Source organism: Hydrogenophaga sp. L76 (assembly GCF_057654755.1).
In genome coordinates this window covers 3,522,935-3,577,154 of the sequence record NZ_CM172807.1, presented here as the reverse complement: position 1 = coordinate 3,577,154, position 54,220 = coordinate 3,522,935, and the positions used below count along the sequence as shown (strand labels likewise).

At 66.3% G+C, this 54,220-nt stretch carries 62 protein-coding genes and 1 tRNA gene (2 of these 63 cut by a window edge); 25 read left to right on the top strand and 38 right to left on the bottom strand.

The features are described from left to right. From AC23D4_RS17510 to AC23D4_RS17485, 6 genes are all read left to right on the top strand, one after another. A protein-coding gene (locus AC23D4_RS17510; protein WP_472886848.1) for a bifunctional salicylyl-CoA 5-hydroxylase/oxidoreductase crosses the window boundary here: on the top strand, positions 1-463 show its 3' end. 1,928 nt of this gene lie to the left of the window's left edge; the window shows 463 of its 2,391 coding nt (coding positions 1,929-2,391); its start codon lies off the left edge, out of view; the stop codon is at positions 461-463. A 2-nt stretch (positions 464-465) separates the two neighbouring features. Beyond that, positions 466-957, top strand: coding sequence for a MarR family winged helix-turn-helix transcriptional regulator (locus AC23D4_RS17505; protein WP_472886847.1), 492 nt, complete (start codon positions 466-468; stop codon positions 955-957). Between the two features lie 115 nt (positions 958-1,072). Continuing rightward, positions 1,073-1,927, top strand: coding sequence for an enoyl-CoA hydratase family protein (locus AC23D4_RS17500; protein WP_472886846.1), 855 nt, complete (start codon positions 1,073-1,075; stop codon positions 1,925-1,927). A 1-nt stretch (position 1,928) separates the two neighbouring features. Next, a complete protein-coding gene (locus AC23D4_RS17495; protein WP_472886845.1) occupies positions 1,929-3,131 on the top strand; it encodes an acyl-CoA dehydrogenase family protein in 1,203 nt (400 codons plus the stop codon). Between the two features lie 134 nt (positions 3,132-3,265). Then, entirely contained in the window at positions 3,266-4,918 is a 1,653-nt protein-coding gene (locus AC23D4_RS17490; protein ID WP_472886844.1) for an AMP-binding protein, read from the top strand. Between the two features lie 49 nt (positions 4,919-4,967). Continuing rightward, the gene (locus AC23D4_RS17485; protein ID WP_472886843.1) at positions 4,968-5,360 is read left to right on the top strand and encodes a RidA family protein; all 393 of its coding nucleotides are present in this window, start codon (positions 4,968-4,970) and stop codon (positions 5,358-5,360) included. Between the two features lie 95 nt (positions 5,361-5,455). On the opposite strand, the gene AC23D4_RS17480 is transcribed toward AC23D4_RS17485, so the two are convergent. The 21 genes from AC23D4_RS17480 to glpK all read right to left on the bottom strand — a co-directional run bounded on the left by AC23D4_RS17480 (position 5,456) and on the right by glpK (position 17,889). Next, a tRNA-Met gene (locus AC23D4_RS17480) sits at positions 5,456-5,532 on the bottom strand. A 17-nt stretch (positions 5,533-5,549) separates the two neighbouring features. Further along, positions 5,550-5,945: a 50S ribosomal protein L17 gene (rplQ, locus tag AC23D4_RS17475; RefSeq protein ID WP_472886842.1), complete on the bottom strand. Its 396-nt coding sequence runs from the start codon at positions 5,943-5,945 to the stop codon at positions 5,550-5,552. 73 nt (positions 5,946-6,018) lie between these two features. Next, positions 6,019-7,005 (bottom strand): DNA-directed RNA polymerase subunit alpha, encoded by a 987-nt coding sequence (locus tag AC23D4_RS17470; protein ID WP_177137294.1) that lies wholly within the window; start codon positions 7,003-7,005, stop codon positions 6,019-6,021. Positions 7,006-7,098: 93 nt separating this feature from the next. Next, positions 7,099-7,722 (bottom strand): 30S ribosomal protein S4, encoded by a 624-nt coding sequence (gene rpsD, locus AC23D4_RS17465; protein ID WP_305361025.1) that lies wholly within the window; start codon positions 7,720-7,722, stop codon positions 7,099-7,101. Between the two features lie 162 nt (positions 7,723-7,884). Continuing rightward, on the bottom strand, positions 7,885-8,289 hold the full coding sequence (gene rpsK, locus AC23D4_RS17460; RefSeq protein WP_066091821.1) for a 30S ribosomal protein S11: 405 nt from the start codon (positions 8,287-8,289) through the stop codon (positions 7,885-7,887). 18 nt (positions 8,290-8,307) lie between these two features. After that, positions 8,308-8,673 carry a 30S ribosomal protein S13 gene (gene rpsM / locus AC23D4_RS17455; protein WP_177137292.1) on the bottom strand — a complete coding sequence of 122 codons (366 nt, stop codon included), beginning with the start codon at positions 8,671-8,673 and terminating at the stop codon, positions 8,308-8,310. A gap of 22 nt (positions 8,674-8,695) precedes the next feature. Beyond that, the gene (gene rpmJ, locus AC23D4_RS17450; protein ID WP_084236402.1) at positions 8,696-8,809 is read right to left on the bottom strand and encodes a 50S ribosomal protein L36; all 114 of its coding nucleotides are present in this window, start codon (positions 8,807-8,809) and stop codon (positions 8,696-8,698) included. Between the two features lie 44 nt (positions 8,810-8,853). Next, complete coding sequence (infA, locus tag AC23D4_RS17445; protein ID WP_305361024.1) at positions 8,854-9,072, bottom strand: translation initiation factor IF-1; 219 nt, start codon at positions 9,070-9,072, stop codon at positions 8,854-8,856. Between the two features lie 9 nt (positions 9,073-9,081). Then, a complete protein-coding gene (gene secY, locus AC23D4_RS17440) occupies positions 9,082-10,401 on the bottom strand; it encodes a preprotein translocase subunit SecY (RefSeq protein WP_305361023.1) in 1,320 nt (439 codons plus the stop codon). Positions 10,402-10,423: 22 nt separating this feature from the next. Next, a complete protein-coding gene (gene rplO / locus AC23D4_RS17435) occupies positions 10,424-10,855 on the bottom strand; it encodes a 50S ribosomal protein L15 (protein ID WP_472886841.1) in 432 nt (143 codons plus the stop codon). A 16-nt stretch (positions 10,856-10,871) separates the two neighbouring features. Further along, positions 10,872-11,054, bottom strand: coding sequence for a 50S ribosomal protein L30 (rpmD, locus tag AC23D4_RS17430; RefSeq protein WP_056268982.1), 183 nt, complete (start codon positions 11,052-11,054; stop codon positions 10,872-10,874). Positions 11,055-11,065: 11 nt separating this feature from the next. Then, on the bottom strand, positions 11,066-11,584 hold the full coding sequence (rpsE, locus tag AC23D4_RS17425; RefSeq protein ID WP_305361021.1) for a 30S ribosomal protein S5: 519 nt from the start codon (positions 11,582-11,584) through the stop codon (positions 11,066-11,068). 18 nt (positions 11,585-11,602) lie between these two features. Next, complete coding sequence (rplR, locus tag AC23D4_RS17420; protein WP_472886840.1) at positions 11,603-11,968, bottom strand: 50S ribosomal protein L18; 366 nt, start codon at positions 11,966-11,968, stop codon at positions 11,603-11,605. Between the two features lie 11 nt (positions 11,969-11,979). Beyond that, positions 11,980-12,513 (bottom strand): 50S ribosomal protein L6, encoded by a 534-nt coding sequence (rplF, locus tag AC23D4_RS17415; RefSeq protein WP_472886839.1) that lies wholly within the window; start codon positions 12,511-12,513, stop codon positions 11,980-11,982. A 23-nt stretch (positions 12,514-12,536) separates the two neighbouring features. Next, positions 12,537-12,932, bottom strand: a complete 396-nt coding sequence (gene rpsH / locus AC23D4_RS17410) for a 30S ribosomal protein S8 (RefSeq protein ID WP_077329679.1) — start codon at positions 12,930-12,932, stop codon at positions 12,537-12,539. An 18-nt stretch (positions 12,933-12,950) separates the two neighbouring features. Continuing rightward, complete coding sequence (gene rpsN / locus AC23D4_RS17405; RefSeq protein ID WP_305361018.1) at positions 12,951-13,256, bottom strand: 30S ribosomal protein S14; 306 nt, start codon at positions 13,254-13,256, stop codon at positions 12,951-12,953. A gap of 8 nt (positions 13,257-13,264) precedes the next feature. Beyond that, positions 13,265-13,804 (bottom strand): 50S ribosomal protein L5, encoded by a 540-nt coding sequence (rplE, locus tag AC23D4_RS17400; RefSeq protein WP_305361017.1) that lies wholly within the window; start codon positions 13,802-13,804, stop codon positions 13,265-13,267. A gap of 2 nt (positions 13,805-13,806) precedes the next feature. Next, a complete protein-coding gene (gene rplX / locus AC23D4_RS17395; protein ID WP_472886838.1) occupies positions 13,807-14,127 on the bottom strand; it encodes a 50S ribosomal protein L24 in 321 nt (106 codons plus the stop codon). Between the two features lie 9 nt (positions 14,128-14,136). After that, positions 14,137-14,505, bottom strand: coding sequence for a 50S ribosomal protein L14 (rplN, locus tag AC23D4_RS17390; protein WP_056268999.1), 369 nt, complete (start codon positions 14,503-14,505; stop codon positions 14,137-14,139). Between the two features lie 171 nt (positions 14,506-14,676). Beyond that, positions 14,677-16,335 carry a glycerol-3-phosphate dehydrogenase/oxidase gene (locus tag AC23D4_RS17385; protein ID WP_472886837.1) on the bottom strand — a complete coding sequence of 553 codons (1,659 nt, stop codon included), beginning with the start codon at positions 16,333-16,335 and terminating at the stop codon, positions 14,677-14,679. Between the two features lie 27 nt (positions 16,336-16,362). Next, complete coding sequence (gene glpK / locus AC23D4_RS17380; RefSeq protein WP_472886836.1) at positions 16,363-17,889, bottom strand: glycerol kinase GlpK; 1,527 nt, start codon at positions 17,887-17,889, stop codon at positions 16,363-16,365. A 70-nt stretch (positions 17,890-17,959) separates the two neighbouring features. On the opposite strand from glpK, the gene proC reads away from it, so the two are divergent. Next, the gene (proC, locus tag AC23D4_RS17375) at positions 17,960-18,787 is read left to right on the top strand and encodes a pyrroline-5-carboxylate reductase (protein ID WP_472886835.1); all 828 of its coding nucleotides are present in this window, start codon (positions 17,960-17,962) and stop codon (positions 18,785-18,787) included. Here the strand turns inward: proC and AC23D4_RS17370 are convergent, their stop codons facing one another. The 3 genes from AC23D4_RS17370 to AC23D4_RS17360 all read right to left on the bottom strand — a co-directional run bounded on the left by AC23D4_RS17370 (position 18,788) and on the right by AC23D4_RS17360 (position 23,182). Further along, positions 18,788-19,708 (bottom strand): 4-hydroxybenzoate octaprenyltransferase, encoded by a 921-nt coding sequence (locus AC23D4_RS17370; RefSeq protein ID WP_472886834.1) that lies wholly within the window; start codon positions 19,706-19,708, stop codon positions 18,788-18,790. Positions 19,709-19,824: 116 nt separating this feature from the next. Next, a complete protein-coding gene (locus tag AC23D4_RS17365; protein WP_472886833.1) occupies positions 19,825-20,784 on the bottom strand; it encodes a hydrogen peroxide-inducible genes activator in 960 nt (319 codons plus the stop codon). A gap of 151 nt (positions 20,785-20,935) precedes the next feature. Further along, positions 20,936-23,182 (bottom strand): ATP-dependent DNA helicase RecG, encoded by a 2,247-nt coding sequence (locus AC23D4_RS17360; protein WP_472886832.1) that lies wholly within the window; start codon positions 23,180-23,182, stop codon positions 20,936-20,938. A 67-nt stretch (positions 23,183-23,249) separates the two neighbouring features. On the opposite strand from AC23D4_RS17360, the gene queA reads away from it, so the two are divergent. After that, the gene (gene queA, locus AC23D4_RS17355; RefSeq protein ID WP_472886831.1) at positions 23,250-24,365 is read left to right on the top strand and encodes a tRNA preQ1(34) S-adenosylmethionine ribosyltransferase-isomerase QueA; all 1,116 of its coding nucleotides are present in this window, start codon (positions 23,250-23,252) and stop codon (positions 24,363-24,365) included. On the opposite strand, the gene AC23D4_RS17350 is transcribed toward queA, so the two are convergent. From AC23D4_RS17350 to AC23D4_RS17340, 3 genes are read right to left on the bottom strand one after another with little or no spacing between them, the layout of a single operon-like run. After that, entirely contained in the window at positions 24,345-24,662 is a 318-nt protein-coding gene (locus AC23D4_RS17350; protein WP_472886830.1) for a non-heme iron oxygenase ferredoxin subunit, read from the bottom strand. The two genes, queA and AC23D4_RS17350, sit on opposite strands and share 21 nt — an antisense overlap. A 14-nt stretch (positions 24,663-24,676) precedes the next feature. After that, positions 24,677-25,168 (bottom strand): aromatic-ring-hydroxylating dioxygenase subunit beta, encoded by a 492-nt coding sequence (locus AC23D4_RS17345; RefSeq protein ID WP_472886829.1) that lies wholly within the window; start codon positions 25,166-25,168, stop codon positions 24,677-24,679. Beyond that, positions 25,165-26,466, bottom strand: coding sequence for an aromatic ring-hydroxylating dioxygenase subunit alpha (locus AC23D4_RS17340; protein ID WP_472886828.1), 1,302 nt, complete (start codon positions 26,464-26,466; stop codon positions 25,165-25,167). Before AC23D4_RS17340 ends, AC23D4_RS17345 begins: the two co-directional genes overlap by 4 nt. Before the next feature lie 111 nt (positions 26,467-26,577). Here AC23D4_RS17340 and AC23D4_RS17335 point away from each other — a divergent pair, with 111 nt between their 5' ends. The 5 genes from AC23D4_RS17335 to AC23D4_RS17315 all read left to right on the top strand — a co-directional run bounded on the left by AC23D4_RS17335 (position 26,578) and on the right by AC23D4_RS17315 (position 30,791). Then, positions 26,578-27,495, top strand: coding sequence for a LysR family transcriptional regulator (locus tag AC23D4_RS17335; RefSeq protein ID WP_472886827.1), 918 nt, complete (start codon positions 26,578-26,580; stop codon positions 27,493-27,495). 86 nt (positions 27,496-27,581) lie between these two features. Continuing rightward, the gene (locus AC23D4_RS17330; RefSeq protein WP_472886826.1) at positions 27,582-27,812 is read left to right on the top strand and encodes a hypothetical protein; all 231 of its coding nucleotides are present in this window, start codon (positions 27,582-27,584) and stop codon (positions 27,810-27,812) included. A 57-nt stretch (positions 27,813-27,869) separates the two neighbouring features. Continuing rightward, positions 27,870-28,241 carry a c-type cytochrome gene (locus AC23D4_RS17325; protein WP_472886825.1) on the top strand — a complete coding sequence of 124 codons (372 nt, stop codon included), beginning with the start codon at positions 27,870-27,872 and terminating at the stop codon, positions 28,239-28,241. 150 nt (positions 28,242-28,391) lie between these two features. Further along, a complete protein-coding gene (gene tgt, locus AC23D4_RS17320; protein ID WP_472886824.1) occupies positions 28,392-29,558 on the top strand; it encodes a tRNA guanosine(34) transglycosylase Tgt in 1,167 nt (388 codons plus the stop codon). Between the two features lie 48 nt (positions 29,559-29,606). Then, complete coding sequence (locus AC23D4_RS17315) at positions 29,607-30,791, top strand: MFS transporter (RefSeq protein WP_472886823.1); 1,185 nt, start codon at positions 29,607-29,609, stop codon at positions 30,789-30,791. 3 nt (positions 30,792-30,794) lie between these two features. Here AC23D4_RS17315 and AC23D4_RS17310 read toward each other — a convergent pair whose 3' ends face one another. The 5 genes from AC23D4_RS17310 to AC23D4_RS17290 form a co-directional block, all read right to left on the bottom strand. Next, the gene (locus tag AC23D4_RS17310; protein WP_472886822.1) at positions 30,795-31,871 is read right to left on the bottom strand and encodes a serine endopeptidase; all 1,077 of its coding nucleotides are present in this window, start codon (positions 31,869-31,871) and stop codon (positions 30,795-30,797) included. Positions 31,872-31,917: 46 nt separating this feature from the next. Continuing rightward, the gene (locus AC23D4_RS17305) at positions 31,918-32,724 is read right to left on the bottom strand and encodes a DUF2145 domain-containing protein (protein ID WP_472886821.1); all 807 of its coding nucleotides are present in this window, start codon (positions 32,722-32,724) and stop codon (positions 31,918-31,920) included. Between the two features lie 130 nt (positions 32,725-32,854). Beyond that, complete coding sequence (locus AC23D4_RS17300) at positions 32,855-33,313, bottom strand: hypothetical protein (RefSeq protein WP_472886820.1); 459 nt, start codon at positions 33,311-33,313, stop codon at positions 32,855-32,857. A 57-nt stretch (positions 33,314-33,370) separates the two neighbouring features. Then, a complete protein-coding gene (locus AC23D4_RS17295) occupies positions 33,371-33,874 on the bottom strand; it encodes a YiaA/YiaB family inner membrane protein (protein WP_487623638.1) in 504 nt (167 codons plus the stop codon). Positions 33,875-34,090: 216 nt separating this feature from the next. After that, positions 34,091-35,551 (bottom strand): MFS transporter, encoded by a 1,461-nt coding sequence (locus AC23D4_RS17290; RefSeq protein WP_472886818.1) that lies wholly within the window; start codon positions 35,549-35,551, stop codon positions 34,091-34,093. A gap of 124 nt (positions 35,552-35,675) precedes the next feature. Here AC23D4_RS17290 and AC23D4_RS17285 point away from each other — a divergent pair, with 124 nt between their 5' ends. After that, entirely contained in the window at positions 35,676-36,590 is a 915-nt protein-coding gene (locus tag AC23D4_RS17285; RefSeq protein ID WP_472886817.1) for a LysR family transcriptional regulator, read from the top strand. Between the two features lie 38 nt (positions 36,591-36,628). Here AC23D4_RS17285 and AC23D4_RS17280 read toward each other — a convergent pair whose 3' ends face one another. Both AC23D4_RS17280 and AC23D4_RS17275 read right to left on the bottom strand, forming a co-directional pair. Further along, positions 36,629-38,602: an MFS transporter gene (locus AC23D4_RS17280; RefSeq protein WP_472886816.1), complete on the bottom strand. Its 1,974-nt coding sequence runs from the start codon at positions 38,600-38,602 to the stop codon at positions 36,629-36,631. A 26-nt stretch (positions 38,603-38,628) separates the two neighbouring features. Beyond that, positions 38,629-39,513: a hypothetical protein gene (locus tag AC23D4_RS17275; RefSeq protein ID WP_472886815.1), complete on the bottom strand. Its 885-nt coding sequence runs from the start codon at positions 39,511-39,513 to the stop codon at positions 38,629-38,631. 208 nt (positions 39,514-39,721) lie between these two features. Here AC23D4_RS17275 and AC23D4_RS17270 point away from each other — a divergent pair, with 208 nt between their 5' ends. The 3 genes from AC23D4_RS17270 (at position 39,722) to AC23D4_RS17260 (ending at position 42,655) form a co-directional block, all read left to right on the top strand. Then, a complete protein-coding gene (locus AC23D4_RS17270; protein WP_472886814.1) occupies positions 39,722-40,453 on the top strand; it encodes a helix-turn-helix domain-containing protein in 732 nt (243 codons plus the stop codon). 94 nt (positions 40,454-40,547) lie between these two features. Beyond that, entirely contained in the window at positions 40,548-41,393 is an 846-nt protein-coding gene (locus AC23D4_RS17265; RefSeq protein ID WP_472886813.1) for a ProQ/FinO family protein, read from the top strand. Next, positions 41,390-42,655, top strand: coding sequence for an MFS transporter (locus AC23D4_RS17260; RefSeq protein WP_472886812.1), 1,266 nt, complete (start codon positions 41,390-41,392; stop codon positions 42,653-42,655). The genes AC23D4_RS17265 and AC23D4_RS17260 overlap by 4 nt, the downstream gene beginning before the upstream one ends. Before the next feature lie 118 nt (positions 42,656-42,773). Here the strand turns inward: AC23D4_RS17260 and AC23D4_RS17255 are convergent, their stop codons facing one another. Genes AC23D4_RS17255 through AC23D4_RS17245 form a run of 3 tightly spaced genes read right to left on the bottom strand, consistent with a single transcriptional unit; the run spans position 42,774 to position 46,186 of the window. Further along, positions 42,774-44,069 carry an FIST signal transduction protein gene (locus AC23D4_RS17255; RefSeq protein ID WP_472886811.1) on the bottom strand — a complete coding sequence of 432 codons (1,296 nt, stop codon included), beginning with the start codon at positions 44,067-44,069 and terminating at the stop codon, positions 42,774-42,776. 41 nt (positions 44,070-44,110) lie between these two features. Continuing rightward, positions 44,111-45,304: a PhaM family polyhydroxyalkanoate granule multifunctional regulatory protein gene (locus AC23D4_RS17250; protein ID WP_472886810.1), complete on the bottom strand. Its 1,194-nt coding sequence runs from the start codon at positions 45,302-45,304 to the stop codon at positions 44,111-44,113. A gap of 42 nt (positions 45,305-45,346) precedes the next feature. Next, positions 45,347-46,186 (bottom strand): enoyl-CoA hydratase/isomerase family protein, encoded by an 840-nt coding sequence (locus tag AC23D4_RS17245; protein ID WP_472886809.1) that lies wholly within the window; start codon positions 46,184-46,186, stop codon positions 45,347-45,349. Between the two features lie 251 nt (positions 46,187-46,437). Here AC23D4_RS17245 and AC23D4_RS17240 point away from each other — a divergent pair, with 251 nt between their 5' ends. From AC23D4_RS17240 to AC23D4_RS17225, 4 genes are all read left to right on the top strand, one after another. Continuing rightward, positions 46,438-46,797, top strand: coding sequence for a TraR/DksA family transcriptional regulator (locus tag AC23D4_RS17240; protein WP_472886808.1), 360 nt, complete (start codon positions 46,438-46,440; stop codon positions 46,795-46,797). A gap of 54 nt (positions 46,798-46,851) precedes the next feature. Further along, on the top strand, positions 46,852-47,301 hold the full coding sequence (locus AC23D4_RS17235; protein ID WP_472886807.1) for a hypothetical protein: 450 nt from the start codon (positions 46,852-46,854) through the stop codon (positions 47,299-47,301). 55 nt (positions 47,302-47,356) lie between these two features. Further along, on the top strand, positions 47,357-47,800 hold the full coding sequence (locus tag AC23D4_RS17230) for a VOC family protein (protein WP_472886806.1): 444 nt from the start codon (positions 47,357-47,359) through the stop codon (positions 47,798-47,800). 151 nt (positions 47,801-47,951) lie between these two features. Then, positions 47,952-49,109, top strand: coding sequence for an ABC transporter substrate-binding protein (locus tag AC23D4_RS17225; RefSeq protein WP_472886805.1), 1,158 nt, complete (start codon positions 47,952-47,954; stop codon positions 49,107-49,109). 27 nt (positions 49,110-49,136) lie between these two features. Here AC23D4_RS17225 and AC23D4_RS17220 read toward each other — a convergent pair whose 3' ends face one another. After that, the gene (locus tag AC23D4_RS17220; protein WP_472886804.1) at positions 49,137-50,147 is read right to left on the bottom strand and encodes a fumarylacetoacetate hydrolase family protein; all 1,011 of its coding nucleotides are present in this window, start codon (positions 50,145-50,147) and stop codon (positions 49,137-49,139) included. Between the two features lie 214 nt (positions 50,148-50,361). Between AC23D4_RS17220 and AC23D4_RS17215 the strand changes: the two genes are divergently transcribed. The 4 genes from AC23D4_RS17215 to AC23D4_RS17200 form a co-directional block, all read left to right on the top strand. Next, complete coding sequence (locus tag AC23D4_RS17215; protein WP_472886803.1) at positions 50,362-51,255, top strand: IclR family transcriptional regulator; 894 nt, start codon at positions 50,362-50,364, stop codon at positions 51,253-51,255. A gap of 6 nt (positions 51,256-51,261) precedes the next feature. Further along, on the top strand, positions 51,262-52,491 hold the full coding sequence (locus AC23D4_RS17210; protein ID WP_487623637.1) for a DUF3108 domain-containing protein: 1,230 nt from the start codon (positions 51,262-51,264) through the stop codon (positions 52,489-52,491). A gap of 180 nt (positions 52,492-52,671) precedes the next feature. Further along, positions 52,672-52,956: a BTH_I0359 family protein gene (locus AC23D4_RS17205; RefSeq protein ID WP_472886801.1), complete on the top strand. Its 285-nt coding sequence runs from the start codon at positions 52,672-52,674 to the stop codon at positions 52,954-52,956. A 143-nt stretch (positions 52,957-53,099) separates the two neighbouring features. Then, positions 53,100-54,220, top strand: partial view of an ABC transporter substrate-binding protein gene (locus tag AC23D4_RS17200; protein WP_472886800.1) — the 5' portion only. The gene runs 28 nt beyond the window's last position; 1,121 of the gene's 1,149 nt are visible here — the first part of the coding sequence; the start codon lies at positions 53,100-53,102; its stop codon lies beyond the right edge, outside the window.

Below are 54,220 nucleotides of genomic sequence, written 5' to 3'. Positions count from 1 at the left end.
CGTGCGCATTTCGGCACACGACTGGGCACCCGGCGGCAACACGCCCGACGACGCGGTGGCCATGGCCCGGCTGTTCAAGGCCGCCGGCTGCGACGTGATCGACGTGTCTTCGGGTCAGACCACGCGCCAGGCCAAACCGGTCTATGGCCGCATGTACCAGACACCGTTCGCCGACCGCGTGCGCAACGAAGCCGGCATCCTCACCATGGCCGTGGGCGCCATCACCGAGGCCGACCACGCCAACAGCATCATCGGCGCCGGCCGCGCCGACCTCTGCGCCGTGGCCCGGGCCCACCTGGCCGACCCGGCCTGGACGCTGCACGAAGCGGCCAAACTGCAGACCCGCGCCATTGAATGGCCGCGCCCCTACGAAAGCGGGCGCGACCAGCTCTACCGCGAGGTCGCGCGCCAGCAGACCATGCAAGGCAGCGTCGCCACACCGGACCCCGCCGAGGCCCCATGAGCATGAACCCCGACACCCTCGATCTCGAAGCCCGCGCCCACAGCGAACACGCGCACGAACTGCGTCTGTGGCTGCGGCTGCTGACCTGCTCGCAGCTGATCGAAAAACGCGTGCGCACGGGCCTGCGGGAAAACTTCGACACCACCCTGCCGCGCTTCGACCTCATGGCCCAACTGGAACGCCACCCCGAGGGCCTGAAGATGAAGGAGCTCTCGCACCGGCTCATGGTCACGGGGGGCAACGTCACCGGCATCACCGACCAGCTGGTGGCCGAAGGTCTGGTGGAGCGCGTGGGCGTCGATGGCGACCGGCGCGCCTTTCGCGTTCGACTGACCGACCACGGCCGCGAGCAGTTTGTCGACATGGCCCGGCAACACGAACAATGGATCGTGGCAGCCTTTGAAGGCCTGAGCGCCCGCGATCTCGACAACCTGCACAAACTGCTGGGCAAGGTCAAACAACACCAGCTCGACATCAACCAGGGGGGCGAATGACCCCCCTGCGCCGCTTCGCGTCTTCCCCCCAAGGGGGGACCACACCCACGGCCTGGCAAAGCCAGTTCCGTGGTGTGTCTTGCCAAGACACCCACCCCGACATGGACCTCGCCCTATGAAACACCCCATCCCCGACCACAACCCCATGCATGGCCAGTACAGCGCCATGGCCGACACCACGCCGCAACACTTTGCCCTCAGCGTCAGCGAAGGCGTGGCCACCGTCACGCTCAACCGCCCCGAGCGCAAGAACCCGCTGACGTTCGACTCCTACGCCGAGCTGCGCGACTGGTTCCTGGCCCTGCAGCGCGCCACCGACATCAAGGCCGTGGTGCTCACCGGTGCGGGCGACAACTTCTGCTCGGGCGGCGACGTGCACGAGATCATCGGTCCGCTCACCAAGATGAGCATGCCCGAGCTGCTGGCCTTCACCCGCATGACGGGCGCGCTGGTGAGCGCCATGCGCGCCTGCCCGCAGCCCATCGTGGCCGCGCTCGACGGCGTGTGCGCGGGGGCCGGCGCGATGATGGCCCTGGCTTCGGACCTGCGCCTGGGCACACCGGCTGCCACCGTGGCCTTCCTGTTCACCCGCGTCGGCCTGGCCGGTGCCGACATGGGCGCCTGCGCCTTGCTGCCGCGCATGATCGGCCAGGGCCGGGCGAGCGAGCTGCTGTTCACCGGCCGCGCCATGTCGGCCACCGAAGGCCAGGCCTGGGGCTTCTTCAATGCGCTGCACGAGAGCGCCGCGCTGCTACCAGCGGCGCACAAGCTCGCGGCCCAGCTAGCCCAAGGCCCCACCTTCGCCCACGGCATGACCAAGACCATGCTGCACCAGGAGTGGGCCATGACGCTGGACCAGGCCATCGAAGCCGAAGCCCAGGCCCAGGCCATCTGCATGCAGACACAGGACTTCCGCCGCGCCTACGAGGCGTTCGCCTCCAAGCAGCGCCCGGTTTTTGAGGGCGACTGAGATGGTCGCCTTCGAACACCCCCACCCGCACGGCGCGCTGGCGCCGACCGCGCACCTCGAACTGCCTTTCTTCGACGACGCCCACCGCGCACTCGCCAACGGCCTCGTGGCCTGGACGCACGAACAGAAGGTGGACGAGTCCGACGACCGCGCCGCCTGCAAAGAATGGGGGCATCGCCTGGGTGCGGCCGGCTGGCTGCGTTACTGCGTGCCCGAAGCCCACGGCGGCGCCCTGCCCGAGCTGGACTCGCGCGCGCTCGTGATCCTGCGCGAGACCCTGGCCTACCACTCTCCCCTGGCCGATTTCGCCTTCGCCATGCAGGGACTGGGCAGCGGCGCGATCACGCTTGCCGGCACGCCAGCGCAGCAGGCCCGCTACCTGAGCGCGGTGGCCACGGGCGAGAAGATTGCCGCCTTTGCGCTCAGCGAGCCGGAAGCCGGCTCCGATGTGGCCGCCATGGCCACGCAGGCGGTGCAGACCGGCAGCGGCTGGGCGCTCAACGGCTGCAAAACCTGGATCAGCAACGGCGATCTGGCCGACTTCTATGTGGTGTTTGCCAAGACCGACCCCGGCGCGGGTGCGCGCGGCATCAGCGCCTTCATCGTGGACGCCGGCACACCGGGCCTGGACAGCAGCGCGCACATCCAGGTGATGGCACCGCACCCGCTGGCCACACTCACTTTCACAGACTGCCAAATCGGTGCAGAGGCATTGGTGGGCCCCGTCAACGGCGGCTTCAAGCTCGCCATGCGGACGCTCGACATCTTCCGCGCCTCGGTGGCAGCGGCCGCACTGGGCATGGCGCGTCGCGCGTTTGCCGAAGCCGTGACCCACGCCAAGACGCGCAAGATGTTCGGCCAGACCCTGGGGGACTTCCAGCTCACGCAGGCGAAGCTCGGCGAGATGAGCGCGCTCATCGACGCCGCCGCCCTGTTGACCTACCGCGCCGCCTGGCAACGCGACTGCAGCGCCACTCAGGGCGCGGGCACACCGGCCTACACCGCAGCGGCCGCCAGCGCCAAGCTCACCGCCACCGAGAACGCCCAGCGCGTGATCGACATGGCGCTGCAGATGTTCGGCGGACGCGGCGTGCAGGTGGGCCAGACCATCGAGCACCTCTACCGCGACATCCGTTCGCTGCGCATTTACGAAGGCGCGAGCGAGGTGCAGTTGCTCATCCTTGGCAAAAACGCATTGAAATGAAACACCCCCGCCGCGCTTCGCGCGCCCTCCATAAGTGGGCAATGCCTGCGCCCCGGCCAAGCCGGTTCCGTGGCATTTCCGGGTTTGGGCATGTCGCGCCGGTCGCGAATGCAGACTGAGTACAGGAGACCCACATGCCATCTGCACAAACTGATCGATTCGTTCACGACCGCCTGCCCCCGCCCGAACAGTGGCCGGAGCTGCGCTACGACCTGCCCGAGTTGCAGTTGCCCGCGCAACTCAACGCGGTACAGACCCTGTTTGACCGCGCCTTCGCCCAGGGGCATGCCCATCGACCGCTGTTTCGCAGCGACGAACGCACGCTCACCTACGCCGAGGCCCGCGCCGAAGTGAACCGGATGGCCCATGTGCTGACGCACGATCTGGGACTGATCCCCGGCAACCGCGTGCTGCTGCGGGGTGGCAACTCCATCGCCATGGCGCTGGCCTGGCTCGCCGTCGTGCAGTCCGGCCTGATCGCCGTGGCCACGATGCCCCTGTTGCGCGCGGTGGAACTGCAAGCCGTCATCGCCAAGGCCCGGCCCAGTGCCGCGCTGTGCGATGTGAAGCTGCAGGACGAACTCAGGACCGCGCTGGCCGCCGACCCCGACACTGCGCCCCTGCCCGTGCGCCTGTTCAACACTGGCGACGCGGCGGTGGTACTGCCCGATTCACTGGAAGCCCTGGCGCGCCACCAACCCGCCGACGCCACACCGCCCTGCCCAACGAGCAGCGATGACATCGCCCTGCTGGCCTTCACCTCGGGCACCACCGGTAAACCCAAGGCCGCCGTGCACACCCACCGCGACCTGATCGCGGCCTGCGAGACCTGGCCGCGCCACGTTTTGCGAGCCACTCCCGACGACATCGTCATGGGCTCGCCTCCGCTGGCGTTCACCTTTGGCCTGGGTGGCCTGCTGGTGTTCCCCATGTATGCGGGCGCATCCGTTTATTTTCCCAGCATCCCCTACACGCCCGAGGCGATGGTGGTGCTGATGAACCGGGTGGGTGCCACCATCTGCTACACCGCACCCACCTTCTACCGACAGATGGCCGCGTTCGCGAAGCAGCACGGCATCGGCGAGTTGCGTCTCAGCGTGAGCGCGGGCGAGGGCCTGCCCGACGCCACACGACAGCTGTGGAAAGAAGCCAGTGGTCTTGAGATGCTCGACGGCATCGGCGCCACCGAGATGTTCCACATCTTCATCTCCTCCGCGCCCGAAAGCGTCAAGCGGGGCGCCATTGGGCAGGTCGTGCCTGGCTACGAAGCCCGGATCGTGGACGAGGCGGGTCAGGAAGTCCCCCGCGGCCAGGTGGGTCGGCTGGCGGTCAAAGGGCCGACCGGTTGCCGCTACCTCGACGATGTGCGGCAGGCGCAGTACGTGCAGGACGGCTGGAACTACCCCGGTGATGCCTTCAGCCAGGACGCCGACGGCTATTTCATCTACCAGGCGCGCACCGACGACATGATCATCACCGCCGGCTACAACGTGGCCGGCCCCGAAGTCGAGGCCGCCTTGCTGCAACACCCCGCAGTCGCCGAATGTGGCGTGGTCGGACGCCCCGATGATGAACGCGGCATGGTGATCGTGGCCTATGTGGTGCTCAAGCCCGGCGAGACGGGCGACGCCGCGCAGGTCAAGGCGCTGCAGGACCATGTGAAACACACGCTCGCCCCCTACAAATACCCCCGCGATGTACTCTTTGTGACGCAGCTCCCGCGCACCGAAACGGGCAAGCTGCAGCGATTCGCGCTGCGCAAGCTCGCCACCGAATCAGGCGCCTGAAATGGGCATCTGTCAGATCCGATCCACCCCAACAACACCCACCACCCCCATGAAAATCCTGCAACCGCCCGGCTGGGCCACCCCCAAGGGATACGCCAACGGCGTGGCAGCCCGCGGCACGCTGGTGTTTGTCGGTGGGCAAATCGGCTGGAACAGCGAACAGGTGTTCGAGTCCGACGACTTCATCGCCCAGACCCGCCAGGCGCTGTTGAACATCCATGCCGTGCTCGCCTGCGCCGGCGCCGGGCCAGAACACATGGTGCGCATGACCTGGTATATCGTCGACCGGGTGGAGTACAACGACCGACTGCGTGAACTCGGCACCGTGTACCGCGAAGTGATGGGGAAAAACTTCCCGGCCATGACCTGCGTTGAGGTGAGCGCTCTGGTGGAAGAGCGGGCCAAGATCGAGATCGAAGTGACAGCGGTTCTTCCGGATTGATACCGCAGACGAACGTCGGGCTGCACAAGGCGAGCGCAGAAACAACAAAGCCCGCTGAAGCGGGCTTTGTTGAGGAACTCTGGCAAGTTCCGGATTGGTTGCGGAGGCAAGATTTGAACTTGCGACCTTTGGGTTATGAGCCCAACGAGCTACCAGGCTGCTCCACTCCGCGTCAAGCCTTGTATTCTATCACGCTTTGGCGTCGTCTGCCACCGGAGCGGCATCTTCTGCCCGGTCGACCAGTTCGACCAGCGCCATGGGTGCATTGTCACCCACGCGGTACCCCATTTTGAGAATGCGGGTATAGCCACCGGGACGTGCGGCAAAGCGCGGACCCAGTTCATTGAACAGTTTGACGACCACATCGCGGTCGCGCAGGCGGTCAAACGCCAGACGGCGGTTGGCCACGGTGGCCACTTTGGCCAGGGTGATCATGGGTTCAACCACGCGGCGCAGCTCTTTGGCCTTGGGCACCGTGGTCTTGATGACTTCGTGCGTGAGCAGCGAGTTCATCATGTTGCGCAGCATGGCGAGGCGGTGCTCGCTGGTGCGGTTGAGTTTGCGAAGTCCGTGTCCGTGACGCATGGTGAGTTCCTTTCAGTGTTTTGCCTCCAGCCGTATCAGGTACTGGAGGTTCGTCAGACGGGTGTCGACGAGTTCAGTGTTTGTCGAGACCAGCCGGCGGCCAGTTTTCGAGCTTCATGCCCAAGGTCAGGCCGCGCGAAGCGAGCACTTCCTTGATTTCGTTGAGCGACTTGCGACCCAGGTTGGGGGTCTTGAGCAGCTCGTTCTCGGTGCGCTGGATCAGGTCACCGATGTAATAGATGTTTTCTGCCTTGAGGCAGTTGGCCGAACGCACGGTGAGTTCAAGCTCGTCCACCGGACGCAGCAGGATCGGATCGAACTGCTGCGAGCTGCGCTGGGCAGGCGCGTCGAATGCCGACAGTTCCACGCCTTCGAGCTGAGCGAACACCGCCAGCTGCTCCACCAGGATCTTGGCCGAAGCACGAACGGCTTCTTCAGGACCGATGGAACCGTTGGTTTCGATTTCCAGAACCAGCTTGTCGAGGTCGGTGCGCTGTTCAACGCGGGCGCTCTCGACGGTGTAGCTCACGCGCCTCACGGGCGAGAACGAAGCGTCCAGCACAATGCGGCCGAGTGAACGCGACTGGTCGTCGTTGCGACGCAGGCTGCCCGGCACGTAACCACGGCCTTTTTCGACCTTGATCTGCATGTCCAGCTTGGCGCCGGCCGACAGGGTGGCAATGACGTGGCCGGGGTTGACGATCTCGACGTCGTGCGGCGTCTGGATGTCAGCCGCCGTGACCAAGCCTTCGCCGTCCTTGCGCAGGCTCAAGGTGACTTCGTCGCGGTTGTGCAGCTTGAAGACCACGCCCTTGAGGTTGAGCAACATGTTGACAACATCTTCCTGCACGCCGTCGATGGAAGAGTACTCGTGCACCACCCCAGCGATGGTGACTTCGGTGGGCGCATGGCCGGTCATGGACGACAACAGCACGCGACGCAATGCGTTGCCCAGCGTGTGCCCGTAGCCGCGCTCAAAGGGCTCCAGGGTCACTTTGGCGCGATTGGTCGAAATTTGCTCGACGTTGATGGTTTTGGGCTTGAGCAGATTGTTCAGCATTCAGACTTCCTTCAGTACCCTCGGCTCGTTACACCGATAAGGCAGACGGAGCATGGCCCGGCCGCTGCCATGAAGCAGTGACCGGGAACGAAATTAACGGGAATACAGTTCGACGATCAGCGATTCGTTGACGTCGGAGGCGAATTCGTCGCGGTCAGGCGACTTCTTGAACACGCCTTCAGCCTTGTCGACCGACACGTCGACCCAGGCCGGGAAACCGATCTGTTTGGCCAGTTCCAGCGCCTCGATCACGCGGGCCTGCTTCTTCGACTTCTCGCGCACGGCGATGACATCACCGGCCTTGACCGAGTAGGAAGGGATGTTGACCGATTGCCCATTGACGGTGATCGCCTTGTGCGACACGATCTGGCGCGCTTCAGCGCGGGTGGAGGCAAAGCCCATGCGGAAGACCACGTTGTCGAGACGCGCTTCGAGGAGGAACAACAGGTTGGCGCCGGTGTTGCCACGGCGGCGATCGGCTTCAGCGAAGTAGCGGCGGAACTGGCGCTCCAGAACGCCATAGGTGCGCTTGACCTTCTGCTTCTCGCGCAGCTGCACGCCGAAATCGGAGGTGCGCTGACCCGAGGTGCGGCCATGCTGACCGGGCTTGGAATCAAATTTGGCCTTGTCGCTGATCGAGCGGCGGGCGCTCTTGAGCAACAGGTCAGAGCCTTCACGGCGGGAAAGTTTGGCCTTGGGGCCGAGGTAACGTGCCACTTTGGGTTCCTTGAGTTGTCTGCCGCAACCGGCATCGCGAAGAGGCCATTGCGGGAGCCATTCCCTGAACGGGATGGCGGTGGGCTTAGCAAAAATGCCACCGCAGAGACTGCGGTGGCGCTGAAAAAAGCTTTTGATTATACCGCGCTCGGCGGTACGGCGTCAGATGCGCCGGCGCTTCTGCGGGCGGCAGCCGTTGTGAGGCACGGGCGTCACATCGGCGATCGAGTTGATGCGGATGCCGAGGGCACCCAGAGCACGAACCGAAGATTCGCGACCAGGACCTGGGCCCTTGATCTCGACGTCCAGGTTCTTGATGCCCTGCTCGATGGCAGCACGACCAGCCACCTCGGAAGCCACCTGGGCGGCAAAGGGTGTCGACTTGCGCGAACCCTTGAAACCTTGGCCACCCGACGAAGCCCAGGACAATGCATTGCCCTGGCGGTCGGTGATGGTGATGATGGTGTTGTTGAACGAAGCGTGCACGTGGGCAATGCCGTCGGCAATGTTCTTGCGGACTTTCTTGCGGACGCGTGCGGATGCGGCGCTGTTGGGTGACTTAGCCATGAGGGTCCTTCAAACCGTTTATTTCTTCAGCGACTGGGCTGCCTTGCGCGGTCCCTTGCGGGTGCGGGCATTGGTCTTGGTGCGCTGACCGCGCACTGGCAGGCCACGGCGGTGGCGGAAACCACGGTAGCAACCAATGTCCATCAAACGCTTGATGTTCATGGTCGTTTCGCGGCGCAGATCGCCTTCGATCGTGAAAACGCCAACCTGGTCACGGACTTTTTCGAGTTCCGCGTCGGTCAGGTCCTTGATTTTCTTGGCGTAGTCGATGCCGCAGGCTTCACAAATCTTGCGAGCGCGGGTACGACCAATGCCAAAAATTGCCGTCAAGCCGATTTCGGCGTGCTTGTGCGGCGGAATGTTGATGCCTGCAATACGAGCCATGATGTTCCTCTAAACGAACCGATCAGCCTTGACGCTGTTTGTGACGGGGATCGGTGCAGATGACTCGCACAATCCCGTGACGCTTGATGATCTTACAGTTGCGGCACATTTTCTTGACCGAAGCTGAAACTCTCATAGTTTTCTCCTAGATATTCCAAAATTTCTCAAAACAACCGCTCATTACTTCGATCGGAAAACAATCCGTGCCCGGGTCAGGTCGTAGGGCGTGAGCTCCACTTTGACCTTGTCACCCGGCAGGATACGGATGTAATGCATCCTCATCTTGCCGGAGATATGCCCCAGGACCACATGGCCATTTTCCAGCTTGACCCTGAAAGTTGCGTTGGGCAGGTTTTCAATCACCTCGCCCTGCATCTCGATCACATCGTCCCTGGACATACGGCCAAATCAGTTGCCAACGGAAGTTTTGAAGTTAGCCTTTTTCAGCAGCGATTCATATTGCTGCGACATCATGTAGTTCTGTACCTGGGCCATGAAGTCCATGGTGACCACCACAATGATCAGCAGGGAGGTGCCGCCAAAATAGAACGGTACGTTGTACTTCAGGATCAGAAACTCCGGCAACAGACACACCGCGGTGATGTAGATCGCACCGACGAAAGTCAGTCGCAACAGAATCTTGTCGATATAGCGCGCCGTCTGGTCACCCGGGCGAATGCCGGGAATGAATGCGCCGCTCTTCTTCAGGTTGTCAGCCGTTTCACGGCTGTTGAATACCAGCGCCGTGTAGAAGAAGCAGAAAAAGATGATCGCAGCGGCGTACAGGGCCACATAGATCGGCTGACCGGGCGACAGGGCCGAAGCAATGTCACGCAACCAGCGTGTGGAGTCACCGGTGCTCACCCAGCTCACCACCGTGGTGGGCAGCAGGATGATGCTCGATGCAAAGATCGGTGGAATCACGCCAGCCATGTTCAGCTTGAGCGGCAGGTGTGACGACTGTCCGCCGTAGACCTTGTTGCCCACCTGACGGCGCGCGTAGTTCACCAGTATCTTGCGTTGTCCGCGTTCGACAAACACCACGAAGTATGTGACCAGAATCACCAGCGCGATGATGAAAATCGACACCAGAATGTTCATCGCACCGGTGCGCACCAGTTCAAGCAAGCCGCCAATGGCACTTGGCAGACCGGCGGCAATGCCTGCGAAAATCAGGATCGAGATGCCGTTGCCCAGACCGCGCTCGGTGATCTGCTCACCCAGCCACATCAGGAACATCGTTCCCGCCACCAGACTGACCACGGCCGTCAGACGGAACGCCATGCCGGGGTCGATGACGAGGCCCTGTTGACCCTCCAGCGCGAGGGCAATACCCATCGACTGAAAGATGGCCAGACCCAGCGTTCCGTAGCGGGTGTAGGAGGTGATCTTGCGACGGCCGGCTTCGCCCTCTTTCTTCAGCTGCTCAAACGTGGGAACCACGTAAGTCATGAGCTGCATGATGATGGACGCCGAGATGTACGGCATGATCCCCAGCGCGAACACGGTGAACCGTGACAAGGCGCCACCAGAGAACATGTTGAACAGGCTCAGAATGCCGCCTGCCTGGCCCTTGAACAGCTGTTCCAGTTGCGCAGGATCAATCCCGGGCACGGGAATGTGTGCCCCGACGCGGTAGACCACCAAGGCCAGCAACAGGAACACCAGTCGGCGACGCAGGTCGCCGAACTTGCCTGTTTTGGCCAGAGTTGCGGATCCAGTTGCCACGGTAACCTTCGTTTGCGTCCGTTTAGACCAGGGAGCCGCCAGCGGCTTCGATCGCCTGCTTCGCACCGGCGGTGGCGCCGATGTTCTTCAGGGTCACGGCGCGGGTGATTTCACCGGTCTTGATGACCTTGACGCGCTTGGCCAGGTTGGCCACGAGGCCAGCTTGCTTCAACACCAGGATGTCGACTTCAGCCACGTCGAGCGCGCTGATATCGGTCAGCGTGACTTCAGCATTGAACTGGAGCAAAGCCGACTTGAACCCGCGCTTGGGCAGACGGCGCTGCAGTGGCATTTGACCGCCTTCGAAGCCCACCTTGTGGTAGCCGCCCGAACGCGATTTCTGGCCCTTGTGGCCACGACCGGCGGTCTTACCCAGACCGGAGCCGATGCCACGGCCGACACGGCGCTTGGAATGCTTGGCGCCTTCAGAAGGCTTGATGGTATTGAGTTCCATGACGTGCGCCTGTTCTTCAGAGTACTTTGACCAGGTAGCTGATCTTGTTGATCATGCCGCGAACTGCCGGGGTGTCCTGCAATTCGCTGGTGCTGTTGAGCTTGCGCAGGCCCAGGCCGCGCACGGTGTCGCGGTGCGACTGCTTGGTTCCAATGGGGCTGCGCACCAGTTGAACCTTGACGGTGTTTTGTGTGGTCATGATCGTTCCAATCAGCCCAGAATTTCTTCTACCGACTTGCCGCGCTTGGCAGCAACGTCAGAAGGCGTGGTCGAATTCTTCAGTGCGTCCAGCGTGGCACGCACCAGGTTGTAGGGGTTGCTTGAACCGTGGCTCTTGGCCACGACATCGGTGATGCCCAACACTTCGAACACGGCACGCATCGGGCCGCCAGCGATGATGCCGGTACCTTTGGAGGCCGGCAACATCATCACGTTGGAAGCGCCATGTTCACCGTGCACGCTGTGGTGCAGCGAACCGTTCTTGAGCGAGACCTTGATCATGTTGCGGCGTGCCTTTTCCATGGCCTTTTGCACTGCCACCGGAACTTCCTTGGCCTTGCCTTTGCCCATGCCGACGCGGCCATCACCATCACCAACCACGGTCAGCGCTGCGAAACCGAGAATGCGACCGCCCTTGACCACCTTGGTCACGCGGTTGATCGCGATCATCTTCTCGCGCAAACCGTCGTCGCTTGCTTCGTTCTTTACATTAGCCGTAAATTTAGCCATTTTGTGTATTCCGTTTGATCAGAACTGCAGACCGGCTTCGCGGGCCGCGTCTGCCAGGGCTTTCACCCGGCCGTGGTAAGCAAAACCCGAGCGGTCAAAGGCGACCTTCTCGATGCCGGCAGCCTTCGCCTTTTCAGCGATGCGCTTGCCGACCAGTTGGGCGGCCGAGGTGTTGCCACCTTTGCCAGCACCACCGATCTGTGCCCGCACTTCGGCTTCGGCCGTGGAGGCGGTGGCCAGCACTTTGGTGCCGTCGTCGGAAATGACGCTGGCGTAGATGTGCAGGTTGGTGCGGTTCACGGTCAGGCGGACGGCGCCTTGCTGCGCAATGCGGATGCGCGTCTGACGGGCCCGGCGGAGACGTTGCTCTTTTTTCGTCAACATGATCCTGATCCTTATTTCTTCTTGGTTTCCTTGATCACGACCTTCTCATCCGAATAACGGATGCCCTTGCCCTTGTAAGGCTCGGGAGGGCGCACAGCGCGCACTTCGGAAGCGATCTGGCCCACGCGCTGACGATCAGAACCCTTGATCAGGATTTCGGTCGGCGTCGGGGTTTCCACCTTGATACCAGCGGGCATGTCCATCACCACAGGGTGGGAGTAGCCAACAGTGAGGTTGAGCTTGGTGCCCTGAGCCTGGGCTTTGTAGCCCACGCCAAGCAGGGTGAGCTTCTTCTCGAAACCCTTGCTCACACCATTGACCATGTTGTTCACCAGCTGACGCATGGTGCCGGACATGGCATTGGCTTCGCGGGATTCGTTCACCGGGGTGAACGACAGCGAGCCAGCGTTGTTTTCGACCTTCACCAGCGCGTTTTGCGCCAGCGCCAGGGCACCCAGCGCACCCTTGACGTTGATCAGGTCGTCTTTGACGGCCACTTCCACCCCAGCGGGGACGGTGACCGGTTGTTTACCAATACGTGACATTCAGATACTCCTCAATGCCCGCATCAGGCGACGTAACACAGGACTTCACCACCGACACCGGTGGCGCGGGCCTTGCGATCGGTCATCACACCCTGCGGTGTGGTGACGATGGCCACACCCAGACCGTTCTGGACCTGGGGGATGGCGTTGCGGCCACGGTAGACACGCAGGCCGGGACGGCTCACGCGCTCGATGCGCTCGATCACGGGACGGCCGGCGTAGTACTTGAGAGCGATCTCAAGTTCGTTCTTGCCGTCGTTGCTCTTGACCTGGAATCCGTCGATGTAGCCTTCGTCCTTCAGGACTTGGGCAATTGCGGCTTTGACCTTGGAGGCCGGCATCGTCACGCTGGCCTTTTCGACCATCTGCGCGTTGCGGATGCGGGTCAACATGTCAGCAATAGGATCACTCATGCTCATTTGTGGTTCTCCTAGGGCTTACCAGCTGGCTTTGGTGATGCCGGGGATTTCACCGGCAAACGCCATCTCACGGACCTTGGCACGGGCCAAGCCGAAATGGGCGAAGGTGCCACGCGGACGGCCCGTGATCTCGCAGCGGTTGCGCTGACGGGTCGGGTTCGCATTGCGGGGCAGCTTTTGCAGCGCCTGGCGGGCCGCATCGCGCTCTTCGTCAGAGTGCTTGGCGCTGGTCGAAATCGACTTCAGCTCAGCGTATTTTTTGGCGAACTTGGCCGCGAGTTTTTCGCGCTTGAGTTCACGTTGCAGTAGTGCTTGTTTAGCCACGCGCCACCTCAGTTCTTGAACGGGAAACGGAAACCGACCAAAAGAGCCTTGCACTCTTCATCGTTCTTGGCGGTTGTCGTGATGCTGACGTTGAGGCCGCGCAAGGCATCCACCTTGTCGTACTCGATCTCAGGGAAGATGATCTGCTCTTTGACGCCGATGTTGTAGTTACCGCGGCCATCAAACGCCTTGCCGGAAATACCACGGAAGTCACGCACCCGGGGCAAGGCCACGGTGACGAAACGGTCGAGGAATTCGTACATGCGGGCACCGCGCAGGGTGACCATGCAGCCGATAGGCTGCTGCTCACGGATCTTGAAACCCGCGATGGCCTTGCGGGCCTTGGTCACCACCGGCTTCTGGCCAGCGATTTTGGTCAGGTCGCCCACGGCGTTGTCCATGACTTTTTTGTCGGCAACCGCCTCGCTCACACCCATGTTGAGCGTGATCTTGGTGATGCGCGGCACTTCCATGACCGATTTGTAGCCGAACTTCTCGACCAAAGCGGGCGCGATCTTGTCGCGGTAGATTTCTTGCAAGCGTGTCATGTTCAGGCCACCTTGATTTCTTCGCCACTGGACTTGAAGACGCGCATTTTCTTGCCGTCAGCCAGGAGCTTGATGCCCACACGATCAGCCTTGCCCGTCGCGCCATTGAAGATGGCCACATTGGACTGGTGGATCGGCATGGTCTTTTCGATGATGCCGCCGGTGATGCCCTTCATGGGATTCGGCTTGGCATGCTTCTTGACAATGTTGACGCCTTCGACGACCAGCTTGCTGTCATCGGCGCGCAGCACGACCTTGCCGCGCTTGCCCTTGTCGCGGCCAGCAATCACGATGACTTCATCGCCACTACGGATTTTGTTCATGGTGATTCCTCAGAGAACCTCGGGCGCCAGCGACACAATCTTCATGAACTTCTCGGTGCGCAGCTCGCGCGTCACCGGTCCGAAGATGCGGGTGCCGATAGGCTCCAGCTTGGCATTGAGCAACACTGCTGCGTTGCCGTCGAATTTGATCAAGGCACCGTCCTGACGACGGATGCCCTTGGCGGTGCGAACCACCACAGCGTTGTAAACCTCGCCTTTTTTGACGCGGCCACGGGGCGCTGCTTCTTTGATGGTGACTTTGATGACATCGCCCACACTGGCGTAACGGCGCTTGGAACCGCCGAGCACCTTGATGCACATCACGGACTTGGCGCCCGTGTTGTCAGCAACATCGAGTCGAGATTGCGTTTGGATCATTTGATTTAAGTCCCAACTTGAATCCCCCCAGCCACCACGGCCGGGAGTGATCAGTCTTGGGCCCGTCGTTGCCAGCCGTATCAACCCTGCAGGCTTGCTGCAGACTGGACACAACCCGCGTCGGTGGGCGGATAACTTCGCTTTTTTACAGCGAAGCCGCAGATTATTGCACTACATCTTTGGAATGTCAACCGGCTTTTGCGCACAAACAGTGGCGCGGGTTGGCAGATAGTGGTCACACAGCGACAGAAAGCGGCCGAGCGCCGGGTCTGTGGCCTGTTCCTGGGCCAGGATGTCAGCGACCTCAGGCGCCATGCCCGCCGCGGCCTTGGCATCCAGAAACAAGGCCCGCCAGCGTCTGGCCAGCACATCTTCAACGGTGTGGGCGTGTTCCTGTCGTGCGGCGTAGCGCACCATGGCCTCGGTCAGCCCCAAGCCCAGGGTGCGGCCGTGTCCCGGGCAGTCCAGAACCCGCTGTTTCTCCGTTCCATACAGATGCAGACCCGGCGGGGCGTAGATCGGCGTGGCCGGCGCTGCAGCCGTGGGGGCGCCCAGCAGCGTGTGGCGTTCGCTCTGGCCACCGGGACGCCGGGGCAGCAGTCCGCTGGAAAAGCAGCGCTCCAGCACATCTTCGGCCATCGCCCGGTAAGTGGTCCATTTGCCGCCCGTGACGGTCACCAGGCCATTGGCGTCCACCACGACGGTGTGCTCGCGCGACAGGCCCTTGGTGCCCCTTTCGTTGGTTTCCGGTGGCCCCACCAGCGGACGCAAGCCCACCCAGATGCTGCGGATGTCCGCCTGGGTGACCGGGCGGCTCAGCACGTGACCGGCCTCGCTCAGGATGAAATCCAGTTCCTCGGCGAAGGCATCGGGTTCGCGGGGCAGGTCCTGGCGCGGCGTGTCGGTGGTGCCGAGCACGAGCTTGCCCAGCCAGGGCACGGCGAACAGCACCCGGCCATCGCGCGTCCTGGGCACCAGCAGCGCGTGGTCGCCCGGCAGGAAGTCGCGGTCCACCACCACGTGCACGCCCTGGCTCGGGCTGACCATGCGCCTGGGCGCGTCCTGGGCGCTGGCGCCGCTGGAATGGGCGCGCAGTTCGTCGACCCAGACGCCGGTGGCATTGACCACGCACCGGGCCCGCACTGTGTAGCGCTCTTCAGAAAAGCGATCGCTCACATCGATCTCGGAGACCGGGCGGCCGGCGTCGTCCAGACGGCGCACCGCCGTGACCCGGGCGTAGTTCAACACCAGTGCGCCCGCGGCTTCGGCGGTGCGCGCCAGCGCCAGGGCCAGCCGGGCGTCATCGAACTGACCGTCCCAGTACTGCACACCGCCGTGCAACCCCTGGGGATTCACCCCCGGCAGGGCCTCCAGGGTCTGCCGGCGGTTCAGGAAGGCGGTGCGGCCCAGCCCGGCGCGCCCGGCCAACAGGTCGTACAGCTTGAGACCCACGCCGTAGAACGGGGTTTGCCACCAGCCATAGGACGGCATGACAAAGGGCAGCGGCTGTGCCAGGTGGGGCGCGATACGCAGCACGGTGGCGCGCTCGGCCAGCGCCTCACGCACCAGGTGCAACTGACCCTGCGCCAGATAACGCACGCCGCCGTGCAACAGCTTGGTGGAGCGGGACGATGTCCCGCTGGCGAAATCGTGTGACTCGAAGAGCGCCACGCGGTAGCCCCGCAGGCTGGCGTCCAGCGCGACACCGAGGCCGGTGGCGCCGCCGCCGATCACGACCAGGTCGAACAGTTCGTCAGCCGCCAGCCGCGCCCGCATGGCCGTGCGTGGCGGCGAATCAGGCGCGGCGCCCGGGGACAAAGCCTGGTTCATGGCATGAGGCACGAGCGATGACGGCGATCAGCCGGCATCGAGCGCCCAGCCGCGCGTGCGGCTCACCGCCTGCGCCCAGCGGGCCAGCCGGGTCTGGCGCTGATCGTCCGACCAAGTGGGTTCAAACACCCGGTCCACCTGCCAGAGCGCGGCGATTTCTTCGGTGTCGCTCCAGACGCAGCTGGCCAGGCCCGCCAGATAGGCCGCCCCCTGCGCGGTGGTTTCGGTCACCTGTGGCCGCACCACCGGCACGCCCAGCACATCGGCCTGCATCTGCATCAGCAGGTTGTTGGCGCTGGCACCGCCGTCCACGCGCAGCTCGCACATCGGAACCCCGGCATCGTCCGCCATGGCATTGAAGACATCGGCGCTCTGCAGGGCGATGGCTTCCAGTGCCGCGCGGGCGATGTGGGCGCGCGTGGTTCCGCGCGTCATGCCCAGCAGCGCGGCGCGGGCGTGCCCGTCCCAGTGCGGCGCGCCCAGACCGGCAAATGCCGGCACCAGCCAGACGTCGCCGCTGTCGGGCACCAAAGCCGCCAGCGCCTCCACCTCGGCCGCGGTCTCGATGATCTGCAGACCATCGCGCAGCCACTGCACCGTGGCACCGGCCATGAAGACCGAGCCCTCCAGGCAATAGACAGGTGGCTGCCTGCCGAGCGTCCAGCCCACGGTGGAGAGCAGGCGGTGCTGCGAAGCCACCGGCCGCGCGCCGGTGTTCATCAGCATGAAGCAGCCGGTACCGTAGGTGTTCTTGGCCATGCCTTCCCTGTAGCACGCCTGACCGAACGTGGCGGCCTGTTGATCGCCAGCCACGCCGGCAATGGGCAGCGTGACCCCCAGCAGGTCGGCCTCGGTCGTCCCCAGCACACCGCTGCTGGGTCGCACGCCCGGCAGCAGCGACTCGGGAATGTTGAACAGCGCCAGCAGTTCCTCGTCCCAGCCCTGGGTCTGGAGATTGAACAGCAGGGTCCGGCTGGCGTTGCCGGGATCGGTCGTGTGCACCCGGCCTGCGGTCAGGTTCCAGATCAGCCAGCTGTCCACCGTGCCGAAGGCCAGCTCGCCGCGATCCGCCCGTGAACGGGCACCCGGCACGTGGTCCAGCAACCATTCCAGTTTGGTGGCCGAAAAATAGGCATCCAGCACCAGCCCGGTCTTCTGCTGGATCGCGTCGGCGTGCCCCGCTTCGCGCAGCGCATCGCAGCGCGCGGCGGTGCGGCGGTCCTGCCACACGATGGCCGGTGCCAGCGGTTCACCCGTGGTCCGGTCCCACAGAATCGTGGTTTCGCGCTGGTTGGCGATGCCGATGGCCGTCACTTCGCTCGCCGATACCCCTTGTTCCCGCAGCACGGCGCGCGCCACGGCCAATTGCGACTGCCAGATCTCGCGGGCATCGTGCTCGACCCAGCCCGGCCGGGGAAAATGCTGGCCCAAGGGCTGCTGGGCCACGCCGCGCACCTGGCCAGCACGATCGAACAGGATGGCGCGAGAACTGGTCGTTCCCTGATCCAGCGCCAGCAGGTACGGCGCGCGTGAGGCATGGTTGGACAGCGGCATTCTGCGAAGATACCGCACGGGCGTGACACCCCGCCAGCCCGAATTCGTTCAACCCGAGCTTTCACCGCGCATGAGCACCATCACCCACCCCATCGTCACCTTCATCGGCGGCGGCAACATGGCCAGCGCCATCATCGGCGGCCTGGTCCGCCAGGGCCACCCCAGCGCCGCCTTGCAGGTGGTCGAACCCTGGGACGAGCAGCGCGCGAAGCTGGCGCAGCAGTTCCCAGGCATGTCCATCCTGCCTGCCGCGAGCGCCGAGCTCAAGCCTTCCGATCTCGTGGTCTGGGCGGTGAAGCCGCAGACTTTCAAGGACGCCGCGCTGGCCGCAGGCCCTTTCCTCGGCAGTGCCCTGCACCTGAGCGTGGCCGCCGGCATCACCAGCGAGAGCATGGCCGGCTGGCTGCAGACGCAGCGCATCGTGCGCGCCATGCCCAACACCCCCGCCCTGGTCGGCCTGGGCATGACCGGTCTGATGGCGCGCGCCGCCGTCTCGGACGCCGACCGCGCGCTGGTCGAACGCGTGGTGCGCACCACCGGCGAGCTGGTGTGGGTGAACGTGGAAACGGACCTGGACGCGGTGACCGCCCTCTCCGGCTCCGGCCCGGCCTATGTGTTCTATTTCCTCGAAGCCATGCGCGACGCCGGTGCCCGCATGGGCCTCGCGCCCGAGGTGGCGCAGCAGCTCGCCATCGGCACCTTCATCGGCGCGGCCACGCTGGCACAACGTTCCAGCGAACCGCTGCAGACGCTGCGCGAGCGCGTCACGTCCAAAGGCGGCACCACCTACGCGGCGATCACGTCGATGGAGGCGAGCGGTTTGAAAGCCAAGTTCGAGGACGCCTTGCGGGCAGCACAGGCCCGCGCCGCTGAACTGGGTAAAGAATTCGGCGCCTGATCAGACGCCGAACACAACGCCCACGAACACCGTGAACCCCAGCCAGTGGTTGAGGCGGAAGGCCTTGAAGCAGCCGTCGCGGGTGCGGTCCTTGATCAGGTGGAAATGCCAGGCCACCTGGGCCAACGCCACAACCAGCATGGCGCCCCAGACCCAGGGGTTCACCACGGACCACAGCGCAGCGGTCCAGATGCCCAGAAAGACCAGGTAAAACGCGGTGACAGCGGGCACGTCGGCGTCGCCCAGCGTGATGGCCGAGGTCTTCATGCCGATGCGCAGATCGTCGTCGCGGTCCACCATGGCGTATTCCGTGTCGTAGGCCAGCACCCAGAACAGGTTGCCCGCCATCAGCACCCAGGCCTGTGGCGGCACGCTGTGCCAGACACCGTCCCAGAACTCGGGCTGGGTCCACGGCGCCGCGCCACTGAACAGCTCCAGCGCCGGGCCGCCGTTCACCGCCGCAAAGGCCATCGGAATGCCGAAGCTGAAGGCCACGCCCAGCACCGCCTGCGGCATCGACACGTGGCGCTTGGCATAGGGGTAGATCAGCGACAACGCCAAGCCCAGCACCGACCAGGTGATGGTCGCCACGTTGGTCGTGAGCACCAGCAGGAAGGCCACGAAAGCGAGCGCGGCGCCCACGCCCAGCGCTTCTTTCACGCCCACACGCCCGCTGGTCACCGGGCGCTGCGCGGTGCGCTTGACGTGTTTGTCGAACTCGCGGTCGGCCACGTCGTTGACGCAGCAGCCAGCGCTGCGCATGAGGATGGTGCCCAGCACAAAGACCAGCAACAGGTGAAGCCCCGGGAAACCACCCGCCGCCACCCAGAGGGCCGACAGCGAAGGCCAGAGCAGCAGCAACCAGCCCGCGGGACGGTTCCAACGGATCAGATCAAGATAAAGGTTCAGACGATCAGACAAGGTAAGGACTCAGCAGGAACAGGGGCGCACCGGTACCAGCACACGCCGGAGAACCGGCTTCTCCGGGCTGCGGGTGTGGTCCCCTGGGGGACGATGCGGAGCGGCGCAGGGGAACTTCAAGACAACCGTTTGACGCCTGGCAACTCGCAGGCGTACACCGCATTGCGCAACTCGGCGATCGCTTCGTAACGCGTGAAACTGCGCCGCCAGGCCAGCACCACGCGCCGGGTCGGTGCCTCGCCCTCAAACGGCAGGTAGCGCACAAACGACGAGTCGCCGAAGTCCTGGCCCGCGTTGGGCGCGCCGTCCAGCGCCGAGCTCGACACGGACAGGCGCGGCACCAGGGTCACACCCATGCCGGCGGCCACCATGTGCTTGATGGTTTCCAGCGACGAGCCTTCGAAGCTCTTGCGGATGCCCTCGGTGTCACTGGAAAACCGGGCAAATTCGGGACAGACCTCCAGCACGTGGTCACGGAAACAATGGCCCGTGCCCAGCAGCAGCATGGTCTCGCGCTTGAGCTCTTCGGTGGTGACACATTTCTGCTGCGCCAGCGGGTGCCCGACCGGTACCGCAGCCAGAAACGGCTCGTCGTACAGCGGTGCGATGGCGAGGTTGGTGTCCGGGAACGGCTCGGCCAGGATGGCGCAATCGATCTCGCCCAGGCGCAACTGCTCCAGCAGTTTGGTGGTGAAGTTCTCCAGCAGCATCAAGGGCATCTGCGGCGTGCGCTCGATCACCTGGCGCACCAGGTTCGGCAACAGGTAGGGACCGATGGTGTAGATCACCCCCAGTCGCAGCGGGCCGGCCAGCGGGTCCTTGCCACGCTTGGCAATCTCCTTGATCCCGGCGGCCTGCTCCAGCACGGTCTGGGCCTGGCGCACGATCTCTTCACCCAGCGGCGTGACCGCAATTTCGCTCGCATTGCGCTCGAAGATCTTGAGCTCCAGCTCTTCTTCAAGCTTCTTGATCGCCACGGAGAGCGTCGGTTGCGAGACAAAACAGGCCTCGGCCGCCTTGCCGAAATGCCGCTCGCGCGCCACGGCCACGATGTATTTGAGTTCGGTGAGCGTCATGTGGGTATTTTGCTCCCCCCGCGCCGCGGGAAGGATATCCCCCCGCGCCGCCTTCGGCGTCACCCCCCAGGGGGCGATGCGAGTGGCCCGGCAAAGCCGGTTCCACCGCATCCTGGGTGAAGGCACTTCCGCCGGACGCGTGCCGACGGTCTCACGCTTTCAGGTATTCAGCCTTGCTGCCCAGCCAGCGGGCGATGTGCCGTTCGGCGGCGCCGGGATGCCGTTGCAGCATCTGTGCCGCCGCCGTTCTGGCCCAGTCCAGCAGGTGGCCATCGGTGGCCAAGTCGGCAAAACGCAGCATTGCCGCACCCGACTGGCGTGATCCCATGAACTCGCCCGGGCCGCGGATTTCGAGATCTCGGCGGGCAATTTCAAAACCATCGTTGGTCTCGGCCATGGCCTTCAGGCGTTCGCGCGCGGTTTCACCGAGGCGCCCGCCGTCGGGTGGCGTGTAGAGCAGCACGCAGGCCGACGCCGCCGCACCGCGCCCCACACGGCCTCGCAGCTGGTGCAACTGGCTCAGGCCGAAACGTTCGGCGTGTTCAATCACCATCAGCGAGGCATTCGGCACGTCCACACCGACCTCGATCACCGTGGTGGACACCAGCACGCCCATGTGGCCGCTGGTGAAGAGCGACATAACCGCCTTCTTCTCGGCCACGGGCATGCGCGAGTGCAGCAGGCCGACGAGCACAGGAGCACCCCCCTGCGCCGCTGACGCGGCTTCCCCCCTCTCTCGCGCGCCTTCGGCGCTGGGAGGGGGAACGCGCCCTTGGACCGGCAGAGCCGGACCCTCGGGCGCCTTGGACAGGGACACGTCTCGCCGGAAAGGCGCGTGGGAGCTGTTGAGCGCCGCGCTGAGTTCCGCGTGGGTCTCGGTGGCGTTCGACAGGTCCAACGCCTCGCTCTCTTCGATCAATGGGCAAACCCAGTACACCTGCCGCCCCTGCGCCACCTGCGCGCGGATGCGTTCGATCACCTCGTGGCGGCGCTGGTCCGACACGACCTTGGTGACGATGGGCGTGCGGCCGGGCGGTAGCTCGTCGATGGTGGAGACGTCCAGGTCGGCGTAGTAGCTCATCGCCAAGGTCCGGGGAATCGGCGTCGCACTCATCATCAGAAGGTGCGGCTCGCGCGATTGCCCGTCGTCGCCTTCGGTCATCTTCGATCTGAGCGCCAGGCGCTGCGCCACGCCAAACCGGTGCTGCTCGTCGATGATGGCCAGCGCCAGGTTCTGGAACACCACCTGGTCCTGTATCACAGCGTGCGTGCCGACCACCAGCGCAGCTTCGCCGCTGGCGATCAGGGCCAGCATCTCGGTGCGCTGCTTTTTCTTCTGGCTGCCGGTGAGCCAGGCCACGCGTTTGCCCAGCGGCGCGAGCAGCGGCTCCAGCCAGCCGATGAGCTTGGCGAAATGCTGTTCGGCCAGGATTTCGGTGGGCGCCATCAGCGCGCACTGCCAGCCCGAGTCGATGGCGATCGCCGCGGCCAGCGCGGCCACCACCGTCTTGCCCGAACCCACGTCGCCCTGCAGCAGGCGGTGCATGGGCACGGGGCGCGCCAGGTCGCGCGCGATCTCCTCTCCCACGCGGCGCTGCGCACCGGTCAGCGCGAAGGGCAACACGGCGAGCAGTTGCTCGTGCAGCCCACCCGGCGCCGTGCGCAACACCGGCGCACGCAGGGCATCGCGCTCGCGCTTGGCCGTCAGCTGCGAGAGCTGCTGCGCCAGCAACTCCTCGGCCTTCAGTCGCTGCCAGGCCGGGTGGCTGCGGTCTTCGAGCGCGTCGAGCGACACGTCCGGACCCGGGTGGTGCAGGTAGAGCAGCGCGTCGCGCAGGGTCCAGGTGCCGTGCACCACACGCTGCAGGCTGCCCAGCAGTTCGGGCGGGATGGTTTCGGACAGGTCGGCGCGCGCCAGCCCGCTGGCCACCACCTTGCGCAGGTAGGCCTGGGGCAACTGGGCGCTGGTGGGGTAGACCGGGGTGAGCGCATCGGGCAGCTCGCCGCCGGCCGCGTGAAAGGCCGGGTGCATCATGGTGCGGCCCATGAAGCCACCGCGGATTTCACCGCGCACCCGCACGCGAGCGCCCACGGCCAGCGCCTTCTGGTGCGAGGGGTAGAAGCTGAAGAAACGCAGGGTGCAGGTGTCGGAACCGTCGTCCAGCGTCACCAGCAGCTGGCGGCGCGGGCGCATGGTGATCTCCTGGTGCGTCACCGTGCCTTCGACCTGCACGGTCTGGCCGTCGCGCGCATCGGTCAGACGCACCACGCGGGTTTCGTCTTCGTAACGCAGCGGCAGGTGCAGCGCCAGGTCGATGTCGCGCGTGAGCCCCAGTTTGTGTAGGGCTTTCTGCGGGGCAGAGAGCGCCTGGGCGGGCGTGGGCTGGGCGTCGGGCATGGGACAATTCTGCCTGTAGTTTTATCCATCCCCACTTGGAACGGGCCTTGTCCGGCCCTCAAGCAGCATGAATCCTTCCTCGCCTCCAGCCGTCCGCGCCTTCACCGTCGCCGATTTCGATTTCGGCCTGCCCGACGAACTCATCGCGCAGCACCCTGCCACCGAACGCAGCGCCTCGCGCCTGCTCGACGGCACGGGAGCCCAGCCGGTGGACCGCATCTTCCGCGAGCTGCCGAGCCAGTTGCGCAGCGGCGACTTGCTGGTGTTCAACGACACGCAGGTGGTCAAGGCCCGGCTGTTCGGCGAGAAGGCCAGCGGCGGCAAGTTCGAGATCCTGATCGAACGCGTGCTGCTGCCGCACGAAGCCAGCGACGGCTCGGGGCAGGAGGTCGTGGCCCACATCCGCGTGAGCAAGAAGCCGCAACCCGGCGGTCTGCTGCACCTGGCCGGCGGGCTGAAGAACGGTGGCTTCGACGCGGTGTTTCTCGGTCGATGGCCCGATCAACAGGGACAACTCTTTCGCCTGCGTCTGCAAGGCCCGGCGGGCGAAACGCCCTACGAGCTGATGGCGCGCCACGGCCACGTGCCGCTGCCGCCCTACATCACGCACGCCGACGACGCCGACGACGAGCGCCGCTACCAGACCGTGTTCGCGCGCGTGCCGGGTGCCGTCGCCGCGCCCACGGCCGCGCTGCACTTTGACGAAGGCGTGTTGGCCGCGCTGGATGCGCGCGGCGTTCAGCGTGCGAATGTGACGCTGCACGTGGGCGCGGGCACCTTCGCGCCCATGAAGACTGAGCGCATCGAAGAACACGTCATGCACCACGAGCGCTACGCGATCCCGCCCGAGACCGTCCAGGCCATCGCCGACTGCCGCGCGCGTGGCGGGCGCGTGGTGGCGGTGGGCACGACCAGCGTGCGAACGCTGGAAAGCTGGGCGCGCTCCGGCGAAACGAGCGGTGACACCAACATCTTCATCACCCCGGGTTTTGATTTCCAGGTGGTGGACGTGCTGGTGACCAACTTCCACCTGCCCAAGAGCACGCTGATGATGCTGGTCAGCGCCTTTGCGGGCCACGGGCACGTGATGGCGCTCTACCGCCACGCGGTGGCGCAGGGCTACCGCTTCTTCAGCTATGGCGACGCGATGCTGCTGGAGCGGTCAAGCAGCGGACAGATCTAAGAACACACGCCCACCTTCCACCTTCACCGGCCAGACCTTGATGGCCTCGGTGCAGGGCGCCAACGTGGCGTCACCCGTGCGCAGATCGAAACGCCCCTGGTGGATCGGGCACTCGATCTCGTGGCCTTCCACATAACCGTCGCAAAGGATGCCGTTGCCGTGGGTGCAGAGGTTGTCGGTCGCGAACACCTCGCCGTCCACCGCAAACAGCGCGATGTCGCGCCCGCCCGGCGCCACCGGAATGCCCGCGCCTTCAAACAAATCGGCCTCGGCGGCCACGTCGGTCCAGTTGCTCATGAATGCCGTCCTGTTCAGATGGGGTAGATGATGGAGTTGGGGATCATTTCGCTGTCGTAGATACACAGTCGCTGGGCGAACTTGAAGCCCTGCGGCGTGTTGACGACGATGTCCAGGTAGCGCCCCACGTTGAACACGCTGCTCACGCCGTCGAGCTTGGTGCGGAACACCGCGTAGTTGGCCTCGCAGTGCCAGCGGCCTTGCGCATCCACCTCGCGCACCACCGGCGCGCCGACCACGTGGCGCTGGTAGTACGGGTCGTGGAACAGCGTCTCCTGGATGCCGTACACCCGGTCGCGCAGCATGGCCTGGCTGTCGAAGGCCAGGGTGGACAAGGGAAAGCCCCGCTCGTGGTTCTCGCGTGGTTGCAGCTTGTAGACACCGTCCGCGGTGAAGAACTCGGGCCACAGTTCCCACTGGCCGCTGTCCACGGCCGAGGCGTAGTCGCTGTAGAGCTGCTGCAGCGCCTGCCAGTTGTCGAAATCCACTTTGACGAGCGCGCTCATGGTTTGACCTCCGGGGCTTCCATGACTTTCCGCCAGTACTCGTACATCCCGCGGATCAGCGTCTCGGTCACCATGTGGTCGGTCTCGCCCACCTCGCGCCCGCCCAGTTCGGCCAGCGTGCGGTGCTGCGGCTTGCTCTCGAAGGCCTGCTGCGAGAACTCGATCACCTCTCCGTCGTCAGCACTCACAAAGCCGGCCGGTCCGAACAGGTTGGCCTGGCGCAGGCGGCGTTCGGTCATCTCGGCCGTGTCGTCCTCGAAACCGAAGTGCGTCCAAACGAAATCGAAGGCACCGTGCCCGTCGGGCTGGATGTGGCGCGTGCTCACGCTGTTGACCTGCTGCTGGAAGATGACACTCGGGAACAAGGTCGTCATGACGGCTGTGGGCATCTGTTCACCCAGTTGCCACCAAGGCTCGGGCACGATGTCGAGGAAGCGCTTGTCCTCCAATTCCATCGCCGCCTTGAAGCTCGAAACCTGCGTCACCTGCGCCGCCTGGCCGCTGGCCTGGCCCATGCTGCCGCGGGTGGACACCATGGCCGCGTGGCGGTGGTGCGCATCCATGCGCAGCTCGCTCTTGTTGTCGGCGCGCCAAAGCCCGAAGGTGACGAACCAGGTGTGCAGCAGGCCGGGGTGGTACGGGTCCTTGATGTTCTCCTGCATCAGCTTCCAGTTGCCCGGAATGCGCTGGCGGTTGTAGCCCAGGATCGTGAGCTTTCGGCCGTTGAACAGGCGGTCGAAGTACTTCAGGATGGTTGGCCCCATGTAGTCTTCCAGCGACTCGACCTCGTGATCGAACGACGCGAACACCACACCGCCGCGCACCGCCACTTTCAGTTTGGTCAGTGCGTGCTCCTTGGGGTTGAAGTCGGCCGGCATGCCGCCGTTGACCTTGCCGTCCTGCCGCACGCCGCGGCGGAAGGGCACGCCCTGCAGGTCGCCGTTGGGCGCGTAGCTCCACTGGTGATACGGGCAGACGAACTCGGTCTGGTTGCCGTGGCGCTTGCGGCAGAAACGCATGCCGCGGTGCGCGCAGACGTTCTCCACCACATGGATCGCGCCGTCGGCGGCGCGGGTCATGATGACCGAGCGTTCGCCGACCACGCTGCGCTTGAAGTCGCCGGCGTTGGGGACCTCCGCCTCCAGGCCGACGTAACACCAGTGGCCCTTGTAGAAGAAGCGCTCCAGTTCGCGCTGGTGGCGCTGCTGATCGGTGTAGACGGCGAAGGGGATGCGGCTGGTGCCGCCCAGCTCCCAGTGCAGGGCATCCGGGCTGGCGATGGGGGCCTCGGTGGTCATGGCTTGTCTCCGGTTTTTTGTCGAATTCACCCGCATGATCGCCAATCGCTCCCTATCCAGCAATCGAAACGGCGTGATAGCCTGTATTCACCATCGAAATAATGATCGCCCATGAACCTGCACGAGATCGACCTCAACCTGCTGGTGGTGTTTCACCGGCTGCTGCGCGAGCGCCGCGTCTCGCGCGTGGCCGAAGCGCTGGGCCTGAGCCAGCCCGCGGTGAGCAACGCCTTGCGCCGCCTGCGTGGCCTGCTGGGCGACGAGCTGTTTCTGCGCACGCCGGGCGGCATGGAACCCACGCCGTACGCCCTGCAGCTGGCCGGCCCGGTGGCGCAGGCGCTGGACACGCTGCGCGAAGCCCTGAACGTGCGCGCCTCGTTCGAGGCAGCCACCAGCGAGCGCTGCTTCACGCTGGCGATGTCCGACGTCGGTGAAACCTATTTCCTGCCGGTGCTGGTGGACGCGCTGGCGCAAGCGGCGCCACGCGTCACCCTGCAGTGCGTTCCCGTGGCCGACGCCTCGCTGCGCGACGACATGGCCAGTGGGCGGGTCGATCTGGCGCTGGGCCTGCTGCCGCAGCTGCAGGCCGGCTTTTTCCAGCAGACGCTGTTTCGCCAGCACTACGTGGCCCTCATGCGCGCCGGTCATCCACTGGCCGCGCGGGCGCAGATCACCGCCGCGCAGTACCGCCAGGCCAGCCACGTGCGTGTGGTCTCGACCGGCACCGGCCACGGCCTGGTGGACGCTGCGCTGGAGCGGCTGGGCGTGACGCGCACGGTGCGGTTGACGGTGCCGCACTACGTGGCGCTGGGCCATGTGCTGGGCGGCAGCGATCTGATCGCGACCGTGCCCGAGCGTTTTGCCGATCGCGTGACCGCGCCCTTTGGCCTCGTCGCCCGCCCGCTCACCCTCAAGCTGCCCGCCAGCCACATCGCCCAGCTCTGGCACGCCCACCTGCACCGCGACCCCGGCCACCAGTGGCTGCGTGCACTGGTCGTGATGCACTTTGGCACACCGGAAAGCGCTTGATTCCGGCGGCAGGCGGCATGCAGGGCACCCCACCCAGGCTGCCGTCACAATCATGGGCTTCGAAAAATATTGCTGCAGGTGGTCTCGTGATTGAAATGCTGGTGCGTCTGGGTGTGGCCCTTTTCCTGTCACTCGTTCTGGCGGTGCTGCTGGCCTGGGGCTGGGACAGCTCCGACGACCACCCCACCCCGCTCTCGCAGCCCGCGCAATGCCAACACCCGTGTGACGCCCCTGAGACGACCCGTTCGTCGCCAGAATCGGCGTTCGTGTCTCGATTTGAGACGCACGCCAACCGCATTGACAAAGATCAAGTTTGAGGTATTTCGGCCTGCTAGCCTGCGTGCATTCCCTTCACGCACCCGGAGAAACGGCCCATGAAACGCCTTCTGCTCACCCTCACCACCACCCTGCTGCTTGCCCCCGTCTGGGCTGCTGCAGGCGACGACGCGGCGGCCCTGAAGCTCGCCACCAACAGCGGCTGCATGGCCTGCCACCACATCGAGCCGGGCGCCAAAGGCCCGGGTGGCCTGCCGCCCATCGGACCTGCCTGGCGCGACGTGGCCGCCAAATACAAGGGCCAGAGCGACGCGCACAAACAGCTGACCACCACCGTGCTCGCCGGCTCCAGCCCGTACGAAAGCCACTGGAAAGACAAGGTCAGCGGTCTGGCGATGCCGCCCAACAAGGTCGCCATCTCTGAAGCCGACGCCGGCAAACTCGTCGCCTGGATCCTCGGGTTGAAGTAACCCCCCCTGCGCCGCTCCGCGGCTTCCCCCCGAAAGGGGGACCCCGCTGGTGGCCCGGCAAAGCCGGTTCCACGGCGTGTGCTGGTTCGGGCACGGGCTCGCGCCCGGTGCCGGGCTTGAGCGTTGCTGCACTCGGCGACAATTCGCCCCATGCTCCAGTTCGAACTGCTCAAGACCGAAGGCCACGCGCGCCGTGGCCGCCTCACCCTCAACCACGGCGTGGTTGAAACCCCCATCTTCATGCCTGTCGGCACCTACGGCACGGTCAAGGGCGTCATGCCCGCCAGCCTCGAAGACATGGGCGCCCAGATCATCCTGGGCAACACCTTCCACCTCTGGATGCGGCCCGGCCGCGAGGTCATGGCCAGCTTCGGCGGCCTGCACGGCTTCGAGAAATGGAACAAACCCATCCTCACCGACTCGGGCGGTTTCCAGGTCTGGTCGCTCGGCGCCATGCGCAAGATCACCGAAGAAGGCGTGCACTTCGCCTCGCCCGTCAATGGCGACAAGCTGTTCATGTCGCCCGAAGTGAGCATGCAGATCCAGACCGGGCTGAACAGCGACATCGTGATGCAGCTCGACGAGTGCACGCCCTACGAGACCAACGGCCATCTCACCACCGAGGCCGAAGCGCGCAAGAGCATGGAGATGAGCCGGCGCTGGGCCGTGCGCTCCAAGGACGAGTTCGAGCGGCTCGAAAACCCCAACGCGCTGTTCGGCATCGTGCAGGGCGGCATGTTCGAGCAATTGCGCCAGGAATCGCTGGAAGCGCTGGTGGAAATGGACTTCCCTGGCTACGCCATCGGCGGCGTGAGCGTGGGCGAGCCCAAGGAACAGATGCTGCAGATCATGGCCCACACGCCGCACCGCCTGCCGGCCCACAAGCCGCGTTACCTCATGGGCGTCGGTACACCGGAGGACCTGGTGCAGGGCGTGGCCGACGGTGTGGACATGTTCGACTGCGTCATGCCCACGCGCAACGCGCGCAACGGCACGCTGTTCACCCGCTTCGGCGACCTGAAGATCCGCAACGCGCGCCACAAGACCGACCACCAGCCGCTGGACACCACCTGCACCTGCTACGCCTGCGCGGGCAAGGCCGGCGTGAGCTGGGACGATGGCGGGCGCGACGGTTTCAGCCGCGCCTACCTGCACCACCTGGACCGCTGCGGCGAGATGCTCAGCCCCATGCTGGCCACCATCCACAACCTGCACTACTACCTGAACCTCATGCGCGAGGTGCGCGAAGCGCTGGACGCGGGGCGCTTCGAAGCGTTTCGCGCGCAGTTCAGGGCCGATCGGGCGCGCGGGGTCTGACGCCTGCGCGGCAGATGCTTCCCGCAGTGCGCGTTTAAGCTGCGCGCCATGACGCAGCCCCATGTCCCCCGCCACATCCTGCCCGTGCTGGTGACGGCGCAGTTCGCCGGCACCTCGCTCTGGTTCGCGGTCAACGCGGTCATGCCCGATCTGCAGCGCGAGCTGGACTGGCCGGCCAGCGCCGTGGGGCCGCTCACGTCGTCGCTGCAGTTCGGCTTCATCGTCGGCACCCTGGTCTTTGCCCTGCTCGCGATTGCCGACCGCTTTGCACCCCGGCGCGTGTTCCTGTTCTGCGCGCTCGCGGGTGCGGCCTGCACCGTGGGCGCCTGGGCCATGGTCACGCACTACGAAGCCCTGCTGATCTGGCGCTTTTTCACCGGCGTCTTCCTCGCCGGCATCTACCCCGTGGGCATGAAGATCGCGGCGCAGTGGTACACCAAGGGCCTCGGTGGCGCGCTCGGCCTGCTGATCGGTGCGCTGGTGCTCGGCTCGGCCAGCGCTCACGCGTTGCGGGCCCTGAGCGGCACCCTGCCCTGGCCCACGCTGATGCTTGGTGTGGCCACGCTCGCGGCAGCGGGCGGACTGCTGCTGTTCTTCGGCACCGGCGACCCGCCGCACGCGCATGCACGTGTGACCACGCTGCAGTGGCGCGCGCTCGGTGCGCTGTGGACCGATGGCCGCGTGCGCGCCTCGGTGCTCGGTTACTTCGGTCACATGTGGGAGCTCTACACCGTGTGGGTGATGGTGCCGCTGGTGCTGGCCACCCGGTTGCAGGGTGCCGATCTGTCGTGGGCCGCGTTCTGGGTGCTCGGCGCGGGCGCGATCGGCTGCGCTGGCGGCGGCTGGGTGGCACAGCGCTGGGGCAGCGCGCGCGTGGCTTCGGCGCAGCTCGCCACCAGCGGGCTCTGCTGCCTGGCCACGCCCTTCGTCATCGACGCACCCGCGCCGCTGTTCTACGGCTGGCTCGTGCTCTGGGGCATCACCGTCTCGGGCGACTCGCCACAGTTCTCCACGCTGACCGCGCGCAACGCGCCGCCGCAGGCCGTGGGCAGCGTGCTCACGCTCACCAACAGCATCGGTTTCGGCATCTCCATCGTGAGCATCCTGCTGTTCGTCTCGCTGTCGCAGACGGTGAGCCTGGGCGCGCTGCTGCCCTGGCTGGCGCTCGGCCCGGCACTCGGGCTGTGGGCGATGAAACGGCTGATCCGAGAAGAGCAAGGCACCCCGCGCTGAGCGTCAGGCCGTGGTTGCTTCGGGGCCCCCCGGTTCGGCGACAGGCTCCTTCGCCGACGTCCCGCATGAGAAGCAGTAGCGCGCAAACGCGTTCTTGCGTGTGCTGCAGTGCCCGCAGTGGTCAAACAGGCAGAGACCGCAGTGCGGGCAGAAGTCGGTCTTGCCGTCTTTCATGTCCACCGTGCGCTCGCAGCCCGGGCAGATGTTCTTCGTCATGCGCGCCTGCGCCTGGTCGTAGTCCATCTCGCGCTGGCGCGTCTGGGCCGGCTGCGCTTCGGCCAGTTTCTGCCGTTCCAGGTAGCGCTGTAGCGCCTGGATCGCGTAGCGCCCGCCGATCACCGTGAGCACGATGCCCACGATGTAGCGCACGTAGCCGCCGTAGCTCGGCAGGTAGGGCACCAGCTCCACGAAGAACGCGAACAGCGCGAAGAAGATGAAGCCCCACACGAACGGCCACGACGAGCCCTTGCGGTGTTTCTTGAACAGGTAGCCCGCGAGCACCAGCAGCGGCAGCGTGAGCGCCAGCCGGTAACCGAACACGCGCAGCTCCTGCGCACGCTGCGCCTCCACAAAGGCGCCGCGCGCACCGTTCTGCAGGGTGCGCAGCTCGGCCTGCGCGCGTTCCTGCGCCTGGCGCGCGTCCAGCGCCGCTTGCTGCTGCCGCTCGACCGCCGAGAACGCCGCGCGTTCGGCCTGCCGCAAGCCGTCGAGCTCGCGCGTGCGCACCAGCACCTCGTCGTCCTGTTCCGAGCGCTGCGTCACGCTGCGCGTGGCGAGCCAGTTGTCGAAGGTTTCGCGCGCGGCGCGGTTGTCCGCGCGCGCTGTCTGCAGCTTGAGCTGCGCCTGCTCCAGCTCGGCCTGTGCTTCCTCGGCTGCACGCTCTGCCGTTTTGATGGAGTCCTTGAGCGCGGGCGTGCGCTGCGGGTCCATGAAGTCTTCCAGCGAGCGGGTCTGTTCCACCTGCGGCAGGTCACCCACGATGGTGCTGCCCAGGCCGGTCAGGAACCAGGCAAACAGGAAGGCCACCAGCCAGAGGCCGCGGTGGAACCACTTTTCGGACAGACGCAGGGTCTTGCTCATGTTGTTTCCCTCCAGTGCAAAGTAATCGAAAGCATTGTGACCGCGCTCACAGCGCGATCCCTTGCGGCGCCGAGCCCAGACCGGTGCGTGCCAGCCAGTCCAGCACCGAGTCCACCGTCACGGTTTCGATGCGGTCGGAGAAGCGCTTGGCGTTCGGGTGGTCGTCGAAGCGGATGTGCGCCGAGCTGGCGCTCGCGCCCAGCCGCGTGAGCGCGCCCAGGCGCAGCGTGCTCGGCTGGTAGCCCTTGAAGCCGAGCCAGGCCTGCGCCTGCTGCCGCGTGGTGAGGCCCGGCTCGGCGGCCATGGCCAGCGTCTCCAGCGCCCACTGGTTGGACTGCTGGTAGCGCGTGCCCCAGGCGTAGGCCACCATGTTGTAGTCGCGCTGATGCAGGCGCAGGCTGCGCGCCGGGTCGGTCAACAGCGCGAGCAGTGGCGCCTGCAGCGCGGGCGCCGGCACCGACCACACCGCCTCGTGCCGCCACAGGTCGTCCAGAAAGAACTCGCCCAGGCCCTGGCGGTAGATGGAGCCGGTGGAGGTGCCGCACTGGTTGAGCTTGTGCAGCACGCGCCACGGCCCCTCGGCCGTCTTGTAGGCCCAGCCCAGGTGCGAATAACGCAGCTGGTACTTGCCCAGGTCCTGCCCCGCGCGGCCCAGCACCACCACGCGCGCGCCGCTGCGGGCGAACTCCGCGTCCAGCGCCTGCGCCGTCTGCTGAGCGAGCGCCAGGCCCTGCGTCAGCGTCTGCGGCGTCATGGGCCGCTGCTCGCAAGAGCGGCCAGCGTGCGCGGTGGGCGCCATCAGCAAAAGCGCTGTTACAAACAGCGCGCCCCAAGATCTCAAAGAATTCTTCATCAGATGCCTCGTTAAACAGTGAAACGCCTCGCATGAGGAAGCCCCAACCGGGAAACACCGCGGAACCGGCTTCGCCGGGCCGCTGGTGTTGCCCCCTGAAAGGGGGGAAGCGCCGGAGGCGCTGCGGGGGTCAGAAAGTGATTCTTTCGTTGTGGAGAAGAGCGCGCCCCAGTTCGTTGGGGATAAAGCACAGCACCTCACCCGCCGCCGAGAGCAACACGCCGGTGCCGATCACGCTCACCGCCACCGCCGTGCCCACGCTGGCCGCCACGCCCGAGGCCGCGCGCCCCGTCAGATCCACACTGGCCCGCGCGCCGTCCGACGCCCGCTCCAGCACGATCACCGTGCCGCGCGCCGACACCTCGACCGTTTTCACCACCAGCACCGCGCCACTCACCGTGAGCGCCACCGGCAGCGCGCTCACCGCCACCGCGCCCGCCGCGGCACTGCCCGCCACACCCACCACCGAGGCGACCGGCAAAGCCGAGAGCACCAGCGAAGCCTCGCTCTGCGCACGGGTCGGGCCGGCGACCAAAGCCAGCGCCAGGCCGGCGGCGAGAAAAGTCTGGGTCAGATAAGAACGTGTCATGTCATTGCTCCTGAAAAGGAAACCGGGTCAATCAAAGAGGGGGAAAGAAAAGCCGCTTCAGGCCACCGCCTGAGCAGCAGCCACCGAGCGTTCGGCCAGCGCCTGCTGGCGGCCCGCCACATGCGCCTCGGACAGGTCTGCCTCGTGGCGGTCGCGCAGCGTCTTGGCCAGCGTGAACGCCGAGGTCACGAGGTAAAGCCAGCTCACGCCCAGATAGGCCTTGTAGGTCTGATCGATCTGCATGCGCAGCAGGCCCCAGAGCGTGAGCCCCATCGCCACCGCAAAACCGCCCCAGACCACGAGCCGCCACATCGGCGTCTCGGCCTCACCCGTGAGGCTGGCCTTCTGCGTGTCGCGCACCGCCTTGGACAACACAAACACCGTGGACAGGCAGAACACATAGCCCATCACCATGAACGCGCGGTCCAACGCCTGCCCCGGCAGGTAGGCCAGCCCGGTGGCGCAGAGAAACACCGCGAGGCCGAACGACACCCAGACCTGGAGCTGCCAGGCACGGGTGTCGCGCATCACGATGAGGGGGGAACGGGGGCTGCTGGCCATGTGAAACCTCGTGAGGTTGTTGAACATGGCGCGATGGTGGGATGGGCGCAGGTATCCGATGGCAGATTTGACTACTGGAATCAAAAAATCGAACTTTCAGGATCGACATCCGATACTTTTTGACCCACTGCGTCTGAACCGCCCGTCAAAGGCATCGTTCGCCCTCGACCTGGATCGGTCGCCCGTTAGCCGGCGGGCGACCGCCCGGTCCACGGTTCAAGCCTGGGCCTCTGCACGCGGTGTGATGCGACGGGAAGCGGTGGCGCCCAGCCACGTGAGCACACCGCCCAATGCCACCAACACCGCCGCCACGAAAAACGTGAGGTGCAGGCCGGCCGTCAGCTGTTGCGCACCCGCCGTGGCCACCAGGTTTGTCGAAGCCCCGAAGCTGAACACCGCGCCCATGGCCGATGCCCCGGTGATCAGGCCCAGGTTGCGCGACAGGTTGAGCAGGCCCGACACCACACCCCGTTGGTCCGCTGTGGCGCTGGCCATCACCGCGGTGTTGTTGGCCGACTGGAAAGTGGCGTAGCCCGCTGTGATGAGGGCGAGCGCGCCCGCGTAGCCGGCCGCGCCCCAGGTGGTGGCCGCGAGCGGCAGCGTGACGGCCCCAAGGAACATGGTGGCCAGCCCCGCCGCGCCCACCGGGTGCGAGCCCACCCGGTCCACCAGGCGGCCGGCCGGCGCGCCGAACACGGCGGCCACGGCCGGGCCGACCGACATCACCAGCCCCATGCGCGTCGCGTCCATCTGGAGCGCGCCCACCAGGTAAAACGGCCCCACCACCAGGGTCGCCATCACCACGGTGGTGACCAGCGCGCTCGCCGCAAAGCCCGTGGCCATCACCGGGTGGCGGAACGTCACCAGTCGCACCAAGGGCGCTGCCACCCGGGTCTCGGCGAAAACAAATGCCCCGAGACCCAGCAGGGCCAGGAGCAACAGGCCCGCGTTGAGGGGGCCGAACGCGCCGCGCCCGAGCGTCATGGCCAGCGAATAGGCCGCGAGGCTGAGGGCCAGCAGCACCGTGCCCACGGGGTCGAAACGAACGGGCTTCGCGGCGTCAGAGGCCTGGTCGGGTGGCAGGTGGCGGTAGGCCATCACCAGCGCCAGGAGCCCCAGCGGCACGTTGATCCAAAACACCGCGTTCCAGCCGCAGACGCCGATCAACAGGCCGCCCAGGGTGGGGCCCAGCGCGGTGCCCACCGCCGACACGCTCCCCAGCAACCCCATGGCACTGCCCACCTGGTGCTTGGGCACCCGCTCGCTGACCAGGGCCATGCTCAGCGCCATCATGGTGGCGGCACCCAGGCCCTGCACCACTCTGGCAGCAATCAACTGCCACAGGGTGGTGGACGCTCCGCCCGCGAGCGACGCCAGGGTGAACACCACCAGGCCCCACAGCATGAGCCGGCGCCGACCCACGAGGTCACCCAGGCGGCCCACCGTCACGATCACCACCGTGATGGTCAGCAGATAGGCCAGCACCACCCATTGCACCGCCTGAAACGACGCAGAAAACGCCTGTGTCAGGGTGGGCAGGGCCACGTTGGCAATGCTGGTGCCCAGTGAAGACAGCAACATCGACAAAGACAGGCTGAACAGCACGCGTTTCAGGGCCGGTGCCGAGGGGGTGGCGGCGGTGGCGGGGGCCGCTTCGAGGGGGGTAGGAAGAGACATGTCGGGCTCCGGAAAAAGGATCACCCGATGCTAGGGAGCGGGTCGTGCTGGCGGAAGGCGCGTGCCGCGCAATCAACAAGTGCATCCAACGCCATGCGTGGGGCTTGCGTGCTATGTTTCCGGCATGACCTCGCTCGACTTCAACCTGCTGTTGACCCTGGACGTGCTGCTGTCCGAACAGAACGTCGCCGGCGCCGCCCAACGGCTGAAGCTGAGTCCCTCGGCGATGAGCCGGGCATTGGCCCGCCTGCGCGAAACCACGGGGGACGCGCTGCTGGTCAGGGCCGGGCGCGGCCTGGTGCCCACGCCCCGCGCGCTGGAACTGCGAGAGCGCATCGGCCCCCTGGTGCAGGAGATCGAGGCGGTCATGCGCCCCCTGAACGCCCTCAAGCTGAGCGAACTGGCCCGGATGTTCACGCTGCGCAGCAGTGAGGGGTTTGTCGAAAACTTCGGCGCAGCGCTGATCCAGCGTGTCGCCGAAGAGGCGCCGAATGTGCGCCTGTGTTTTGTGCAGAAACCCGACAAGAGCAGCACGGCACTGCGGGATGGGGCGGTCGATCTGGAAACCGGGGTGGTGGGCGCCACGATGGGGCCGGAAATCCGCGCGCAGGCCCTGTTCCGCGACCGCTGGATCGGCGTGGTGCGCAACGGGCATCCGCTGCAACACGAAGCGCCCATCACGACGGAGCGATTCGCGCAAGGTCGCCACATCGCCGTCTCAAGGCGCGGTGTGGTCGGTGGCCCGGTCGACGTTGCGCTGGCACCCCTCGGATGGCAGCGCAACGTGACCACCATCACCAGCGGCTTCGTCGCAGCCTTGGCGCTCGCACGCGGCACCGACCTGATCGCCTGCGTGCCCGAGCGCCACACTGAAAACCTTCGAGGCGATCTGCACAGCTTCGCGCTGCCATTCCCCGTGCCGGCATTCTCCATTTCCCTGTTCTGGCACCCGCGGCAACAGGCGGACCCGGCACACATGTGGTTGCGCCGAGTGGTTCTGGAGACCTGTGGCGCCGATCACCCCCCAACGCCCGGTTGAATCGGGCGCCCGCTGTGCAGGCCGCCGGCCAAGGCAGCTCAGTTGCCGAGAAGGCCCGCCACCCGATCCCTCAAGGCCTCTGGCGTCACCGCTCCAGCTTTCACCGGTTCGCCCACATTCAGCCCCACGCGGCTGAACACGCCGCGCCGGAACGGTTTGACCATGGCGGTGGGTTCGCCGCCCGCCAGCTCAACGCGGCTGAAGTACGAGCCCCACAAGTTGGTGAGCGCCATGGGGATGACGCTGACCGGCACACCGTCGGCCTGTGCCTGCGCGAGGATCTTGGCGATGCCACCTTTGAAGGGTTGCAGGGTGCCGTCGCGGGTGATGCCGCCTTCGGGGAAGATGCCGAGCAGGTCGCCTTCGCGCAGCACCTGGGCGGCGGCGGCAAACGCGGCTTCGTAGGCGGCGGGGTCTTCTTTCTGCGGTGCCACGGGGATGGCCTTGGCCAGCCTGAACAGCCAGCCGAGCACCGGCACCTTGAAAATGCGGTGGTCCATCAGGAAGCGGATGGGCCGTGGGCTGGCGGCCATGAGCAACACGGCGTCGACAAAGCTCACGTGGTTGCAGACGATGACGGCCGCGCCCTGGATGGGGATGTGTTCGTCGCCCACCACCTTGAAGCGGTAGACGAAGCGCGAGAGCACCCAGGCCACGAAGCGCAGCAGGTACTCGGGCACGAGCATGAAGATGTAGAACGCGACCACGGCGTTGGCCAGGCCGACGAAGAGGAACATCTGCGGGATGGTGAAACCGGCCTGGAGCAAGGCCCCGGCGATCAGCGCGCTGGCGATCATGAACAGCGCGTTGAGGATGTTGTTGGCGGCGATGATGCGGGCGCGGTGCGTGGGCTGGCTGCGCATCTGGATCAGCGCGTACATGGGCACGCTGTAGAGCCCGGCGAACAGGCTGAGCAGGGCCAGGTCGGCGAGCACGCGCCAGTGCGCCGCGTCGGCCATGAAGGCGCCCAGACCCAGGCCGCTGGCGGGCGGCAGTCCGCGGGTGGCGAAATACAGGTCAACCGAGAACACGGTCATGCCGATGGCGCCGAGCGGCACGAGGCCGATCTCCACATGGCGGCGGCTGAGCACTTCACACAGCAGCGAGCCGGTGCCGATGCCGATGGAGAACACCACCAGCAGCAGCGAAGCCACCTGTTCGTCGCCGTGCAGCACGTCTTTGGCGAACGCGGGAAAGAGGCTGAGAAACACGGCGCCAAAGAACCACATCCAGCTGATGCCGAGCACCGAGCGGAACACCACCGTGGTCTGGCGGGCCAGTTGCAGGTTGCGCCAGGTTTCGGTGAGGGGGTTCCAGTTGATGACCAGCCCCGGGTCCATGGCCGGTGACGCGGGGATGTGGTGCGCCGCCACACGGCCCAGCACGGCCAGCGCCACGCAGGTGAAGCCCACGTGGTGCGCGCCGATCTCGGGCACGGCGATGATCAGGCCACCCGCCACGTTGCCGAGCAGGATGGCGACGAAGGTGCCCATTTCGACCATGCCGTTGCCACCGGTGAGCTCGCGTTCGCTCAGGTGCTGCGGCAGGTAGGCGAACTTGACCGGGCCGAACACGGTGGACTGCAAGCCCATGAGGAAGATGCAGGCCAGCAGCACCGGGATGTTCTGCACAAAGAAGCCCCAGGCGGCGATGGCCATGATGCCCATCTCGATGCGCTTGAGCCAGATGAACAGCCAGCGGCGGTCGAGCTTGTCGGCCAGTTGGCCACTGGTGGCGGAGAAGAGCAGAAAGGGCAGGATGAACAGCGCCCCGATCACCAGCCCGGCCAGGTCGGCCGGCAGCCACTGCACCTGCAGCTGGTAGGTCACCAGCACGGTGAAGGCGAACTTGAACAGGTTGTCGTTGGCCGCGCCGAGAAACTGCGTCCAGAAGAAGGGGGCGAAGCGGCGCTGGCCCAGCAGTGAAAACTGGCCGCCCTCATGGGCGCCGGGACTGGCATGGCCGGTGGGGGCCGTGGGGACCCCGGCGGACGTGGTGGCTGGGCTGCTCATGCGGATCTCCTCCAGAATTCTTGTGATCATGGTTCCGAGGGCGCCGCGCCGCGGCCCGTTGCCCGCGCATTCTGCCGCATCGCCCGCAGCACCGGCCAGGCGGCCAGACCGGCCACCAGGTGCTTGAGGCTGTGGCCCGACACCCCGTCGCCGGTGGCGTGAAAAACGGCTTCGTCGCCCAGCTCCAGCAGCTTGGCCAGCGCATACAGGCCGATCAGCACGCCGAGGCGCACCCCCAGAGCGCCGGCCCTGGGTTTGTGCAGGGCGAGCCAGGCCATGAGCGCCATGCCGCCGAACTGCACCACGGCCCAGGGCAACACATTGCCGTGGGTGAGCGGCATCGCGGCCGAGAGCAGCGCCACCACCAGCGTCAGGCGCATCACACATGCCGCGGGTTTCTGCCCCACGCGCTCGGCCACCGCCAGCGCCAGCGCACCGGCGAAGGTGACCGCCATGCCCATGCGGTCAAGCACCAGGCCGTGGGCATCGGGGGCCCAGTGGTACCAGGCGGAGCCGAAACCCGTGGCCAGCAGACCGCCGAAGAACACGGCCAGCGCCAGCCGGGTGCCCGGCGCCCAGGGGCCACCGCGCAACAGCGCCCACCCGCCCAGCAGAGCGGCGACCACCATCGCCCCGTTGGTCCAGACGTCCATGAAGTTGGGCACACCCCAGAGGCTTCGGGCGTCCACGAACGGGTGGCCGTGGGCATGCAGCGCGGCGGGGCCGTGGGCGTTGAGCGCCAGACCGCTGTGCGCCAGCAGGGCCGGCCCGGCGATCACGGCCAGCAGCCAGAGCACGAGCAACGCGGTGCCCAGGGTCACCAGCCGCTGCCCGACCGGCGCCAGGGGCATGGATCGCAGCACACACAGGGTGGTGGGTCGGCGGGTGACAGATCGGGCGGACAAGGACATATCGGCACTCCGGTGGCGCATGGGCCGGTGAAACACAGGGACAAAGGGCGAGACCGGGGCGCAGTGTCTGACCGGTGGGCGCCAAAACGGGTCAAATTCCGATACAGTGCTCCAACGTCCAACCAAAGGTATCGATATTCGATACCCATGAGCGCCGCGCCGCACCAAACCAGCCCGCGCCGCAATGCACAGCACGAAGGCATTTCCCATGAGCACCATCCAGGACCTGGTCACCGCCCTGAAGAAGGAACTCAAGACCGCGCAGATGACCTACGCCGACCTGGCGCGGGCCATGGGCATGGCGGAATCGAGCGTGAAGCGCATGCTGGCCAAGGGCGACATGTCGCTCTCGCGCGTGGACGAGATCTGCCGCGCGCTGCGGCTGGACTTCGCCGATCTCGCGCGCCGCGTGGCCGACGCCCAGCCGCTGCTGCGCGAGATGACGGCCGAACAGGAGCGCGCCGTGGTGGCCGACAAGAAGCTGCTGCTGGTCGCGATCTGTGTGCTCAGCCAGTGGACGCTGGAGCAGATCACCGCGGCCTACCGGCTCAGCGAGGCCGAGTGCGTGACCTGCCTGGCGCAGCTCGACCGCATCGGCATCATCGAGCTGCGCCCGCTCAACCGCTACCGCCTCAAGCTCGCCAAGACCTTTCGCTGGCGGCCGCACGGCCCGGTGATGAACTACTTCCGCGACCACGCCCTGCTCGACTATTTCGCCGGCGGCTTCGACGGCTCGGGCGAGGGCCTGCTGCTGGTGCACGGCTCGATCAGCCGCGCACTCGCACCCATCTTCGTGGAGCGGCTGCAGCGCGTGGCACAGGACTTTGCCCAGCAGCACCAGACCGACCAGAAGCTGGCCGAGAAAGACCGGGAAGGCTACACGCTGGTGCTGGCGATGCGCGAATGGGAGTTCGAGGCTTTCGGCAAGTTGAGGCGGTGATGGTTTCCCCACAGACGCGCTGCCGCCAGCGCTGGCATGATGTCGGGCCTTGCCCAGATGTGGGCCCACTTCTTTTCCTGCTCCGCACGCCTCCATGAACGCACCCGCCAACGACACGCCCGACCACACCGCTGCGGCACCCGCTGAAGCCAGCGCCTCCGAGCCCACCGGCGCCGCACCGCGCGGCCAGCGTCCGAACCGCGGTCGCCGCCCGCAGCGCCCGGCCGCCGAGCGCCCCGCGGGCCAGGCGCCCGCGCGCCAGCACCCGGTGCTGGACCAGTTGGCCACGCTCTACCCCGCGCTGTTTGGCGAGACGCTGCTGCCGCTCAAGCGCGGCATCTTCGAAGATCTGCTGGCGGCCCACCCGGAGGCGCTGGACAAAGACAGTCTCAAGGCCGCGCTGGCGCTGCACGCGCGCTCGACCCGCTACCTGACGGTGGTGGCATCGGGCCTGCGGCGCCACAACCTGGCCGGTGAGCCGGTGGAAGACCTCACGCCCGAACAGGTGCACCACGCGCTGATCGAGGTCTTCCGCCGCCGCGGCGCGCGCAGCCGCGAAGACCTGCGCCCCAAGCTGCGCCAGCGCATCCTGCAGGCCTATGAAGCCTCGGGCCTGCCGCGCGACGCCTACGCCGAGCGCGTGCGCGGGCGCGACGAGGAAGTGAACCAGCTCACCCACGACGCGCTGACCGTTGCCGCAACGCGCGAAGCGCGCGAAGAAGCCCTGCTGCGCGCCTTCGATGCCAGCGGAAAAACGCTCAACGAGTTCGCCGACATGTACGGCCTGCACGTGCTCGACGCCAACCGCACGCTGGAGCGCGCACGGGCCCGGCTGAGCCGCCCGGCCACCCCGACGGCCCCGACAAGCCCCGAGACCACGGTCGACGCGCCCGCCACCGAACCCGCAGCCGAACCCGGCGCCCCCTCCCCCGCCCCATGAACCCGGCCCCGCCCGCCGCCGCCACCGAATCGCCCTACGCGTGGTTCCGGCTCGTGGTGTCGCTGGCGCTGATGACGCTGGGGGGCGCGGGCATGTATTCGGTCACGGTGGTGCTGCCACGCATCCAGGCCGACTTTGACGTCGCGCGCGGCGACGCCTCGCTGCCCTACACGCTGACCATGGTGGGCTTTGGTCTGGGCGGCATCCTCATGGGCCGCCTGTCCGACCGCTTCGGCGTGATGGTGCCGGTGCTGGGCGGCGCGGTGGGGCTGGGCCTGGGTTTCATCGCCGCGGGCGCGGCCCAGAGCCTGTGGCAGTTCAGCCTGGCGCAGGGCATCCTGATCGGGCTGCTGGGCACCTCGGCCACGTTTGCGCCGCTGGTGGCCGACACCTCGCGCTGGTTCACCCGCCGCCGAGGCATCGCGCTGGCGATCTGCATGAGCGGCAACTACCTGGCCGGCGCCGTCTGGCCGCCGGTGATCCAGCATTTCATCGACAACGGCGGCTGGCGCCAGGCCTACACCGGCATCGGCGTGTTCTGCCTGCTGGTGATGCTGCCGCTGGCGCTGGTGCTGCGGCGCCGCCCGCCGGACATGCCCGCACCGCAGCCGGTCACCGCCACGCAACCCGGCGCACCCCAGCACGGCGAACGCCCGCTCGGGCTCTCGCCCGGCACGCTGCAGGCCCTGCTGTGCGTGGCCGGGGTCTCGTGCTGCGTGGCGATGTCGATGCCGCAGGTGCACATCGTGGCCTATTGCACCGACCTGGGTTTTGGCGCTGCGCGGGGCGCGGAGATGCTCTCGGTCATGCTGGGCATGGGCATCGCCAGCCGGCTGATCTCGGGCTGGATCTCCGACCGCATCGGTGGCCTGCGCACCCTGCTGCTGGGCTCGGTGCTGCAGGGCGTGGCGCTGCTGATGTTCCTGCCCTTCGACGGCCTGGTGCCGCTGTACCTGATCTCGGGCCTGTTCGGCCTGTTCCAGGGCGGCATCGTGCCAAGCTACGCGCTGATCGTGCGCGAACACTTCTCGCCCGCCCAGGCCGGCGCGCGCGTGGGCACGGTGTTGATGGCCACGCTGTTCGGCATGGCGCTGGGCGGCTGGATGTCGGGCGCGATCTTCGACCTGACCGGCTCCTACCAGGCCGCCTTCCTCAACGGCATCGGCTTCAACCTGCTCAACGTCGGCATCGTGCTGTTCCTGCTGAAGCGGGCGCGCGGCCCCGGCGCCGGCCACGCCCGGGCCCGGGTTGCTCCCACCTGAGAGCCCGACCGCAACGCATGAAACGGAACAGCCCTGGGGCATCGCCGGTCCGGCGCTGCCGGACGGCCAGCGCCGCCCCCTTGAGGGGTAGCACGAAGCGCTGCGGGAGTGTTTCGGTTCAGGCCACCGGCATGGTGAACACGGTCAGCACGCCGGTGTAGCCGTAGAGCCGGTGGTGCGCGATCTCGCCGCCGGCAAAAAATCCGACCAGGGGCACATCGCCCAGCGCGCGCCGCACGATCTGCAGTTCGGCGCTCGGGCTGCCAAAGTGTGGTCCGCCGCGGCCGGCGCAGCTCACGTACACCGCGCCTGCGATGCGGCGCGCGGGTTGTGGCGCGGCATCGGCCTCCGGCGATTCCAGCGCCGTGGCCAGGGGCAGGCTGAGCTCTTCGGGCTCCAGCTCCTCGCGCACCTCGGCACACACCCGGATCAGGTCGGCGCGCGCCGCCTGCACGTTGCGCTCGCAAAACGCCAGCCGGCTGCCCACCGGCGCCACGTCGGCAATCGCCACGCCGCGCCGCCCCGGGTCCAGGCCGATGATGTGGCGCACCGTGACTTCGGGGCCGAACTGGCCGCGCCGCTGCGGTGATCGCACCCCCTCCCCGGCGATCGGCGCCGTGAGGCCCACGAGTGTGGCGCGCAGGCGCGGCATGGCCGCTTCAGGCTGTTCGAGCGAAATGCCGAGTTCGCGCAGCAGCACGTCCAGCGCGGGCTCGTGGTCCAGCGAGAGCACCAGGTTGCCGTCGGCGGCCGTCACCGTGCGTTCGCGGTCCACCGGCTGGGCCCCCTGCGTGACGCGCGAGATCAGGTCCACGCCCGGGCCGAAGGCCACGCCGCTCAAGCCCCCGTGAAACACGCCGCTGGAAGCGCCATGCCCTTGCAGGTTGCCCGCACTGCTGAACGCGAACTGCACGCTGTCGCTGCGGCTGCCCACCAGACCACCAAACAGGTAGCCGCTGGTGGTGCGGTCGGCCATCTCGGTGATCAGTTCGGCCAGATCGGGGGTGTGGCCGTCGGCGTGCACCAGCGCGGTGTGGGCCTCGAAACCATCCACCCCGGCCGCGCGCCCGCTGGCCGCCAACGGCGCCACGCCGCTGAACACGCGGTACTGATCGGGACTGAGGTCGCACAACATGACGGCCAGCGCCGGCTCGTCAAAGTACTCGACGTTGTTGGCCGCGATGCCCACCCCCACCGTGCCGGCCCAGTCGGTCACTTCGGGCAGTTCGGCGCTGAGGTGTTCGAGGATGGCTTCGGCCTCGCTGGCGTAGTGGTCGGTGATGTAGAGCAGTGCCAGCGAAGGCGCCCGCGCGGCGCCCGGCAAGGCGAGCTGCGCACGCAACTGGGCGAGCACCAGCGCGGCGGCCATGCGCCACTGGGGATGGGTGGCGTGGGCGTAGGGAAAGGGTTTCATGGTGATACGACCTCGGCACGGCCGGAGGGTTCAGCGCAGCGTCAGCGCCGGCCGGTGCTGCGCGCCGACTTGCCGGCAGCGGGTCTGCGCGTGCCCGCCTTGCGGGCCGGTGCCTTGGCTTTGGCCTTGGGTGTTGCTGCAGCTTTGGGTGCAGCTGCAGCTCTGGGCACTGCGGCGGGCTGCTGGAGCCCGGTCAAGGGGAAAAAGGCGGTCGGCATGGGCCAGTTGCCGGTGGACAGCGGCTGGGCCAGGTTGGCGCGGGGCGCAGCGGTGGGCGCCGGCTGGGCGGCGCGCACGCGCGCCGGCGCCTTTTTGGCGGCGGGTTTCGGGGCGGCCTTTTTGGCGGCGGGTCGGGCGGGCGCCTGGCGACCGGAGACGGCGCGTGCGGCGGCCTTGCCCATGCCGGCCGCGGTGCCCACGTTGCGCGCCACGGTTTCGGTCAGGCCCCGCGTGACTTTGCCGGCCACACCGGTAGCGGTTTTCACGGCCTGCTCGGTCAGGCCACTGGCCACCTGGCGGGTGCTGTCCAGCGCCGTCTGCTTCGCCACATCCTTCATGGCGTTGGTGGCGATGTGCTGGAACTGCTGCGAGAGCGCGCCCCACCATTGCATCGGGTCGATCACGCCGCCGGCGGGCGCGGCCGGTTGAGCGGGAACGGGCTGCGTTCGGGTCTTGCGCGACCGGGACACCGGCGGCGGCGCGGGTTCTTCGTCTTCCTCGTCTTCGATGTCCTCGTCGATCTCGTCTTCGTCCTCTTCCGCCTCGGCGTCATCGTCAGAAGCCGCTGGCGGTGTCGGCGTGCCATAGGTTCGGGGCGGTATTTCCAGGCCGGCGAACTGGGTGTGCACCGGGGCCGCTGTCGGGGCGCCGCCCGTGAAACTGGCCACGGTGTCGGCGGCCTTGATCTTGAGCGCGTTGGCGACGTCACCCAGGCTGAAATTCATGTTCTTCAAGGTGGCCAGCGTCATCTTCTGGACTTCCAGCGCCTGGATGGTGGCGGCGAGCGCCTTGCTGTTCTGGTCGAGCCAGAAGTGCACCGCCTTGAGCTCCTCGATGCGTTTTTCGAGGTCTTCCACGTTGAAGGTGGGCGCCACCCAGTGGCTCAGGTTGGGCATCTGGGGGAGGCTGTTGCCGAGGCCCTGCGCCACACCACCGGCGGCCTGCCCCGCGAGGTTCTGCAGGAACTCGAAACCCGGAACGAATTTGCCAAAACCGCTGCCCGATGTGTCGCTCATGGGAGTCTCCTGTGGGTGTCTCTGGGTGGCGTGCACGCCGGTTCAGCTGTCCACGCCGTAGCGTGGGGCGCGGCGCTCACGCAAGGATGCCACACCTTCGCGCACATCGGGTCCGGCAAAACCCATGAATTCGAGGGCCAGCGAGGTGTCGAACGCCGGGCCGGCCTGGCGCAGCCAGTTGTTCAGCGAATACTTGGTCCAGCGGATCGCGGTCTGGCTGCCCGAGGCCAGCCGGTCGGCCACCTCGTAGGCCTTGTCGAGCAACGCGTCGTCGTCCACCGCGAGCGACACCAGACCGATGCGCTCGGCCTCTTCGCCGCTGATGGGCTCGCACAGCATCAGGTAGTACTTGGCCTTGGCCAGCCCGCAGAGCAGCGGCCAGACGATGGCCGCGTGGTCGCCCGCCGCCACACCCAGGCGGGTGTGGCCATCGACGATCTTCGCGGACTTCGCGGCGATGGAAATGTCTGCCAGCAGGCCGGCGACCAGGCCCGCGCCCACGGCCGGGCCGTGCATGGCGGAGACGATGGGCTTGTCGCAGTTGATGACGTTGTAGACCAGGTCGCGCGCTTCTTTCCAGACGCGCGTGCGCACATCGAAGTCGGTCGCCATGTCCTGCACCAGCGCCAGATCTCCGCCGCCCGAAAAACCCAGGCCGCTGCCGCGCAGCACGGCGCAGCGCACGCTGTCGTCGCGCCCCACGTCGCGCCAGATCTCGCTCAGTTCCCAGTGGCCTTCGTGGCCGGCGGTGGGCAGCTTGCCATTGCCGCCAGGTCCGTCGGCGCGCATCTGGATGTCAAGCACCGAGGGCACGCCGTCCACGGGCGGGCCACGGCGGGCAATGGCGAGCGTCTGGTAGCGGCTGTAGTCGACAGTGTTCATGGGTCTCTCCGTTGAAATCGGGCGTGCCCGCCCAAAATCCGGGCCAGGGTCCCGTCGATTCTGCTCCGTTTGCCCCACCAAACCGCCATCGATTGCGCCGTGTTTACCCGGGGGATTGCCCGGCTCGCCCTCTTGCGGCCAAGGTCGCTTGACGTGTGTCAACACCCGTCCCGGCGAGCAGGCGCAAGATGGGTCCGTGGGGTTGGGAGATTCTTCCGGAAACCCCCTCTCAAAAATCCAGAGGAGTCAGCATGAGCCAGAACATTTCCGACACCTATGCCAGCCAACTGCAGCAGATGCGCACCGAGGTGCTGGCCCAGTTGCGCGCCCAGCGGGGCGGTAAGGTCGGCCGTGCCGAATCGGCAGCCGAAGCGCGCGAGTCCGCGAGCGACGACAGGGCCACTGCCGAGACCGAGCGCGACCTGGCCTTTGCACTGGAAGAGCGCGAGTCCGCCGAGCTGGTGGCGATTGATGAGGCCCTCAAACGCATCGCCGACGGCAGCTACGGCCTGTGCATCGACTGCGGCGTTGCCATCGCCGCCGCGCGGCTGCACGCCAACCCGACCGCATTGCGATGCGTTGCCTGCCAGGAGAAGGCCGAGCAGGCCTGACACCCACCGCACCGACCCCGCGCCCCTTTCACTTATTTTTTCGGAGGTTTTCCCATGCCCACTTTTCACGCTGTCGTCTGGATGGATCGCCGCGAGGCCCATGTGCTGATGTTTGATCGTGAACATGTCGAGTCCGAGAGCATCAAGTCCCGCTCGCACCACAAAGCCACCGGTGGCCATGTGGGTTCGCACCAGCTGATGCACGGTCGCGGCCCCGCGGCCGGTGGCAGCCACTCCCCCGAAGGCGGGCACGACTCGGCCGACGAAAACTTCTACCACGAGGTCGCACAGGCGCTCCAGGGCGTGCGCGAAATTCTGGTCGCCGGCCCGGCACAGGCCAAGGACGAGTTCCGCGCGCATTGCCAGCGCCACGACAAGGACATCGCCAGCGCCATCGTCGATGTGGTTTCCGCTGACCACCCCTCTGACCGCCAGTTGGTGGCCATGGCGCGCCAGTATTTCCTGAAGCACGACCAGAACGCCGGCGACCCCACGCAGCGCTGAGCCCGACGCCAGCGTCTGCACGGCATATTCGCAGGGGGTTTGTTATCCTGCCGGGATGCCGACCCACAGCCACCAGACCCTTCCCGCGCGCAGCCTGTTCCACCTCGCGTTCCACGTCACCGACCTGGACGAAGCCCGCCGCTTCTATGGCGGTGTGCTCGGCTGCGCCGAAGGGCGCAGCACCGAGACCTGGGTGGATTTTGATTTCTTCAGCCACCAGATCTCGCTGCACCTGGGCGAACCGTTCAAGACCACGCGCACCGGCCGTGTGGGTGAACATCTGGTGCCCATGCCGCACTTCGGCCTGGTGCTGCTGTTGCCCGCATGGCAGGCGCTCGCCAGCCGCCTGGAAACAGCGGGCATGGACTTCGTGCTCAAACCCCAGTTGCGCTTCGAAGGCCAGCCCGGCGAGCAATGGACCATGTTCTTCTGCGACCCGTTTGGCAACCCGATCGAAGTCAAGGGATATGCATCGCTGGACGCGATCTTCGCCGGCTGACCGGCCGCCAACCGTCGCTGCAATCGACGAGCGGCACTTTTCAGGACCCAGGCGATGCGCAGCGGGCACCCTCAGACGCTAGCATCGGGAACTTGGCGGTACCACGCCGCCGCATCGGCCCTTCCCAACCTTCACCTTGACGGACAGCGACATGACCTCCACCGCAACATCCCCCGGTCTATCGCGACGCGCTTTCAGCGGCCTCCTCGCTGGCGCCGCGGCACTGGGCACCCCCGCCCTGAGAGCCCAGTCGGGCAACCGGGTCGTGCTGGGTCAGTCGGCTGCGTTCACGGGCGCCGCCGCCCAGCTGGGCATCCAGTTCCATGCCGGCGCCAAGCTGTTTTTCGACCAGCTCAATGCGAAGGGCGGCGTGAACCAGACTCAGATCGAGCTGCGCCAGCTCGACGACGGCTACGAACCCGCTCGCTGCGTGGAGAACACCCGCAAGCTGCTGGACGATGAGGTGTTTGCCCTCTTTGGCTACATCGGCACGCCCACCAGCCTGGTGGCGCTGCCCCTCGCCACCCAGGCGCAGACACCGTTCTTTGCCCCTTTCACCGGCGCCATGGGACTGCGCCAGCCGTTCAACCGCATGGCCTTTCACATGCGCGCCTCGTACAACGACGAGACGGCATTGATCGTGCGCCAGCTCACCAACCTGGGCCTGAAGAAGATCGCCGTGTTCCACCAGAACGACGCCTACGGCAAGGCCGGTCTGGACGGCGTGACACTGGCCCTGGGTGCGCTGGGTCTCAAGCCGGTGGCCACGGCCACGGTGGAACGCAACACGGTCGACGTGGCCGAAGCGGTGAAGACCATCAACGCTGCCCAGCCCGATGCGGTGGTACAGATCAGCGCCTACACCTCGTGCGCGGCCTACATCAGGGCGGCGCGCAAGGCGGGCTTTGGAGGCACCTTCTTCAACGTGTCGTTCGTGGGCACGCAGGCACTGGCCGACGAGCTGGGCAAGGAAGGCGCCGGCGTGGTGGTTTCGCAGGTGGTGCCTTCGCCCTACAAGGCTTCGAGCGCCGTGACGCGCGAGTTCCTGGCGCTGATCGCGCAGGGTGGCAACAAGGTGCAACCCAACTTCTCCAGCATGGAAGGGTTCATGGCCGCCAAGCTGTTTGCCGAAGGCATGCGCCGCGCGAGCGGCGGCCGACCCACCCGCGACGGTCTGATCAGCGGGCTGGAGAGCATCCGCAACTACGCCATGGGCGGCTTCGACGTGTCCTTCAGCGGCAGCAACCACGTGGCCTCTAAGTACGTCGAGCTGTCCATGCTCACCGGCGACGGGCGCGTGCGGACCTGAGAAGCTGAGCCGCCGCGCCGAACGGTATCAGGCCTCCAGCGGGGCGATCTTCTGGTCGATGGCGCCAAAGATGCTCTGGCCGTCCTTGCCCTTCATCTCGATGCGGATCGTGTCGCCGAACTTCATGAACTCGGTCGACGGCTTGCCGTCCAGAATGGTTTCGATGCAGCGCTTTTCGGCGATGCAGCTGTAGCCCTTGGGCCAGTCCTTCTTGCCGTCGACTTCGATGCCCTTGTTGCTGACGGTGCCGCTGCCCACGATGGAGCCGGCGCGCACGTTGCGGGTCTTGCCGATGTGAGCGATGAGCTGGCCGAAATGGAAGGTCATTTCCGGGCCGGCGTCGCACATGCCAACCTTGCGGCCGTTCCAGGTGCTCTGCAGCGTCAGGTTGACACGGCCACCCTGCCAGGCGTCGCCCAGCTCATCGGGCGTCACGGCCACGGGGCTGAAGGCGCTGGCGGGCTTGCTCTGGAAGAAACCGAAGCCCTTGGCCAGTTCGTTCGGAATCAGGTTGCGCAAAGAAACGTCGTTCACCAGCATCAGCAGGCGCACGCCGTCGAGCGCCTGCTCGGGCGTGCAGCCCATGGGCACGTCGCCCGTGACCACGGCGATCTCGGCCTCGAAGTCGATGCCGAAGTCTTCGCTGGGCACGACCACGTCGTCGCAGGGGCCGATGAAGTCGTCGCTGCCGCCCTGGTACATCAGCGGGTCGCTGTAGAAGGTGTCAGGCACTTCGCTGTTGCGTGCGGCGCGCACCAGCTCCACATGGTTCAGGTAAGCCGAGCCGTCGGCCCACTGGTAGGCACGCGGCAACGGCGCCATGCACAGGGCCGGATCAAACGGAAAAGCGTGCCGCGCCTTGCCCTGGTTGAGGGTGACATAGAGGTCATGCAGCTGGGGCGCATGGAAGTTCCAGTCGTCCAGTGCCTGCTGCAGCTTGTGGGCGATGCCCGTCGCATAATGGGCGGTCGAGAGGTCGCGCGAGACCACCACCAGTTGTCCGTCGCGCGAGCCGTCTTTGTAAGTGGCGAGTTTCATGCAAGTCTCCTGCTGTCGCTGGGCGTTGAAGGGTTCGGTTTTACCCGGTTCGGCACCTGAGGCGCACCCGGTTGAAGCATCTAAAATTACGAATAGTGAAATCAGTTAACCTATCCGTAAAAATCGGATTCTAGACCAAAGCCCCGATCCCGGTGCTGGCCCGCCTCAAAAAGACCCACAGGCCGACCGCCACCCGACCCGCTGCACCCACACCATGCCCGCCGCGAAAACCCCGATCAAGCAAACCAGCCCCGCCAGCCTGTCAGCCGTACCCGATGCCGACCACGCTGAAAACGGCGACCCCCGGGCGGGCATCCAGTCGGTGGAAGTGGGTTTCGAGTTGCTCAGCGCCCTGTCCGATGCGCCCGGTGCGCTGATGTTGCGCGACCTGGCCGCAGCCGCCGGCATGAGCGCCGCCAAGGCGCACCGCTACCTCGTGAGCTTCCAGCGCATGGGCCTGGTGATGCAGGACCCGGTGAGCACGCGTTACGACCTCGGCCCCGCCGCGCTGCGGCTGGGTCTGGCCAGCCTCTCGCGCATCGATGCCGTGAAGCTGGCGCGCGAACGCCTGCCTCAGCTGCTGGCCGAAACCGGCCACACACTGGCGATTGCCGTGTGGGGCAACCAGGGGCCGACCATGGTGCACTGGCTGGAAGCACCGCAAACCGTGCCGGTGACGCTGCGCCTGGGCGACGTGATGCCGCTGCTGACCTCCGCCACCGGTCGCTGTTTTGCCGCCTTCACCGGTCATGAGGGCCGCGACGGCCAGCGCATCGCGCCGATGATCCGCGACGAACTCGCGCGCATGAAAAAACTGCCCCCCACCGGCCTGCCGCTGGTGGACGTGCCGCAGACCCCACAAGACGTGCAGGCCGTCCTCGCCGAAACCCGCCAGCATGGTCTGGGCCGAGTGGTCCACAGCCTGCTGCCCGGTGTGGGCGGCTTCTGCGCCCCGGTGTTCGACGCTCAGGGACGCCTGGCCATGGGTCTGGTGGTGCTGGGCTCGGTGGCCACGCTGGACACCCGCTGGGACAGCGCACCGGCCTCTGCGCTCCTGCGGTGTGCGCAGCAGCTCAGTGCGGACCTCGGCCACCGCGCTCCCGCCTGAATGCCGATGGCCCAACCCGCCATGCGCCCAGCCGATGCCGCACCGCGCTGGTCCGTGTTATTGGCCCTGACCGGCCTGGTGCTTGCCCTGCACCTGTTCCTGCTCACCGACGGTTTTCCGGTCTGGTGGAGCGACAAGGCAAGGCCTTTGCCGTCCACGCCGGGCCTGTCCACTCCGCCCGAGGCCTCGACCGAAGTGGCTGCAATGACACCGGTCCCCGACGCGGTGCTGCCGGTGACCACCAGCACGGTGCGCTGGATCGTGCCCAAACCGCCACCCCCTCCGCCTCCGCCGCCCCCTCCCGCCCCGAAGAAATCGAGTCCACCACCGCCACCGGTGCCCGAAGCCGTGATCGAACCGGAACCGCTGCCCGAGGTACCGGTCGCCGAGGTACCGGTCGCCGAGGCCACGCCCGAAGACATGGACCCGGTTCCGGAAGCCCCCGAGATGGAGGTCCTGGCCGAACCACCGCCCTCACCGACCATCGAGCCAGAGGCCGGACAACCCGTCGCCTCCGAGCCGGTTCAGCCCGCGCCAGTGGCGTCCGGTCCCCCGCCAGTCCCCCTGCACCTGCCCACCGACGGCCAGCTGGACTACCAGGTGAAGGGCCAGTACAAAGGCCTGAACTACAACGCCGATGGCCAGTTGACCTGGCGCATTGAGGGCGAACGCTACGAAGCGCAGATGACGGTCAAGGCCTTTCTGCTGGGCAGCCGGGTCCACACCAGCGTCGGTCACATCACGCCGCAAGGCCTGGCACCCGAACGCTTTGGTGACCGCAGCCGCAGTGAAAAGGCGGCCCATTTCGACTACGAGGCGAAGCGCATCCGCTACAGCCGGAACTCGCCCGATGCCGCCCTCGTGCCCGGTACCCAGGACCAGCTGTCGGTCAGCCTGCAGCTGTCCCTGCTGTTCCATGCCCAGCCTTCGGCCTACACCGAAGGCCAGACGTTGAATCTGCCGGTGAGCAACGCCAGCTACACCGAAGACTGGAAGTTCCAGATCGGCCCGCTGACCGATCTGGAACTGCCGGCCGGCACCCTGAAGGCGCGCCTGCTCACCCGCTCGCCCCGGCGCGAGTTCGACAAGACGCTGCAGGTGTGGCTCGCACCGGCCCTGGGCTACCTGCCGGTGCGCTTGCGCATCACGGAACACAACGGAGATTTCGTGGACCAGCTGCTGGATTCGTTGCCCGCTGCGCAGGTGCAGGCGCCGCCCACCGTTCAGGCCCAGTGATTCCAGCCTGTTCCGGTTCCTGCCCGGCCAAAAGGCGGAACTGTGCCGAAAAACACACGCTTATTGAATTTTCAGGACCCGTGCCCATCTAACACCCTAAGCAGCCTGCAGTTGGCCTGCCAATTGCCGATATAAGGTTCACAGGAACAACGGTTTCACTTTTAGAAGGACTTTTCAGTCATGCACATGCTCTACGACTCGGATGCCTTTGCCGTGGTCCATATCTTGGCCAATGCCATGGAAGAAGGCGAGGTTGCGTCGCTGGACGGTCCACAGATCCCGCGCCACGGTTTTGAAATCGTGGACAAACGCTCGGGCAAAGAGGTTTACCTCGACGGCTCCTGGGCAGAAATGTTCCAGATCCAGATCACCGCCTGGCAGCAGAACACCCCCTCGCAAGAAGAGGTGGAAGACACGCTGGAAGGCTACGCCGAACTGGCCCAGATGCCGGTGGTCATGCACTGAACAGTGCCCGACCCTTCTCCTGTGAAAGCCGACACTTGTGTCGGCTTTTTCACGACCGGGCCCGATTCCTGGGAGCGTGCGCCCGGCAACACCTGCCATCGACGCGACCACCCGCGTAAACTGAAACACAGGAGGCATCCCCCATGAAGAACCAAGCTGGCGCCCGCTGGATCCCCGCCTTCGGTCTGATGGCTCTGATGGCCTGGTCAGGTGCCCAGGCGGAAGATGGCGTGGGTCCGCAGCAACTGCTGATCGGACAGAGCATCACCCTGCAGGGCGGCAAGAACGACTACGGCACCGCGGTGCTGGACGGCGTCGAAACCTACCTCTCGCTGGTCAACAAGCAGGGGGGTGTGGCGGGCCGCAAGGTGGTGGTGAAGGTGCTGGACGACGACAACAAATCGGCCCAGGCCGAAGCCAATGCGCGGCAGCTGATCACCCAGGACAAGGTCTTCCTCGTGTTCGGCTCCATCGAAGGCGGCCCGTCCACCGCGGTGATGAAGGCCACCACCGAACTCAAGGTGCCGTTTTTCGGCCCCATGGCGGGTTCGCCCACCCTGCGCATGCCCCACCAGCCGCTGGTGTTCCCCGTGCGCGCCGAACACAAGGAAGAATTCCGCGCCTTGCTGCAGCACGCCAAGAGCCTGGGCATGCAGCGCGTGGCCTTCCTGCGCTCGGACTCGGAAACCGGCCAGCAGCACCTGGACAACGTGCGCCTGCTCAGCCAGCCCCTGGGGCTGGAGGTGGTGGCCGACCTGGCCTTCAAGTCGGACATCGACGACGCCGGCATCGACGCACTGGTGAAACAGCTCGGCACCAGCCGCGCGCAGGTCGTGTTCAACCACGGTGGCATCGGTATCTACGAAAAACTCATCCGCAAAGCGGAGTCCCGGAACCTGAGCCTGCAGTTCTACGGCGTCAACTCCGGCTCCACCCAACTGGCCGGGCAGCTGGGTGAGCTGGGGCACGGCATGATCTTCGCGCAGGTGATGCCCAGCCCGTGGGAACGCAAATCCGCGCTCACCCGGGCTTACCAGGATGCCTTCAAGGCCCACAAACCGGGCAAGGCTCTCTCTTACGGCAGCCTGGAGGGCTACATGACGGCCCGGGCCCTGGTCGAAGCGCTGCAGCGTGCCGGCCCCAACCCCACCCGTGCCAGCTTCGTGGCCGGCCTGAAAAACGCCGACCTGCAGGTCGAGGGCCAGAAGGTGAGCTACCGCGATGGCGCCCACACCGGCCTGTCGCTGGTGGACCTGGCCATCGT

Bases quoted from the DNA above. Each gene is read 5' to 3' on its own strand.
- AC23D4_RS17505 (WP_472886847.1), top strand. From the start codon at position 466: ATGAACCCCGACACCCTCGATCTCGAAGCCCGCGCCCACAGCGAACAC.
- AC23D4_RS17500 (WP_472886846.1), top strand. From the start codon at position 1,073: ATGAAACACCCCATCCCCGACCACAACCCCATGCATGGCCAGTACAGC.
- AC23D4_RS17495 (WP_472886845.1), top strand. From the start codon at position 1,929: ATGGTCGCCTTCGAACACCCCCACCCGCACGGCGCGCTGGCGCCGACC.
- AC23D4_RS17490 (WP_472886844.1), top strand. From the start codon at position 3,266: ATGCCATCTGCACAAACTGATCGATTCGTTCACGACCGCCTGCCCCCG.
- AC23D4_RS17485 (WP_472886843.1), top strand. From the start codon at position 4,968: ATGAAAATCCTGCAACCGCCCGGCTGGGCCACCCCCAAGGGATACGCC.
- rplQ (WP_472886842.1), bottom strand. From the start codon at position 5,945: ATGCGTCACGGACACGGACTTCGCAAACTCAACCGCACCAGCGAGCAC.
- AC23D4_RS17470 (WP_177137294.1), bottom strand. From the start codon at position 7,005: ATGCTGAACAATCTGCTCAAGCCCAAAACCATCAACGTCGAGCAAATT.
- rpsK (WP_066091821.1), bottom strand. From the start codon at position 8,289: ATGGCTAAGTCACCCAACAGCGCCGCATCCGCACGCGTCCGCAAGAAA.
- rpsM (WP_177137292.1), bottom strand. From the start codon at position 8,673: ATGGCTCGTATTGCAGGCATCAACATTCCGCCGCACAAGCACGCCGAA.
- rpmJ (WP_084236402.1), bottom strand. From the start codon at position 8,809: ATGAGAGTTTCAGCTTCGGTCAAGAAAATGTGCCGCAACTGTAAGATC.
- infA (WP_305361024.1), bottom strand. From the start codon at position 9,072: ATGTCCAGGGACGATGTGATCGAGATGCAGGGCGAGGTGATTGAAAAC.
- rplO (WP_472886841.1), bottom strand. From the start codon at position 10,855: ATGGAACTCAATACCATCAAGCCTTCTGAAGGCGCCAAGCATTCCAAG.
- rpmD (WP_056268982.1), bottom strand. From the start codon at position 11,054: ATGACCACACAAAACACCGTCAAGGTTCAACTGGTGCGCAGCCCCATT.
- rpsE (WP_305361021.1), bottom strand. From the start codon at position 11,584: ATGGCTAAATTTACGGCTAATGTAAAGAACGAAGCAAGCGACGACGGT.
- rplR (WP_472886840.1), bottom strand. From the start codon at position 11,968: ATGTTGACGAAAAAAGAGCAACGTCTCCGCCGGGCCCGTCAGACGCGC.
- rplF (WP_472886839.1), bottom strand. From the start codon at position 12,513: ATGTCACGTATTGGTAAACAACCGGTCACCGTCCCCGCTGGGGTGGAA.
- rpsH (WP_077329679.1), bottom strand. From the start codon at position 12,932: ATGAGCATGAGTGATCCTATTGCTGACATGTTGACCCGCATCCGCAAC.
- rplE (WP_305361017.1), bottom strand. From the start codon at position 13,804: ATGACACGCTTGCAAGAAATCTACCGCGACAAGATCGCGCCCGCTTTG.
- rplX (WP_472886838.1), bottom strand. From the start codon at position 14,127: ATGAACAAAATCCGTAGTGGCGATGAAGTCATCGTGATTGCTGGCCGC.
- rplN (WP_056268999.1), bottom strand. From the start codon at position 14,505: ATGATCCAAACGCAATCTCGACTCGATGTTGCTGACAACACGGGCGCC.
- AC23D4_RS17385 (WP_472886837.1), bottom strand. From the start codon at position 16,335: ATGAACCAGGCTTTGTCCCCGGGCGCCGCGCCTGATTCGCCGCCACGC.
- glpK (WP_472886836.1), bottom strand. From the start codon at position 17,889: ATGCCGCTGTCCAACCATGCCTCACGCGCGCCGTACCTGCTGGCGCTG.
- proC (WP_472886835.1), top strand. From the start codon at position 17,960: ATGAGCACCATCACCCACCCCATCGTCACCTTCATCGGCGGCGGCAAC.
- AC23D4_RS17365 (WP_472886833.1), bottom strand. From the start codon at position 20,784: ATGACGCTCACCGAACTCAAATACATCGTGGCCGTGGCGCGCGAGCGG.
- AC23D4_RS17360 (WP_472886832.1), bottom strand. From the start codon at position 23,182: ATGCCCGACGCCCAGCCCACGCCCGCCCAGGCGCTCTCTGCCCCGCAG.
- queA (WP_472886831.1), top strand. From the start codon at position 23,250: ATGAATCCTTCCTCGCCTCCAGCCGTCCGCGCCTTCACCGTCGCCGAT.
- AC23D4_RS17350 (WP_472886830.1), bottom strand. From the start codon at position 24,662: ATGAGCAACTGGACCGACGTGGCCGCCGAGGCCGATTTGTTTGAAGGC.
- AC23D4_RS17345 (WP_472886829.1), bottom strand. From the start codon at position 25,168: ATGAGCGCGCTCGTCAAAGTGGATTTCGACAACTGGCAGGCGCTGCAG.
- AC23D4_RS17340 (WP_472886828.1), bottom strand. From the start codon at position 26,466: ATGACCACCGAGGCCCCCATCGCCAGCCCGGATGCCCTGCACTGGGAG.
- AC23D4_RS17335 (WP_472886827.1), top strand. From the start codon at position 26,578: ATGAACCTGCACGAGATCGACCTCAACCTGCTGGTGGTGTTTCACCGG.
- AC23D4_RS17325 (WP_472886825.1), top strand. From the start codon at position 27,870: ATGAAACGCCTTCTGCTCACCCTCACCACCACCCTGCTGCTTGCCCCC.
- tgt (WP_472886824.1), top strand. From the start codon at position 28,392: ATGCTCCAGTTCGAACTGCTCAAGACCGAAGGCCACGCGCGCCGTGGC.
- AC23D4_RS17315 (WP_472886823.1), top strand. From the start codon at position 29,607: ATGACGCAGCCCCATGTCCCCCGCCACATCCTGCCCGTGCTGGTGACG.
- AC23D4_RS17310 (WP_472886822.1), bottom strand. From the start codon at position 31,871: ATGAGCAAGACCCTGCGTCTGTCCGAAAAGTGGTTCCACCGCGGCCTC.
- AC23D4_RS17305 (WP_472886821.1), bottom strand. From the start codon at position 32,724: ATGAAGAATTCTTTGAGATCTTGGGGCGCGCTGTTTGTAACAGCGCTT.
- AC23D4_RS17300 (WP_472886820.1), bottom strand. From the start codon at position 33,313: ATGACACGTTCTTATCTGACCCAGACTTTTCTCGCCGCCGGCCTGGCG.
- AC23D4_RS17295 (WP_487623638.1), bottom strand. From the start codon at position 33,874: ATGGCCAGCAGCCCCCGTTCCCCCCTCATCGTGATGCGCGACACCCGT.
- AC23D4_RS17290 (WP_472886818.1), bottom strand. From the start codon at position 35,551: ATGTCTCTTCCTACCCCCCTCGAAGCGGCCCCCGCCACCGCCGCCACC.
- AC23D4_RS17285 (WP_472886817.1), top strand. From the start codon at position 35,676: ATGACCTCGCTCGACTTCAACCTGCTGTTGACCCTGGACGTGCTGCTG.
- AC23D4_RS17280 (WP_472886816.1), bottom strand. From the start codon at position 38,602: ATGAGCAGCCCAGCCACCACGTCCGCCGGGGTCCCCACGGCCCCCACC.
- AC23D4_RS17275 (WP_472886815.1), bottom strand. From the start codon at position 39,513: ATGTCCTTGTCCGCCCGATCTGTCACCCGCCGACCCACCACCCTGTGT.
- AC23D4_RS17270 (WP_472886814.1), top strand. From the start codon at position 39,722: ATGAGCACCATCCAGGACCTGGTCACCGCCCTGAAGAAGGAACTCAAG.
- AC23D4_RS17265 (WP_472886813.1), top strand. From the start codon at position 40,548: ATGAACGCACCCGCCAACGACACGCCCGACCACACCGCTGCGGCACCC.
- AC23D4_RS17260 (WP_472886812.1), top strand. From the start codon at position 41,390: ATGAACCCGGCCCCGCCCGCCGCCGCCACCGAATCGCCCTACGCGTGG.
- AC23D4_RS17255 (WP_472886811.1), bottom strand. From the start codon at position 44,069: ATGAAACCCTTTCCCTACGCCCACGCCACCCATCCCCAGTGGCGCATG.
- AC23D4_RS17250 (WP_472886810.1), bottom strand. From the start codon at position 45,304: ATGAGCGACACATCGGGCAGCGGTTTTGGCAAATTCGTTCCGGGTTTC.
- AC23D4_RS17245 (WP_472886809.1), bottom strand. From the start codon at position 46,186: ATGAACACTGTCGACTACAGCCGCTACCAGACGCTCGCCATTGCCCGC.
- AC23D4_RS17240 (WP_472886808.1), top strand. From the start codon at position 46,438: ATGAGCCAGAACATTTCCGACACCTATGCCAGCCAACTGCAGCAGATG.
- AC23D4_RS17235 (WP_472886807.1), top strand. From the start codon at position 46,852: ATGCCCACTTTTCACGCTGTCGTCTGGATGGATCGCCGCGAGGCCCAT.
- AC23D4_RS17230 (WP_472886806.1), top strand. From the start codon at position 47,357: ATGCCGACCCACAGCCACCAGACCCTTCCCGCGCGCAGCCTGTTCCAC.
- AC23D4_RS17225 (WP_472886805.1), top strand. From the start codon at position 47,952: ATGACCTCCACCGCAACATCCCCCGGTCTATCGCGACGCGCTTTCAGC.
- AC23D4_RS17220 (WP_472886804.1), bottom strand. From the start codon at position 50,147: ATGAAACTCGCCACTTACAAAGACGGCTCGCGCGACGGACAACTGGTG.
- AC23D4_RS17215 (WP_472886803.1), top strand. From the start codon at position 50,362: ATGCCCGCCGCGAAAACCCCGATCAAGCAAACCAGCCCCGCCAGCCTG.
- AC23D4_RS17210 (WP_487623637.1), top strand. From the start codon at position 51,262: ATGGCCCAACCCGCCATGCGCCCAGCCGATGCCGCACCGCGCTGGTCC.
- AC23D4_RS17205 (WP_472886801.1), top strand. From the start codon at position 52,672: ATGCACATGCTCTACGACTCGGATGCCTTTGCCGTGGTCCATATCTTG.